This window comes from Lentzea sp. NPDC020367 (assembly GCF_044387305.1).
Taxonomy (GTDB): domain Bacteria; phylum Actinomycetota; class Actinomycetes; order Mycobacteriales; family Pseudonocardiaceae; genus Lentzea.
In genome coordinates, this window is record NZ_JBIRVV010000029.1 from 1 (window position 1) to 56,590 (window position 56,590).

Sequence of the window (56,590 nt, forward strand, 5' to 3'; positions counted from 1 at the left end):
ACACCCGGTCCCATTCCGAACCCGGTAGTTAAGCCCTTCTGCGCCGATGGTACTGCACTGGTTACGGTGTGGGAGAGTAGGTCGCCGCCGAACTTCTTTCGAAAAGCCCTTGCGGGTCGAGCGTCACAAGCGCTCCCCGCAGGGGCTTTTTCGTGTCTTGACGTAACGATCGCGCATCTGCGGTCACGCTCGGCGGGCAGGCGGCGATGTGGTCTCCACACGACCCATCGAGGTGCACCATGACCGACAGCCCTTGGAAGAACGAAGCAAAAGCCCTGCTCATACGACTGAGGGCTCGGCTTGGCCTCTTGGCGGCTCTCGACCCTCAGTCGCAGCAGCTCCTGGACGAGGCGGAAGCCGCGCTCGCCGCACAGGTCGGTGGTCTGGTCGCGTGGTGGGACGGCAGGCAGAAGGAAGACGTCTGGCGGTCACTGCACGCCGCGGAAGCGCGCATCACCTCGCTGGGACCGGACCTGGCCGGCAGGCTGCCGGATGTCAGGGCCAGGGTCGGAGCGCACCTCTCGGGCAAGGACGACAGGTACAGGGCGCTGGGCAAGATCGACGCCGCCAACCTGGGGCCCGACGACCGCACCAAGGTGGAGACCGCACTCGAAGCTGCCTTCAAGCTGGGCGATGACGCTTTCAGCACTCTGCGCGGACACCGCAACAGGTTGCTCTACACAGGCGCGATGCTCCTGGTGGGCTTGCTGATGATCGGGCTGGCCGCCTCGATCACGCCGGAGCGGTTGCCGCTCGGCCCAGGTGGGGCCCCGGTTCCCGGTGACTTCTGGTGGGTGGCCCTGCTGGGGTCGTTCGGCGCGATCTTCGCGGCTTCGGTCACCGGTGCCAAGCTCAAGTTGAGCCTGGCCCCCTACGCTTTCGGGGTTCCGCTGTTCGGACTGAAGATCGTGCTCGGTGCGGCGTTCGCGGTCGTGGGTGTCTTGTTGCTGAAGGCCGGTGCGGTCGCGGGACAGAAGGTCGAGAACCAGGTCGCGTTGATCGTGGCGGCGATCGTTTTCGGGTATTCGCAGCAGGTCGGCACGAAGATCCTCGACACCTACTCGAAGAAGCTGGTCGCGGCGGCCAAACCGAGCACCAGCGACGTCGAACCCGGCTGACGGACCCGACCGGCTACCGTTTCCGCATGCACAACGAGCACCGTGCCTCCCGACGCTCAGCAGGCGTGGGCAGGACCGCCGACCTCGCCACGAACCCGTTCCGGGTGGACCGGGACCGAGTAGCGAGCTCCCCGTTCTTCGCGAGGCTCGGCGGAGTCACCCAGGTCGTCAGCTCCACCGGCTCCGGTCTGCTCGTGCACAACCGCCTCACCCACAGCCTCAAGGTCGCCCAGGCGGCGCGCGCCATCGCCGAACGGCTCACCAACCGCCCCGAGTTGACCGCGGTGCTGGAGAAGCTCGGTGGGTGCGACCCCGATGTGGTCGAGGCGGCCGCGCTCGCGCACGATCTGGGGCACCCGCCGTTCGGGCATCTCGGCGAGCAGGTGCTCGACCGGCTGGCACGGCACCGGTTCGGGTTGCCGGACGGGTTCGAGGGCAACGCGCAGTCGTTCCGGATCGTCACGACCACCGACGTGCGGGGGCCCAAGGCGCTCGGGCTCGACCTGACGGTGGCGGTGCGGGCGGCGATGTTGAAGTACCCGTGGACGCGGCACCAGGAGCTCGGTCTGGCGGTGGCGCCCCGTGGTGCCGGCGAGCCGGACGACATGCCGGGCACCGGTAGTTCGAAGTTCTCCGCCTACATCACGGAGATCAACGATCTGCGGCAGGCGCGCGAGCCGTTCGAGGGGCGGGTCGAGTCGTGGCAGCAGACGGTCGAGGCGAGTGTCATGGACACCGCGGACGACATCGCCTACGCGATCCACGACCTCGAGGACTTCCACCGGGTCGGGGTGTTGCAGCACGCGACGGTCGCCGCCGAGCTCGGGACCTGGCAGGCGCAGGCGCTGGACCTCGCCGGGCTCAGTGACGCCGAGCTGTACGCCGAGATTCGGATGCCAGGGCGGTCGCTCGAGACGCTCCGCAGGCGCATGCACCTCAAGGACTCCTGGGTGATGAGCGACGAGGCGTTCGCGCTCGCGGTGCGGAAGGTGAGCAAGGAGCTCGTCGACGGGTTGTTGTCGGTGCCGTTCGACGGGTCGGTCGAGGCCGAGCAGGCGGTTGCCGGGTTCAGTGCGCGGTGGACGCGGCGGCTGGTCGACGCCGTTGGCGTGATCGAGGAGCCGACGCCGCGGTCCGGGCACGTGGTGCTGGCCGTTCAGCAGTGGCACGAGGTTCAGGTGTTGAAGTTCGTGCACCGGCGGTTCGTGTTGCTGCGGCCGGATCTGGCTTTGCACCAACGTGGACAGGCGCGTCTGCTCGGTTCGCTGGTGGACGCTCTGGAGCAGTGGGTGACCGATCGGGCCGAGGCGGATCGGTTGCCGCGCAGGCTGCACGATCTGGTGGAGCTGGCCGAAACGGAGTACGCGGCGCTCGCCCGGACGGAGCCGTCCACATTGGTCGGTACGACCGGGGAGCTTCCGGTTGGTCCTGATGTCGTAAGGGGATTGGCGCGCGGGCGGGCGGTTGTGGACTTCGTGGCGTCGCTCACCGACAACCAGGCCGCCGCACTGCTGGAAGCCCTTTCCGGTCGAACCGGTCAGTTGTGGACTGACGCGTTTGTCCTCTGAGGTTGTTCTGTGAAGTGTGATTGCGTCTGCTAAGTGAGAAGTAGCCCAATCGGATGCTGACTGTGATCACACAAGCACCATACGTTGACGCCTCGACCGGGAATCTCCGGTCGCAGGCCGCGTGCTCGGGGGCACGCCAACGTTCGGGGGAGAAACTCCTGTGCGCCGATCTCGAAGAGGCACGACCTTAGTCACCGCAGGTACCGCAGTTCTTCTGGCCGCACTCACCGCAGTCACGCCGGCGTCCGCTGACCCGGGCAAGGCGTCCAAGACCATCAGCGACCGCACGGCAGCGCAGATCTCCGCGCTGCAGAGCATCAAGAAGTCGCTCACCCCTGCCGAGTCCAAGGTGGACAGCGCACTGGTCGTGGAGGCGCGCAAGCGCGTCTCAGTTGGTACCACGAGCGCCCTTCCTCAGGTGCAGACCGGCGTTGCCGTGACGCCGAAGGCCACCACTCTCGTCGACATCCGTGCCAAGCAGTACTCCGAGGACCTGGTCAACGCTGTCCGCGCCGCGGGCGGACAGATCCGGGCAGTGTCCCCCGAGCACCGCACCGTGCGCGCAGAGGTCCCGGTCGCGAAGATCGCCGAGATCGCCGGTCGTTCCGACGTCGCCCGCGTCGAGCCGGGCAGCGACGCGATGACGCAGGACGTGAAGAACAAGAAGGACACCAAGTCCAAGGCTCCGTCCAAAGAGGACAAGTCGCGCGAGATCGAGCGCCGGCTGTCCGAGAAGCAGCTGTCCGTCCAGGCCGCCAAGGTCGCGGAGAGCGACAAGGCGCACAACGCCGAGGCGGCGCGCGGTTCGTTCCGCGTGACCGGTGTCGGCGTGAAGCTCTGCGCGCTGTCGGACGGTGTGAGCTCGCTGGCCGTCTCGCAGGCCTCCGGTGAACTGCCGGCCGTCGACGTCCTGACGGGGCAGGCGGGTTCCGGTGACGAGGGCACCGCGATGCTCGAGATCCTGCACGACCTCGCGCCCAACGCCGAACTCGGCTTCGCCACGGCGTTCAACGGTGACGCGAGCTTCGCGGACAACATCAAGAAGCTGCGCTTCGACCTCGGCTGCGATGTCATCGTTGACGACGTCATCTACTTCAACGAGTCGCCGTTCCAGGACGGCATCATCGCGCGCGCCGTGGACGCGGTCGTCGCGGACGGCGCGATGTTCTTCTCCAGCGCCGGCAACCAGGGCAACGTCGCGGACGGCACCTCCGGCCACTACGAGGGCCAGTTCGTCGACTCGGGCGTGGGCGTCGGCAAGTTCGCCGGCAGCGCGCACGACTTCAACCCGGACCCCAACGCCAAGCAGCTGTTCGACCCGCTGTCGAACTTCTCCGGCGACACCCCGGTCGTGCTGCACTGGGCCGACCCGCTCGGCCAGTCGGCCAACGACTACGACCTGTACCTGGTCAACGCCCAGGGCAACGTTGTCACCTTCAGCCAGAACAACCAGGACGGCGCGCAGGACCCGTACGAGCGCATCAACACCCCCAGCAGCTCGACGGGCACGCGTCTCGCGGTCGTGAAGTACCGCGGTGAGGACAAGTACTTCGCGCTGTCGCTGTTCGGTGGCCGGTTCGCCGACACCAACGACGGCCTCAAGAAGTACGTCACGCCGGGCACGACCCGCGGCCACTCGGCAGCGAAGGGCGCGATCTCGGTCGCGGCCGCACCTGCCGCCGCCGCGCTGCCGTTCGACCTGGAGCCGGGCGACCCCGCCAACCCGAAGGGCCCGTACCCCAACGCCTTCGACGGCACGCAGAAGCCGGAGCGCTTCACCTCCGACGGCCCGCGCAAGACGTTCTTCGCGCCGGACGGCTCGCCGCTCGCCGAGACCCGGCAGAAGCCGGACATCACCGCGGCCGACGGCGTGACCACGTCGGTGCCGGGCTTCGCGCCGTTCTTCGGCACGTCCGCCTCGGCCCCGAACGCCGCCGCGATCGCCGGTCTGATCCTGTCCGGCAACCCGACGCTGACGCCCGCCGAGGTCAAGGAAGCCCTTGTCACCACGGCGATCGACATCGTCGAGTCCGGTGTGGACAACCGCACCGGCGCCGGCCTCGTGATGGCCGACCGCGCCCTGCAGTACACGGGTGCGTCGCCGCAGGCACTGGCCCGCGCGCAGAAGCCGACGATCGTCAACGACGCCGACGGAAGCGCTTTCCTCAAGCCGGGCACCACGTCCACGGTGACGGTGCCGGTGGCCAACAACGGTGACGGTTCGGCCGCGTCGACCTCGGTCGTGCTGTCGACGACGTCCGCCGGCGTGACCATCGCGCCGCGATCCAAGTACTACGGCAACATCGACCCGGGCCAGACCGTCAGCAACACCTACAAGGTGACCGTGCCGGCCTCCGCCGTGCTCGGTTCGGCGGTCAAGCTCGACGCTCGGGTGACCTACTCGGGCGCGACGTCGCCGACGACCACCTCGTTCACGCTCCGCGTGGGTGAGCCGTCCCGCACGTTCAAGACGTTCGCCTACACCGGCGAGCCGCTGGCCATCCCGGACAACGACCAGACCGGTGTCTCGGTCTCGCTGCCGGTCACGGGTGTCGGCGCGGCGTCGAACCTGAAGTTCTCCGTGGACGGCGCCACGTGCTCCGCCACCGAGGGCTCGACGACGGTCGGCATCGACCACACCTTCGTCGGCGACCTGGTGGGCACGCTCACCTCGCCGTCCGGCAAGTCCGTGACGCTGTTCTCGCGGGCGGGTGGCACCGGCAACAACATCTGCCAGGCCGTGTTCACCGACGACGCCACGCTGCCGTTCTCGGGCGTGACGAGCGGCAACGCGCCGTTCACGGGCTCGTGGAAGGCGGGGGCGCCGCTGTCCTCGCTGACCGCCGACCCCGCCGACGGCACGTGGGTGTTCAAGGTCGCCGACGTGGTGGGCTCCGACCGCGGTTCGATCCGCTCGGTGACCCTCAGCGTCGCCGGCTGGGTGTGATGATCTGAGCTGATGCGACGGAAGGCCCCCGGCACGCGCCGGGGGCCTTTCGCATCCCCGAGAGGGGAACACAGCGAAAGGGGCGCCTCCCAGGCTGGGAAGCGCCCCTCACGCGTCTGTCAGAGCCGAGCTAGCGGTTCGGCCACTCCCACCGGATGCCGAACACACCGGGCCCGAACCCGAGTGCCACGGCGTGCACGCCGCCGCCCGAGTCCAGGGTGAGGTTGCGGCGCCGCGACGGCGTCTCGTCGCCCGCGGGCACGCTGTACTGCTGCACGCGCGACGGCAGGTTCGTCTCGTCGAACCGGACCTCGATCACGTACTCGCGCACCGGCAACCGGAACTTGCGCGCGAACGTGTTGTTGCCCTTGGGGGCGTGGCCCTCGGGGAACACCAGCTGGTATTCCATGATGAGGGTCTCGCCGCGGGTGAGCGGCCGTTCGAACATCATCTCCGCGACCATGATGTTGGCCTCGTGGTCACGGGCGATGCGGCCGAGGTGGCAGTTGCGCACGTTCGTGATCTCGGGGAGCACGTCGCTCTCCTCGGTCTCGAACACGAGCGCCCAACGGTCTGGGCCGTCCTGTTCCGCCCGGAGGATCTGCCGCACCCACACGGATTTCTGCCCGCCGTCGGCAGAGATCTCGATGCGGTCGTGCTGACTGATCCGGCCGAGCTTCAGGTCGGAGGACGTGTCGACCTTCGAGAGCAGGTTCGCGACCCGCTCACGACGCGCCCAGAGGGCGTCGATCGGCATCATCGTCGTCGGGCGGCAACGGCGGCCTCGCGGACGAGGTGGGCCGAGCAGCGCCGACAGACCTGACTGAGGTACTCCCAGAACCGACTCGAGGTGCCGCAGCGCCTCCAGTGATTCAGGGCGTTCAGGCCTTCGTCGTCCTGACTGCCAGTAGCTGAGCGTCGCGACGCTGATGGTGACGCCGCGCAGTGCCAACCGGTGCTGGATGCGGTCGAGGCTGAGCCGGCTCGCCTTGATCGCGGCCCTCAACGCTTCCGGGAACGGTCCCGTCGTCAAGAGCTGCGTAAGGCTGCCGTGGCCCGTTGAGTCCGTTTCTTCAACGGTCAGTGTTGGTCGACCGGCAGCAGTCGTCATGGTGACTCCCCGCTGTCATAAGATCACGCCCCAGTGACCCTACCCGCCCGTGAACATCGCTGGTCGGAGCCGGATGGAGTCAATGGTTAATCCATACGGTTGATGAGTTCACGCTTTCGAGACTCATCTGTCAAGCGTTGCGAACCCATCAGTAACATCTTCGTGCCGTGCACGCGCTGTGTCGAGTCGGCTCTACTGTGTGCACGAAGACCAACTCGCGGTGTGACCAAGGGGTGGGACGTGAGCCGAGTGCGGCCGGTTCCAGGCGGGCGGGCCGTCGAGGTCGAGCCGGAACGGATCGAGGGCTGGATCGCCCGGTTCGCCGACCGGCACGGCGCCGTCGAGATCACCGTGACCGAGTCCGAGGTCGAGATCACAGCGAACGACGGCGCGACGGCCGCGTTCCCGACCCGTGGCGGTACCTCTGTACTAGAGGTGATCGAAAAGTTGACGGAGCCCCGCCGGATCGGCCTCGTCCTCGTGCGGCTCGGCGGCCACAGCATCGGGGTCGCGTTCGGCGGCAAGGTCGAGGTGTCCACCACCGACCGCAAGCAGGTCCACGGCCGCATCAGGGCCGGCGGCTGGTCGCAGCAGCGGTTCGCCCGGCGCCGGGAGGGTCAGGCCAGGGTCGCGCTCCAGGCCGCGGCGGACGACGTCGCCAGGGTGCTCGTCCCGCTCCTGGCCGAACTCGACGGAGTGGTGCTGGGCGGCGACTGGCAGGCGCTCGACGTCCTGCGCAACGACCGCAGGCTCTCGGGCGTCTTCAGCATGGCCGAGGAGCGCGTCCTGGACGTGCCGGAACCTCGGCGCGCGGTCCTGGACGAGGCCGCGCAACGGGCCCGTTGCGTCGAGATCGTGATCCAGGACACACGGGCAACCGGGCGAGAGCCCGGCCGCATGGATACGGGTGAGGGTGCCTGATCCTGGCGCCACTGACCTGCTGGAGCTGCAAGTGCGCAAACGAATGGTGATCGTGGCCGGAGCGGTCGCGCTGGGTGCCATCGGCATCGCGGTGCCCGCTCTCGCGCTGAGCGGCGGCGGCAACGCGCCCCAGCCCACGACCTCGGCTCCGCAGCCGCCTTCCTCCACCAAGACCGAGGCGCCGCCGACCACGGTTCCGCCGACGACCGTGCTGCCGCCGTCCTCGACCGCTCCTACCAAGACGCCGACGACGTGGACCCAGCCGACCCCGACGTCCTCGAAGCACCCGGAGCAGCCGCCCACGACCGCGCCGATCTCGACCTCGCCCGAGGCGACGAAGCCCCCGGTCTCCTCGACCCCGGTCAACACGAAGACCCCGACCTCAGCGCCTGTCGCGACGACGCCGGCCCGGTGAGGAGCCACCGCTGAACTGGGAGGCTGAGTTCACCGACTGCTTCGACCGGTGCGCCGACTCGATGCGCTTCACGGCGTACCTGCTGTGCGGCAACTGGCACGAGGCGGAAGACGTCATGCAGTCGGCGTTCTTGAAGCTGTACCTGGCCGGTCCCAAGCTCGCGGACCGGTCGGGGCTGGAGCCGTACCTGCGTCAGATCGTCGTGCGGACGTTCCTCGCCGAACGCCGCAAGGTGCGCTGGCGCAGGGAGAAGCTGACTGACGCACCCCCGGAGGGCCTGTCTTCCGCCGTCGTGGCGGAAGACAGGCTCGTGGTGTGGCAGGCGCTCACCGCCGTGCCCGCACGGCAACGCGCTGTCCTCGTGCTGCGCTTTTGGCACGATCTGAGCGTCGAGGACACGGCGGCGGCGCTGAAGTGCTCGACGGGCACGGTGAAGTCGCAGAGCAGCAAGGGCCTGGACGCGTTGCGGCGCAGGCTCGGCCCTGAATTCGATCATCTGAGGCTGGAGGTGTGATGGTTCGCGAAGACGATCTGCGGGCGACTTTCTCCGCTCTGCACCAGGAAGAGGCGCCGCCGCGGGCCACCACGGCGGCCGGCCTCATCCAGCGCGGCCAGGCCGTGCGCTCCCGGCGCCGCACCATCGCGGTGGTCGGCAGCGGGCTCGCGACCGTGGGGGTCGTGGCGGTGGCACTCGCCGTGCTGCCCGCCGCGGCCCCCGTGGACCCGGCGACACCAGGGCCGTCCCCGACCACCACCACGACGACCTCGCAGGTCCCGCCGCCGTCCTCGTCACCGGTCTCCGTCGAGCCGCCGGAGACCAAGGCGCCGACCAACACCACCCCGCAGTCGACGAAGATCGAGCAGCCACCGGCGACGCCGCCGTCCTCCGCACCGCCCGGCACGTCGGCGCCCGTCACGAAGCCCCCGACGTCCTCGACGGGGCAACCGGTGTCGACTTCCCCCTCGACCACTCGCTGAGCGGCACACTCCTGGGCATGAGTGCTCAGATCCGCCTGGTCGAGGTCACCGACGCCAACCGCGACGCCGTCATCGCCGTGCGCGTGCACCCCGCGCAAGAGCAGTTCGTCGCGTCCGTCGAGAAGTCCTTCCAGCACGCGAGGGAGAACCCCGAGGCCAAACCGTGGTTCCGCGCGGTCTACGACGGGGACGCGCCCGTCGGGTTCGTCATGCTGAGCTGGAACGTCGTGCCCGGGCCCGGTCTGCGCGGGCCGTACTTCCTGTGGCGGCTGCTCGTGGACGCCGGGCAGCAGGGCCGCGGCTACGGCACCGCGATCCTGAACGAGGTCGTGGCGCTGCTGCGGGAGGCGGGTGCCACCGAGCTGTACACGAGCTGCGTGCCGGGGGAGGGGTCGCCGCAGCCGTTCTACCGCGCGTTCGGGTTCGAGCCCACCGGCGAGGTCGACGACGACGGCGAGCTCATCCTGCTGCTGGACCTCGGCTCGCGACCGTGAACCGGCGGTCCTCGCCAGGGCTCTCCAGTTCGTCGAGCACCGCGACGGCCAGGTCCTCGGCCGAGATCGAGGACGGGCCGGTGAGCAGCACGTCCGTGCCACGCCGGTAGGTGCCGGTGCGCTCGCCCGGTTCGAGCGACGCGGGCGGGCTCAGGTAGACCCAGTCGGCGCGGTGGGCCTCGCACTCGTGCAACTGACGCACGCTCGCCTCGGCGACGGAACGGATGTGCGGCGGCACGTACCGGTCGTCATCGAGCACGAGGCCGGTGCCGTCCGGCGTTCGCAGCGGTGCGGCGCCACCGACGACGATGACCCGCGTACGGGTCGCGAGTGCCGCGTCCACCCCCACCGTCGAGGTGACACCGGTGGTGGCCACCACCGCACCGTCCACTCCGGACAGAACGCTGTCCATCAGCTCGCGGTCGGTGGCGTCACCGCCGGCGCCGCGGGACACCTCCGTCACGTCGTGCCCGCGCCGCACCGCCTCGGCGACGACCCGCGACCCGACCATGCCGGACGCGCCGACGACTGCGATCTTCACTGCAGAACTCCTTTGACGAGAACGGGTGCCGGTCGCTGACTCGCGACGATCGCGGTCAGCGCCAGCGCGAAACCGGTGAGCTGCACCGCGTCGAGCGTCTGGCCGAGCACGACGACGCCGAGCAGCGCGGCGACCATCGGGGACAGTAGGCCGAGCATGGAGACGGACGTGACCGGCAGCGTGCCGATCGCGCGGAACCACAGGACGTAGGCGAGCAGGCCGCCGACGCCGCCGAGCCACAGGTAGCCGGCCAGGGCGGTCAGGCCGATCGCGGGCGGCGGCCCTTCGAACAGGAACGTCACCGGCACCAGGAACAGCCCGCCCGCCGTGAGCTGCCAGCCCGCGAACGCCATCGGCGTCGCCCCGGCGGGCCTGCCCCACTTCTTCGTCAGCGTCACGCCGAGCGCCATCGTCGCGGCGCCGCCCAGTCCGGCCAGCACACCGACCAGGTCGAAGCCCGCCGCCGGTCCGAGCACCACGAGCCCGACGCCGAGCATGCCGATCACGCCCCAGGCGAGCCGCCACGCGGACGCGTTCTCCTTGAGCACCCCGATCGCCAGCAACGCCACCACGAGCGGCTGTGCGGCGCCCAGGGTGGCCGCCACGCCGCCGGGCAGGCGTTCGGCCGCGATGAACAGGAACGGGAAGAACAGGCCGATGTTGAGCACGCCCAGCGCGGCCGCCTTCGCCCACCACGCACCGCGCGGCAGGTTCCTGGTCAGCGCCAGCGCGATCAGTCCGGCGGGGAGCGCGCGGACCAGGCCGGCGAACAGCGGGTGTCCCACCGGCAGCAGTTCGGTCGTGACCACGTAGGTCGAGCCCCAGACCACCGGGGCGAACGCCGCCAGCGCGGTGCGGGAGAGGTCGCTGTTCTTCACGTCGTCCAGTGTTGGCTCGCGCGATCGATGAGTCCAACGCATGCTTTTCATCCGATCCATCGTGATTCAAGATGGATCGGTGGAGCTTCAGCAGATGCGGTACGTGGTGGCGGTCGCCGAGACGGGCAGCTTCACCCAGGCCGCCAGGCAGTGCCACGTCGTGCAGTCGGCGTTGAGCCATCAGATCGCCCGTCTCGAACGGTCGCTGGGCGCGCGGTTGTTCGAGCGGACCAGCCGCAGCGTCCGGCTGACTCCGGCGGGCGCGGCGTTCCTGCCGTCCGCGCGGCAGTGCCTCGACTTCGCCGAACGGGCGGTGTCCGAGGTCGCCGCGGCGGTGGGGGAGGTGCGCGGACGGGTCGTGGTCGGGGTGATCCCGACGGTCGCGGCCGTGGACCTGCCGGCCGCGCTGAAGGTGTTCCGCGAGCGGTATCCGCAGGTGCGGGTCGCGTTGCGGATGCTGTCGAGCCTCGACATGGTCGAGCAGGTGCGGCAGGGCACGCTCGACCTGGCGTTCCTCGGGCTGCCGCTGGGCGTGCGGCCGGACGGCGTGCGGGGCCGTGAGCTGGCGCGCGACGAGCACGTGGCCGTGGTGGCGCCGGAGCATCCGCTGGCCCGGCAGGAGTCGACGAACCTGCGGGCGCTCGCCGAGGAGCTGTTCGCGGACTTCCCGGCGGGATCACCGGGACGCATGCAGTCGGATCAGGCCTTCTCGATCGCGGGACTGCATCGCGAGGTCGCGTTCGAGGTGACCACCGCCGAGTTGATGGCCGGGCTGATCCGGGAGGGGCTCGCGGTCGCCGTGCTGCCGTCGCGGTACACGCCGCAGCTCAGCGGCGTCGCGACGGTGCCGATCGTGGGCGGGCCGTCGCGCGTCGAGCACCTCGTGTGGAGCGCGGCCGGGCTGACACCTGCCACGGCCGCGTTCCTCGACGTGCTGGGTGTGGAGCCGGACTAACCCGCCGTGCCGGTCGAAAGAAGACCGCCGTCCACGCGCACGGTCTCGCCGGTGATCCAGGAAGCCTTGTCGGAGCAGAGGAACGCCACGAGCGAGGCGACGTCCTCCGGCGTGCCGAGGCGCTTCATCGGGTACTGCTGCGAGGCTTCCTCCTCGCGTCCGACGTAGAGGGCCTCCGCGAACTTCGTCTTCACCACGGCGGGCGCGACGGCGTTCACGCGCACCTTCGGGCCGAGCTGCCACGCGAGTTCCTCGGTCAGGCGGATCAGCGCCGCCTTCGACGCGCCGTACGCGCCGATCACGCCCGTGGACCGGATTCCGCCGATCGAGGCGACGTTCACGACCGCGCCGCCGTGCTCGCTCATCCACGCTTTCCACGCGAGCTGGATGAAACCGAGCGTGGCCACCACGTTGACGTCGAAGATCTTCCGGACGGCGTTCAGGTCGGCGTCCATCAGGAACCCGTATTGGGGATTGATGCCGGTGTTGTTGACGAGCACGTCGAGGCTGCCGAACTCCTCGACCGTGCGCGTGACGACCTCTTCGCGGGACGCGTCGTCGCCGGCGTTGCCCTGGATCGTGAGGACCTTGCCGCCGGTGTCGGCCTCCAGCCGCTTCGCCGCCTCGGTCAGCTGGTCGGCCTTGCGGCCCGTGATCGTGACGGAGGCGCCGCGGGAGAGGAGCTCGCGTGCGATGCCGTAACCGATGCCGCGCGACGCGCCGGTGACCAGGGCCGCCTTGCCCGAGAAGTCTTCGCTCATAGCCGCAATCTATGCGCCTGGCCACAGGTGGGAAATTCGATGGTCGTGATCCCGTAGAATGGGGTGCGTGATCCTCCTCGAGTAGGCCGAACCGGACGTGCCATCCCTTGTCATGCCCGGAGTTGTTGTTACTGCTCGGAGTTTCTCTTGATCACCGCAACTGACATGGAGTTGCGCGCGGGCTCACGCATTCTGGTGAGCGGCGCCAACCTGCGCGTTCAGCCCGGCGACCGCATCGGCCTCGTGGGCCGCAACGGTGCCGGCAAGACCACCTCCCTGCGCGTTCTCGCCGGTGAGGGCCAGCCCTACGGCGGCGCCATCACCCGCAAGGGCGAGCTCGGCTACCTGCCGCAGGACCCGCGTGAGGGCGACCTGTCGGTCATCGCCAAGGACCGGGTGCTGTCCGCGCGCGGCCTCGACCAGCTCCTCCGCGACATGGAGAAGGCCCAGTCGAAGATGGCCGAGCTGGTCGACGCGAAAGAGCTCGACGTCGCCGTCACCAAGTACGGCAAGCTCGAAGAGCGCTTCTCCTCGCTCGGTGGCTACGCCGCCGAGTCCGAGGCCGCCCGCATCTGCTCGAACCTCGGCCTGCCGGACCGCGTTCTGGCGCAGCCGCTGAGCACGCTGTCCGGTGGTCAGCGCCGCCGCGTCGAGCTGGCCCGCATCCTGTTCGCCGCGTCGGAGGCGGGCATCGGTGCCAAGTCGAGCACGATCCTGCTGATCGACGAGCCCACCAACCACCTCGACGCCGACTCGATCACGTGGCTGCGCGGCTTCCTCAAGTCGCACGACGGCGGTCTCGTCGTGATCTCCCACGACGTCGAGCTGCTCGACGACGTCGTGAACAAGGTGTGGTTCCTCGACGCGATGCGCGGCGAGGTCGACATCTACAACCTCGGCTGGAAGAAGTACCTCGAAGCCCGTGCGACGGACGAGAAGCGTCGCCGTCGTGAGCGCGCCAACGCCGAGAAGAAGGCCGGCGCGCTGATGACGCAGGCCGCCAAGATGGGTGCGAAGGCCACGAAGGCCGTTGCGGCGCAGAACATGGCGAAGCGCGCCCAGAAGCTGCTCGACGGTCTCGACGACGTGCGCCAGAGCGACAAGGTCGCGAGGATCACCTTCCCGGCGCCGGCCCCGTGCGGCAAGACCCCTTTGATGGCAGAGGGTCTGAGCAAGTCCTACGGCTCGCTGGAGATCTTCACCGGCGTGGACCTGGCGATCGACAAGGGTTCCCGCGTCGTCGTGCTCGGCTTCAACGGTGCCGGCAAGACGACGCTGCTGCGGTTGCTGGGTGGCAGCGAGAAGGCGGACGCGGGTGGTGTCGTTCCCGGTCACGGCCTGAAGATCGGCTACTTCGCGCAGGAGCACGAGACGCTCGACCACAACGCCTCGGTGTGGGAGAACATCCGCCACATGGCGCCGGACGAGCAGGAGCAGCGGCTGCGGTCGTTGCTCGGCACGTTCCTGTTCAGCGGCGAGCAGCTCGACCAGCCCGCCGGCACGTTGTCCGGTGGCGAGAAGACGCGACTGGCACTGGCCGGGCTGGTGTCGTCGGCGGCGAACGTGCTGCTGCTCGACGAGCCCACCAACAACCTCGACCCGGCCTCGCGCGAGCAGGTTCTCGACGCGTTGCGGCGCTACGAGGGCGCGGTCGTCCTGGTGACGCACGACCCCGGCGCGGTCGAGGCACTGGAGCCGGAAAGGGTCATCCTGCTGCCCGACGGCACCGAGGACCACTGGTCCGAGGACTACCTGGACCTCGTGCAGCTGGCGTGATCTCCACGCGTCAAAGGACTACCGAACGCGTTCTGTGATCAACTCAGTGTGATCGAATCGACCGTTCGGCGATCTCTTTGCTTGATCACCTGGCGTTCTGCCGGTTCCTGTTCGATCATTGCGACGACAGGGGCCGTAGAACGGCCCACCTGCTCGTACGGAAGGCGGGACAAGGTGGCTGACCTGAAGAAGGGTGCCCGGATCACCGGCGCCACACGGGACAAGCTGGCCGCTGACCTGAAGAAGAAGTACGAAAAGGGCGCGAGCATCCGGGCTTTGGCCGAGAGCACCGGGCGTTCCTACGGCTTCGTGCACCGGGTTCTGTCGGAATCCGGGGTCACGCTGCGCGGTCGCGGTGGCGCCACCCGGACGAAGAAGAAGTAGCCCCGACTCAGACTGCTACTCTCCGGTAACTAGCTTCTAGTTCGCCGGAGGTAACGACATGCCAGTGCCCTCAATCGACGCTGGCCTGCTCGAGCGCGGTGGTGTGCGGCTTGCTATCTCCGGGCCGCGCGCGACCATCACGCTCGATCGTCCCGACGTGCTCAACGCGCAGACGCCGGCTACCTGGCAGGCGTTGCGGCACATCGGCGAACAGCTGGACCCGGACGTCCGCGTCGTGGTCGTCCGGGGTTCCGGCCGCGCCTTCTCGGCGGGGCTGGACCGGCGCATGTTCACCGGTGAGCCCGTCGACGGCGAGCCCGGTGGTCTTGGCGCGATCCTGGCGCTGTCTCCCGAAGAGGCGGACGCCCGCATCGCGTCGTACCAGGCCGGGTTCGCCTGGCTGCGCGATCCGGCACGCGTGACGATCGCCGCGGTGCAAGGGCATGCCATCGGCGCCGGTTTCCAGTTGGCGCTGGCGTGCGACTTCCGCGTGCTCGCCGAGGACGCGCAGTTCTGCATGGCCGAAACCGGGCTGGGTCTGGTGCCCGATCTCGGCGGCACGCTGCCGTTGGTGCGACTCGTGGGGTACTCGCGCGCGGCCGAGATGTGCGTGACCTCCCGCCGGGTGTCGGCGGAGGAGTCGCTGCGGATCGGCCTCGCGAACTCCGTCGTGCCCGCGGACGGGTTGGACGGCGCCGTCGACGAGCTGGTGGCCGCCGTGCTGAAACCGCTGGCCGGTGCGGTCACGGAGACGTTGGCGCTGATCGCGTCGGCGGCTTCCGGCGTGGACGCGGAGTCGCAGCTCGCGGTGGAGCGCGCCGCCCAGCTGCGCCGGCTGCAGTCCTTCGCGGCCCTTTCCGCTCAAAGCTGAATGTTTCCGCGTTCCTAGTCGCGCGCGACGGAATTGTCAGACCGCTGTGCTGTTCTAGTCAGCGTGGACGGATACAGCTCTTGGCGATTCATGATGGGGGCGACCTCCGAAGCGCCCTCCAAGGTGCGCCGGGGGACGTTCCGGCGCGTACTGGCCTTCGCCCAGCCCCATCGGGCGAAGCTGGTGGTGTTCCTGCTGCTGACGGTGGTCTCGTCGGTGCTCGCGGTGTCGACACCACTGCTGGCCGGCCGGGTGGTCGACGCGATCGTCGGCGGTTCCGCGCCGTCCGTGGTCGTGTGGCTGGCCGTGGCGATCGCGCTGATCGCTGTGGTGGACGCCGGTCTGGGCGTGGTCGAGCGCTGGCAGTCGACGCGCATCGGTGAAGGTCTGATCTACGACCTGCGTCGTGCCGTGTTCGGTCATGTGCAGAAGATGCCCGTCGCGTTCTTCACGCGCACACGCACGGGTGCGCTCGTCTCGCGCCTGAACAACGACGTGATCGGTGCCCAGCGCGCGTTCACCTCGACGCTGTCCGGGTTCGTCACGAACATCATCCAGCTGGTGCTGTCGCTGGGTGTCATGTTCACGCTGTCGTGGCAGGTCACGGCGCTGGCCCTGGTGTTGTTGCCGGTCTTCGTGCTGCCCGCCAAGCGGATGGGCCGCCGGATGGCGGACATGCAGCGCGAGGCGTCCACCCTGAACGCCTCGATGGTCACGCAGTCGACCGAGCGCTTCTCCGCCCCCGGCGCGACGCTGGTGAAGCTCTTCGGCCGCCCCGACCGCGAGGAGCAGGAGTTCAGCGAGAAGGCCGCGCAGGTCCGCGACATCGGCATCCGGACCGCGATGGCCACCCGCTGGTTCATGACCGGCCTGACCCTGGTGTCGGCGCTCGCGCAGGCGCTGGTCTACGGCCTGGGCGGTTACCTGGCGCTGACCGGGCACCTGGCGGCAGGCGCCGTCGTGTCGCTCGCCCTGCTGCTGACCCGCCTGTACGCCCCGCTGACCGCGCTGGCGAACGCCCGCGTGGACCTGATGACCGCGCTGGTGTCGTTCGAGCGCGTCTTCGAGGTGCTGGACCTGGACCCGATGATCAAGGAGCGCCCGGACGCCCGTTCGGTGCCCGACGGCCCCGTGTCGGTCGAGTTCTCCGACGTGCGCTTCGCCTACCCGTCCGCGGAGAAGGTGTCGCTGGCGTCGCTCGAGTCCGTGGCCACTTTGGACACTCGCGGCGGCGAGGAAGTGTTGCACGGCCTCAGCTTCAAGGCAGAGGCGGGCCAACTCGTTGCTCTGGTCGGCTCGTCCGGCGCCGGCAAGTCCACGCTGGCCTCGCTGGTGCCGCGCCTGTACGACGTCGACTCCGGCGCCGTGCGTCTGTCCGGTGTGGACGTTCGCGATCTGACCTTCGACGCACTGCGTTCGTCCGTCGGCGTCGTGACGCAGGACGGCCACCTGTTCCACGACACGATCAGGGCGAACCTGGAGTACGCGTCCCCCGGCGCCTCCGACGACGACCTGTGGGACTCGCTGCGCCGGGCCCGCCTGCTGGACCTGGTGACGTCACTGCCGGACCAGCTCGACACGGTGGTCGGCGAACGCGGCTACCGCCTGTCCGGCGGCGAGCGCCAACGCCTCACGATCGCCCGGCTCCTGCTGGCGAAGCCCCGCGTGGTGATCCTGGACGAGGCCACCGCTCACCTGGACTCGGAGTCCGAGGCCGCCGTGCAGGAAGCCCTCACCGAGGCACTGCAGGGCCGGACCTCCCTGGTCATCGCACACCGCCTCTCCACGATCCGCGCGGCTGACCAGATCCTGGTGCTGGAACACGGCGACATCGTCGAACGAGGCACGCACACCGAACTGATGACCGCCGAGGGCCGCTACGCGGACCTCTACAACACCCAGTTCGCCGAGCCGCCTGTGGTCGGCGTCCTGCCGACCCCGAAGTTCAGCGAGCGCCTCGGAGCCGCGCAGACGAACTGACCCCGCGGCCGGGTGATCGGCCGATGTCCCGGGGACTCCGCTCCGGTTTGGTGAGAACCACCAAGGCGGAAGGGATCGGGTTGAGCAACTCCGGGGTCGAGCCCGACGTGGGGGACGCGGCGGGCGACTCCGAAGCGGGACGGCGGTCGGTGAACGCCGATGTGGGGACGCGGCGGGCTGCTCTGATGCGCGCGAGGCGGGGCGGGCGGCTGTGGGCGCGAGCGGTCAGGCCAGCGAACGGTGGGCGCTGGGGCGGAGGGTTCCGGGGACCGGGCAGCCGGGTCTGCATTGGGGCGAACGTGGCGGCAGGGGATGCCGTGGCAGACGGCCGCGGGATCGGTCAGCCCAGCCGACGCGAGTTGGTCGCGGAAGTGGGGGACGTTGTCGCGGGTGGCTTCGGACACGAGCAGCGTGGTCCGCGTGAGTTGGTCGCGGGGGCGGAATCCGTTGCCGCAGGCGGGGTTCCAGCGGTCCGCGCGTCAGCAGGCAGGCGTTGCTCGCTCAAGGACACTCCGCGGGACAAGCTCGTGCGTGCGGTCCGGGCGACCGCGCGGTACTCGCCCCGGCCGCGGCGGCGTTGCTGATGAAGCGGACGCCGCCGCGGTGCTCAGGCCGCGCGAGCTGGAGGTGCTGCGGTTCGTCGCCGGTGGGGCGACGAACCGAGAGATGGCGCAAGGACCTCAACCACCGAGGCCACCGTCAAGCCACACCTGCTCAACCTCTACGCAAAGCTGGAGGCGAGCGATCAAGCCGCCGCAGTCACCGAGGCGTTCCACCGCGGCCTGATCGTGCCGCGCGAGCAGCGGAGACCGTCACCTGAGGAACGCCGCCGTCGCGTCCAGGGCGCTGGCCGACGAGCCGGCGTTCTCCACGACCACCGCGAACGCCACGTTGTTCTGGTAGCCGACGAACCAGCCGTGCGCGGTGCCGCCGCCCGCCTCCGCCGTGCCGGTTTTGCCGGCCAGGCCGGGGATTCCGGCCAGTTGCTTGGCGGTGCCGGACGTGACCACCTCGCGCATCATCGCGCGCAGCGGCTGCAGGACGCCGGCGGGTGGCGCCGCGGCCACGTCGTTCGGCTCGGAGGGCTTGCCACGCATGAGGGTGGGTGCCGGGGTCTTGCCCGAGACGACGGTGGCGGCCACCAGTGCCATGCCGAACGGGCTGGCGATCACGTTGCCCTGGCCGAAGCTGTTCTCCACCTGCTGGTCGCCGGTGGCCGGCGGGACCTTGCCGGTGTTCGTCTCGGCGCCGGGGATGTTCCAGTCGGCGCCCAGACCGAAGCGCTTCGCCATGGCGGGCAGGGCGTTCGCGTCCAGCTTGGAACCCAGGTCGCCGAAGGTCGTGTTGCAGGACAGGGCGAACGCGGTGTGGAACGGCACGCTGTCGTGGCCGAAGCCCGCGTTGGTGATCGTGCGGGTGCCGATGGTGGCCTTGGCCGGACAGGGGACCGCGGTGCCGGACTGGACCAGTCCCGCGTTCATGGCCGCAGCGGCGGTCACGATCTTCATCGTCGAGCCGGGGGCGTAGCGGCCCACGAACGGGTTGGTGCCTGCGAGCGCCTTGTTCTGCGCCACCGCCAGGATCTCGCTGGTGGAGGCCTCGATCGCGACGATCGCCGCGCCCTGCGGGAGAGCGTCGACGGCCGCCTGGGCCGCTGCCTGGCGGGCCGGGTCGATGGTGACCGTGATCTTCTCGCCCCCTTCCGCCTTCTTGCCGTCCAGCGCGGTGAAGGCGCCGCCCGCGGTGATGCCCACCTCCCAGCCGTCGGTGCCCTTCACGTCACCGGCGGTGGCGGTGATCGTCTTGTAGAGGCCGTCCGGGATCGAGCCCTGGACCAGCGGCTTGCCGTCGCGGCCCAGCAGCGCGCCGTCCGCGAGCGCCTTGCGGTAGGTCAGCGAGGCGCCCTCGGTGAGCTGCGGGTGGATGAGCGACGGGGTCCAGTGGACCTTCCAGGCGCGGTCCGCGCGTGTCATGGAGATCTTGACGTCGTACTTCAGCGTGGCGGCGCTCGGCATCGTCCAGGTGACGGCGGCGGTGAGCTCGGCGGTGGTGGCGTCGGCCGGCGGCGGTTCGGACGTCGCCAGGCTGGCCTGGAACGCGGAGGTGCCCATGCCGGCCTTGCTGGCTTCCAGCGCCGTGGTCGCCGCGGCCGGTGCGTCGGTGTAGACGCCGGCGCTGGCGGGACCGGAGAACGCCCTGGTCAGGAACGATTGAGCCACCTGCGACGGTGTCTCCGCGGACTTGGCCGGTTCGTCGGCGACCACCACCGTCCTGCTGCCCGACCAGAGCAACGCGCCCGCCACGCCGACTACGGCCGTCGTGGCGAGCGCGCCGCTGATCAGGACCCATCTACGAGTTTTCGGCTCCACTGTTGAAGACCCCCCAGGTCAGTAGTTCCCCGGTGGGAGGGTAACGGTGGGCCGCTGAGAGAACCTGAGGATTTCTACCTATCCGAGCTGCGGGATGCGGGTCTGGTAGTGGCGCAGCAGGTCCGCGTTGGCCGCGTCGCCGCCCTCCACGTTCGCGCTGCGCCACAGCGGGAGCTGCACGCCGGACTCGGCCGCCTTGTCGAGCAGCCGGACCATCAGCAGGTTCCACAGGAACGTGGTGGCCAGCGTCGAGATCGCCGCGGTGACCGGTGCCTGTTCCGGGTAGGTCGAGTCGCCGGGCGGGACGAGGTTGTCGAGGACGACGGTCGCCACCTCGGCCAGCGTGACGCCGGCGCGGCGCGGGGCCAGGGCGCTCGACGCCACCGACGTCACGGCGACCACCGGGCAGCCCTTGCTCGCGGCCTCCTGGGCCAGTTCGACCGGGTAGTAGTTCACGCCGGAGGTCGAGAAGACGAACAGGACGTCGTGCAGGGCCAGGCCCGACTCACGCAGGACCTCGCCCGCGAGGCCGGAGCGGCGTTCGGCCGAGGTGCTGCTGATCGCGCCGTGCATCGGGAGCAGTTCGGGGTGGTAGACCGGCCGGACGCAGGCCAGCCCACCTGCCCGGTAGAAGGTCTCGGCGACGGCCGCCAGTGAGTGTCCCGCGCCTGCGGTGAGGAGGATTCCGTCGGCCTGGACGGCGGCCAGCACGAGCTCGGCCACGTCGTCGAGCGCGGCCGCGTTGTGCTGCTCGACGCGCGTCAGATGCGTGCGCACGAGATTGCCGTAGTCGGAGCCGGTCACGGTGTCGGTCGTCATGCCGGTCAGTACTACCGGATTGCTGATGACCTCACCAGTAACCCGGGCAGCACAAACCTCGATACGCGCGATGAAGGGTGTGGCGGCACTCGGCGGACAGGGGGTGGGTCGGATCACGCGGTACTTCTACTTCTGGGTGGTGCTGGTGGCCGTCTTCACGGCCGCGGCGGCCACGAACATCGCGCTGGCGATCACCTACTCCGAGCTGTGGCCGGTGTGGGTGGCGCTGGCGCTGCTCGTCGTGGCCGTGGGTTGTGCGAGGGCGGCGGTGCGGGCAAGGCCCTAGCGGTCGAACAGCAGGTTCAGGCCAGCAGTTCGACGCCCAGCGCCGACGCGGTGTGCAGCACCGAGTTGCGGTGGCGCTGGGCGACGGCCAGGCCCGCGTCTCTGAGCACCGAGGCGTGGGCACTGGCCGAGGCCGCCGAGATTCCCAGGCGGCGGGCCAGTTCGGTGGTGGTGCAGCCGCCGGCGATGACCTCCAGCGCGGCGGCGCGGGTGCGGCCGAGCAGCGCTTCCAGCGACCGTTTGCCGGCGCTCGTCACGTGCAGGTCGCGCGCGATCGGGTAGACGAGCACGGGTGTGCGGCTCTGGTCGCGGAGCATGATCGGCCGTTCCCAGCAGAAGTACGACGGCACGAGAATCAGGCCCTGGCCGTGTAAGTGGACGTCCCGATGCGGGAAGCGCGACTCGATCGACAGCACCGACGGCGTCCACGAGATCGTCGGGTGCAGGGCCGCGAGCATGCCCTCGCAGCCGTTGTCCAGAAAGGACCGCGCCCGCACCGCGCGGTCGGCGTCGACGACGGCGCGGACCTCGTCCCAGATCGGGGCGAGCGCGTGGCGGTGGTAGGCGCGCAGCGCGTCGCCGAGCGAGTCCAAAGTGGCCAGGTCGCCACTGGCCAGCCGGTGCGTGCGCGGGTCGAGGCGTTGCTGGCAGCTCAGTTGCTCCAGGTCCGCGCGCAACGACTCAGCCGGCGTCGACAGCACCGCGTCGATGCCCGCGTCCACGGCGCACGAGCCCGCGGTGGGCGTCAGGAAGTCGGGGGAGTAGCCGACCGGCGGCGCCAGCTGCATGAGCCAGCGCGTGTCGTCGGGCAACGTCGTCCGCACCGACGCGCGCCACGCACCGAAGACGGGAGTGGCCGAACGCTGCCGCAGCACGTGCAGGCTCAGCAGGATCTCCCACATCGGGTCGGGACCGGCGGCGACCCGCACCCTCGCCAGGTCCTCCGCTGTGAAGTGGACACGCAGCACGGCAAGCAGACTGGCACAGCGATCCGGGACCTGTACCGGATTCGAGACGACTCATCCGATTGGTGCAGATCGCCCACCCTGAGTGGTTCCGTGCGCCCGCGTGAGTGCTTCTACCTGGCTTTTTCGGACTTGGCCGAATGTGGTGGCGCCCTTTCTCGCGTTGCCGCCAAGCTGTCGCCGAGCGCCGGATCAAGGGGACGGCGCCACACTGAGGGGATCGTGTCGATGAAGCTTGCGAAGATCACCGGGGCCGTGGCCGCGGTCGGCGTCGCCATGACGATTCTGACCGCGCCGGTCGCGCTCGCGGCGCCGGGCGAGAACGTCATCCCGGCCGCCGCCGAGCTCGGCATCCAGGGCGAAGGCGTGCTGCCGCACCAGTTCCAGGTGCAGAAGACCGGCTACTGGTGCTCCGCTGCCGCCGCCCGCATCGCGCTGACCGCGCGCGGCAAGTACGTCGAGCAGTCCACGCTGGCCTCGTTCATGAAGGTCACGACCAACGGCCTGCCCAACATCAAGAACCTCGAGAACGCCCTCGACCACTACACCGGCTCGACCTACTACCAGGTCAAGCAGTGGTCGACGGACGCGCAGCTGCTGCAGAAGCTCAAGGCCGACGTCGTCTACAACGCCGACCGCGGCCACGCCGTCGTCATCAACGTGATCCGCCTGAACGGCCGCAACTACTCCGGCGGCCACTACGCGACGATCGTCGGCTACCGCGCCGGTGGCAACGAGTTCGCCGTGTCCGACCCGGCCTACGCGGGCGGCGGCCTGCACTGGCTGAGCGCCTCCAACGTGTCGTCGGGCATCAAGCTCCGCCGCTACGTCGCCTGAGGTCCTCCGGTCGATCTATGTCGGCACCGTCCGCCACGTCAGCGCATTCGACGTGGCGGACGGTGTTCGCCTTCAGGTAGTCCCGCGCGCCCTGGTCGCCCGCCGCCGACGCCATGACGCCCGCGAAGTGGTCCGATCCGATCAGCACCGGGTGCCCGATCTCGCCGTCGTAGGTGGCGCGGGCCAGCACTTCCGGCTCGGCGAGCGCCATCAGCCGGTGCAGGGCCTCGACGGTGACCCCCGGTGTGTCCACGGGGAGCACCACGACGGCGTCCGCGATGCCGATCGCGTGCAGACCGGTGCGCAGCGACGACCCCATACCGGTGTCCCAGTGCGGGTTGTCGACGACGGTCACGCCGTCCAAAGTGGCCTTCGCCCTGACCTCCGCCGCCTGCGCGCCGAGCACCACGACGACGGGATCGCACCCGGCGGCTCTGAGCAGGTCGGCGGCCGAGTCCACGAAGAGCTTGCCGTGCAACGGGACGAGAGCCTTGGGGGAACCGAACCGGCGACCGGCCCCCGCGGCGAGCAGAAGACCGGCCACGCGCATACGTCGAATCTAGTGACTTGTCGTGGATTGCACGATCCGATAGCCGATCCCCGGTGTCGTCGCGATGATCGGCGGCTCACCGAGCTTGCGGCGCAGCCGGCCCACCGTGACCGTGACGGTGTTGGTGAACGGGTCTGCGTGCTCGTCCCAGACCCGTTCGAGCAGGGCCTCGGCGCTCAGGAAACCCGGGAACGCCCGCAGCAGCGCCTCCAGCACGGCGAACTCCTTCACCGACAGGGTGAGTTGCCGGCCGTCGCGCACCGCGGTCCGGCGCACCGGGTCCAGTTCGATCCCGGCCGCGCGCAACGTCCTGGGCCGCGCGTCCGGCTTGCGGCGGGCCAGCGCCCGGATGCGCAGGATCAGCTCCGGGAAGTGGAACGGCTTGCCGAGGTAGTCGTCCGCGCCCAGGACCAGCCCGCTGACCCGGTCGCCCGGTGCGCTCGCCGCGGTCAGCATCAGCACCATCGGCCGTTCCGCGCGCTCGGTGATCATCTGGCACAGCACGTCACCGTGGAGCCCTGGCAGGTCCCGGTCGAGGACCACCACGTCGTACGCGATGACGTCGAGTTGAGCGGCGGCGACCAGCCCGTCGTGCGCGAGGTCGACGGGCATCCCCTGGTCGCGCAGCCCTTCCGCGATGACCTCGGCGAGGGCGCTGTCGTCCTCGACGACGAGGATCCTCATGCCGGCACCGTCACCGACACCCGCAGGCCACCTTCCGGCCTGGCGAGCAGGGCGAGCTGACCGCCGTGTGCCGCGGCGACGGCGGCCACGATGGACAGTCCCAGGCCAGAGGAACCGATGCGCTCGCCCCCGAGCCGTTCGAACGGCTGAGCCAGCCGGTCGACCTCCCGCTGGTCGAAGACAGGCCCGCCGGACTCGACGACCAGCACCGCCTCCTCGCCCGCGAACCCGCTGATCCGCACCCACCCGCCGGCCTCGTTGTGCCGCACGGCGTTGTCGACGACGTTGCCCACCAACCGGGCCAGCAACGCCGGACTGCCGTGCGTCGCCGTGCCCGGCGCGATGTCCACCGTCACGGCCAGCCTCTTCGCCTCGACCTCGGCGGACAGCTCGCGCAACGCCGCCTCGGCGAGTTCGCCGAGGTCGACCGCTGCGGAGTCGGCCAGTGCGCCGTGCTGTGCCCTGGCCAGCACGAGGAACCCGTCGAGCAGGTGGTCGACCCGGTCGAGCTGCACGCGCAGACGGTCCGCGAGCGCGACCGTCGAGGTCGCCGGATCGGGTTTGGCGACCGCGACGTCCAGCGACGCGCGCATCGTCGCCAGCGGTGTGCGCAGCTCGTGGGAGGCGTTGGCGGCGAAGCGGCGCTGCGCGGCGAACGACACCTCGAGCCGTTCGAGCAGCTCGTCGATGGTGTCGGCGAGGCCCTTCACCTCGTCGGCCGGACCGGTGACGGCCAGCCGCCGGTCGAGGCTGTCGGCGGAGATGCGCCGGGTGGCGCTCGTGATGGTCCGCAACGGCCGCAGCACCCGCCGGGCCAGCACCCGGCCGACCAGCAGCGAGACGACCGCCATCACGACCAGCGCCAGCAACGATCCGGCGAGCAGCTGGCGGGACTGCTGCGTGTGCACCTCGGCCAGCTGTTCCTGCAGTTGCCGGACGTGCTCCTGTGCCGAGTCGGGGCCGGGCGGGTTCGCGACGTTGGTCATCTTGCCGCCGGACAGCAGGAAGGTCAGCGCCAGCAGTCCGATGCCCGACACGAGGAACACGACGGCGTACAGGATCGTGAACCGCACCCCGATCGTTCTCATGGCGTCAGCATGACCGGGACGACCTAACAACGGCATGACAACGCCGCTTCGGACCGTGTTAGCCGCTGATCCGTAGACCCAGCACCATGTCGAGCACTGAACTCCTCCGGCGGGAGTGGACCGCGTTCCGCACGCCGGGCCGCCTGATCTCCCTGGCCGTCGCCGCCCTCTCCGTCATCGCGCTGGGCCTCCTGTTCGCCGGCGACACCTCGTCCGGCGTCGGCGACAGGTTCTGGTTCCGGCACCAGGACCTGGGCCGCGACGGTTCCATCACGATCCGGATGACGTCCATGACCGGCACGATCACCTACCCGCCGCCTGGCCACGACCAGATCGTCGCGGGGCTCGTGCCGTGGGCGAAGGCCGGGATCATCGTCAAGGACGGCCTGCGGCAGGGCTCGCGGTACGCGGCGCTCGCGATGACCGGCAGCCACGGCGTGCGCTTCCAACACGACTACGTGCACGACGTCGCGGGAAGCGCGGACCGGACTCCTCGCTGGCTGCGGCTGACCCGTTCCGGCGACACCATCACCGGGTCCGAGTCGGCGGACGGCGAGCAGTGGCACGTCGTTGGAACCGCGGAGCTCACCGGGCTGCCGGAGACCGTCCAGGTCGGACTCTTCGCCACCTCGCCGGGTGATCTCACGCTCCGCGAGACCGGTCTCGGAGGCGCGATCGAACAGGTGCGGTTCACCCAGGCCGTGGGCGTCTTCGACCACGTCAGCGTCCAGGGCGGGACCGGCTCGTGGGACAGCGGGCCGGTGGGCGAGATGAACCACACGGACTGGGAGAAGTTCCACAACGCGTCCGGGGTGGTGGAGAAGGACGGCATCGTCACCGTCAGCGGCACCGGGGACATCGGGCCGATCGGCGAGAACGGTGCGCGCGGCGTCGAGAAGGCGTTGGCCGGCCTGGTGATCGCGCTGATCATCGTGCTCGTCGTGGCGGCCCGCTACGGCGCCCGCGCTTCAGGGCAGGTGATCGCGGTCCGGGCGGCTGTCGTCGGGGCGGCCACCTTCGTCACCGGTCTGGTCGCCGTCGCGCCGCTGCTGACCGGTGTCCGGGTGACCGTCGGTGTCGCCGCCGTGCTCGCGCTGTGCGCGGTCTTCGGCTACGGGCTCGGCGTGTGGCTGCGGCGCGGCTGGGCGGCGATCCTCGTCGGACTGGCGCTGGTCGCCGTGCCCTACGCCGTCACCGCGGTTCCGCTGCTGCCCGACGACGTCACGGACTGGCTGCTGCGGCTCACCCCGGCGGCGGGCTTCGCCGTCAAGCAGACGGTGGTGGAGTATCCGCAGGTCACAGCCCACTACGCGCCGTCGGCTGGCTACTTCCCGCTGCCGGGCTGGGCCGGGTTCGCGGTGCTCTGCGCGTACACGGTGCTCGTGCTGTGGCTCGCTAGCCCAGGTTCTCGAGGATCAGCGAGGAGGCCGCTTCCGGGACCTCTTCCGGGATCCAGTGGCTGACGTCCTCGACCATCTCGAAGCGGTACGGGCCGGTGCACCACTTCTCGGTCTCGAAGGCGGCCGCCGACCCGAACGCGACGTCCTCGGTGCTCCACACGTACATGGTCTTGACGCTGACCTTGTCCGCGGCGCCGTGCGGCTTGCCGGCGCGGTACCAGTTCAGCGCGGCGGTGAGCGCCCCCGGTTCCTGCAACCGCTGGACGTACTCCTCGACGTGCGAGGGCCGGATCCGCCACTCGAACATCTGCTTGATGGCCTGGGCGTTGTTGTCGAGCATGCGCTTCTCGGTGCTGCGCTCCCGCCAGTCGCGCATGTACTGCGACCGCATCGCCTGCTCCTCGTCGGTCTGCAGCGCGGTCTTCAACGCACCGGGGTGCGGCGTCGAGAAGACGGTGAGCGTGCGCACGCGGTCCGGGTGCTCGATCGCGGTCCACCACGCCACCGCGCCGCCCCAGTCGTGGCCGACAAGGTCGAACGTGTCCCAGCCGAACGAGTCCACCATCGCGATCACGTCGCCGACCAGGTGCGTGACCGTGTACTCGCCCGCCTGCTCCGGGCGCACGCCGGGGGAGTAGCCGCGCTGGTCGGGGGCGACCGCGCGGAACCCGTTCACGCCGAGCACCGCGACCTGGTGCTCCCACTCGATGGCGGCCTCGGGGAAGCCGTGCAGCAACAGCACCGGGCGGCCGTCCTCGGGGCCGGACGCGATGGCGTCGAAGGAGCCTGCCTCGGTTTCGATGCTGATGTGGTCGATCACCGTTCGAACACTACCGGTGTGAGCTGGCTCTCAACGGCCGAGCCGAAGGCCGTGGCTTCCCGAACATCAAGTGTGCATCCGCATGTTGACGTGCTGAAACCGCCGGACGGTACGAATGCCGTTGTGCTCGTGCTGCACGGCGGACGCGAACACGGCACCGGACCCGTCCGGCGCCACAACCTGGCGTACCTGCGCATGGTCCCGCTGGCCCGCGCGCTGCGGGCGCCGGGCGTCGAGGTCTGGAACCTGCGCTACCGGGTCCGCGGCTGGAACGCGCCGAGCCTCGATCCGGTGAAGGACGCCGAGTGGGCGCTGGCGAAGATCACCGAGCTGCATCCCGGCCGGCCGATCGTGCTCGTCGGGCACTCCATGGGCGGCCGGACCGCGCTGCGGGTCGCCGGGCATCCGAGCGTGATCGCCGTGTGTGCGCTCGCGCCGTGGATCGTGCCCGGCGAGCCCTTCGCGCAGTTGAGGGGCAAGTCGCTGCTCATCGCGCACGGCGACCAGGAGCGGATGACGGACCCGGCGCAGTCGCTGCGGTTCGCGCGACAGGCCAAGACCGTCACGGACCGGGTCGCGCGGTTCAGCGTCGTCGGCGACGGCCACGCGATGCTCAAGAGGGCGAAGGACTGGACCCGGCTCGTCGTTGCTTTCGTCCACGGTGAGCTCGGACTCGAACCGGTCGCACCGGACATCGCGAATGCCATGGAGGAGACCTCGCCGCGAGGTCTCGACGTGCCTTTGGGAGGCTCGCGTGGCTGAGGTCGCCGTCATCGGAGCAGGGGTGGCCGGGCTCACCGCCGCCTACGTGCTGCAACGCAAGCACGACGTCACGCTGTTCGAGGCCGACGACAGGCTCGGCGGGCACGCGCACACGCACGACATCGGCGGTGTCGCCGTCGACTCCGGGTTCATCGTCCACAACGAACGGACGTACCCGAACCTGATCAGGCTCTTCCGCGAGCTGAACGTGTCCACTCAGGACTCCGAGATGTCCATGAGCGTCCGGTGCGACGGCTGCGGCCTGGAGTACGCGGGCGCCCGGAAGCTGCCAGGGCTGTTCGCGCAGCCGAAGAACGCCGTCAACGGCCGTTACGTGCGGATGCTCGCCGAGGTCACCCGCTTCTACCGGCACGCCCAGCGCGTCCTCGACCACGAGGAGGCGCACGACGTCACGCTCGGCGCGTTCCTGGCGATCGGCGGCTACTCGCGCTACTTCGTCGACCACTTCATCATTCCGCTGGTCAGCGCGGTGTGGTCGTCCGGTGCGGCCCTGAGCATGAAGTACCCGGCCTGGTACCTGTTCGAGTTCCTCGCCAACCACGGGATGCTCGCGATCGGCGGCACCCCGCAGTGGAAGACCGTCGTCGGCGGCTCGCGCACGTACGTCGATCGCGCCGTGAAGGGCCTCAACGCCGTGCACGTCGGCACGCCCGTCAGGGCCGTCACGCGCAACGGTGCGGGCGTGGAGATCCGCGACGAGAACAACGTGCTGCACACCGCGGACCACGTCGTCATCGCCACGCACCCTGATCAGGCGCTCGGGCTGCTCGCCGACCCGACGCGTGCGGAGAAGGAGGTGCTCGGCGCGTTCCAGTACTCGCGCAACGAGACCTGGCTGCACACCGACGCCTCGATCCTGCCGCGCGCCGCGGGTGCGCGGGCGTCCTGGAACCTCTACAAGCGAGCCTGCCGGGAAGCCGACGACCAGGTGCTCGTCAGCTACCACATGAACCGGCTGATGCGACTCGACGAGCCACGAGACTTCGTCGTCACGCTCAACCCGCACGACGTGAACCCGGACCGCGTGCTCGCGAAGATGGTCTACGAGCACCCGATCTACACGCCGGAGTCCGTTGCCGCGCAACGCCGTCTGCCCGACATCAACACCGGCACCACCGCCTATGCCGGCGCGTACCACGGCTGGGGCTTCCACGAGGACGGCTGCGCGTCCGGAGTGCGCGCCGCCCAGCACTTCGGGGTGGCCTGGTGATCTACGACGTCCTCATCACGCACAGTCGCCGCGAGTTGATCGATCGGGCTTTCAGCCACCGCGCCTACATGTGGCTGGTCGACCTCGGTGACATGCCTCGGGTGCCGTGGTGGGCGAGGCCGTTCGCGAAGTTCGAGGCCCGCGATCATCTCGGCTCGCCGGACAAGACCATCCGGGAGAACCTGGACGAGTGGCTGGCCGGGCAGGGGATCGACCTCGGCGGCGGGCAGGTCCTGATGCTCGCCAACGCCCGCGTGCTCGGTTACGTGTTCAACCCGCTGTCCGTGTTCTGGTGCCACGACGCTTCCGGAGAGCTCGTGTGCGTCGTCGCGGAGGTGCACAACACCTACGGCGGACGTCATTGCTATCTGCTGCGCACCGACGCCAACGGCCGTGCGTCGGTGGACAAGGAGTTCTACGTCTCCCCGTTCCTGGAAGTCGACGGCCACTACGTGATGAAGCTGCCGAAGCCGGGAAACCAGCTGTCCGTGACCATCGCGTTGCGGCAGAACGGGAAGGCGACCTTCAGCGCGACGATGAGGGGCGAGCGCAGTTCGGGTCTGCGCATGCTGTTCAAGCGTCCGCTGATGCCCCAGCGCGTGTCCGCGCTGATCCGCCGTCATGGCATCGCCCTCTACCTGAGGCGTATTCCGATCATCCCCAGGAGTGATGGATGAGCACGCTGTCCCTGCCCCGCCCCGGCCAGGGCATCTGGCCCGGACTCTTCAACGCGCCGCGCTCGCCCCTGCGCGCCCGCATCGCCGAGGCGTTGTTCCGCAAAGCCGTGCGCTCGTTGCACGTGACCGTCCAGTTCCCCGACGGCAGGACGTGGGGAGCAGGCGGTCCGGTGATGCGGATCGTCCGGCCCGGCGAGTTCTTCCACCGCCTCGGCGCCGACGCCAAGATCGGCTTCGGCGAGGCCTACATGGTGGGCGACTGGGTCTCCGACGAGCTCGCGGACGTGCTCTCGGTGTTCGCGGCGAAGCTCTCGACGCTGATCCCGCCCCGCCTGCAGCTGATGCGCCGCTGGGCGGAACGCCGGCAGACCGAGATCAACGACGTCGCGGGCTCGCGGCAGAACATCCACCGGCACTACGACCTGTCGAACGAGCTGTTCTCGGTGTTCCTCGACGAGACGATGACGTACTCGTCGGCGCTGTTCGAGGGCGGGAACGCCGACCTGCGCACGGCCCAGCTCCGCAAGATCGACGGCGTGCTCGACTACGCGGGCGTGCGCTCCGGCTCACGCGTGCTGGAGATCGGCACGGGCTGGGGCGCGCTCGCGATCCGGGCCGCCCAGAGGGGTGCCACGGTCACGTCGCTGACCATTTCCGCCGAACAGCGCAAGCTGGCGCTGGACCGGGTGAGGGCCGCGGGGCTCCACGATCGGGTGACGGTCGAGCTGCGTGACTACCGAGAGGAGCACGGTCAGTACGACGCCGTCGTCAGCGTCGAGATGATCGAGGCAGTGGGTGCCGAATACTGGCCCGACTACTTCTCGATGCTCGACCGCGTGCTCGCTCCCGGCGGTCGCGTCGGCCTCCAGGCGATCACCATGCCGCACGACCGCATGATCGCGTCGAAGGCCAGCTACACCTGGATCCACAAGTACATCTTCCCCGGCGGGCTCATCCCGTCGGTGCGGTCGATCGAGGAGTCGGTGCGCGACCACACCCGGCTGCGGATCGTCGAGACGCGGTCGTTTGGAGAGGACTACGCCGAGACGCTTCGCCGGTGGCGCGAAACGTTCCTCACCCGTTGGGACGAGGTGCGGGAGCTGGGCTTCGACGACACGTTCCGCCGGATGTGGGAGTTCTACCTGGCCTACTCGGAGGCAGGTTTCCGCGTCGGATACCTGGGAGTACAGCAATTCGGCATGTCCGAACGACTGGGCCATTAGGACCACGTTCTACCCCAGAAGGGTGCTGCACGCCCCACCCGCATGGACTTCGTGGTCCTCTTGGATGCAGGCGGTATCAAACGGCTCGCTGCGGTCTCTACTTGAGTGAAGCCCCTAGTGTCGCTGTAGTGGAGGAGGGTCGCCGGGATGGTCATACCCACAGCCGTGCGGACCGGTGGCGGTGCAGACGTCCTCGTTCCTGAGGAGTCCTGGAACCAGCCAACGGTGCCCATGCGCCGTCGGGTGCGCCAGGCACCGGTCTCCAGCCAGTGGCTCGCCGAAGCCGAGTTCGCAGACCTCGTCGATGCCGCTCTCGCCGGAGACAGACGCGCGGTCGAGCACCTGCTCGGCCGGATCCAGCCGCTGATCGTGCGCTACTGCCGCGCACGGGTCGGCGGCCGCGAGCGCACGCTGGTCTCGGCGGAGGACATCGCGCAGGAGGTCTGCGTGGCGGTGCTCGGCGCGCTGTCGAAGTACCGCTACGAGCCCGGTTCGTTCCTCGCGTTCGTGTACGGCATCGCGGCCCACAAGGTCGCCGACGCCCGCCGCCGCGCGGTCCGCAACCGCGCCGAGGTCGTGCCGGAACTGCCGGACTGCCCGTCGCTGGACCTGGGCCCGGAACAGCACGCCGTCAACGGCGAGATGATGGCCCAGGTCACGCGCCTGCTGCACAAGCTGCCGGCCCGCCAGCGCGAGATCCTCGTGCTGCGGGTGGCCGTGGGCCTGTCCGCCGAGGAGGTCGCGCTGGCGGTCTCGTCGACTCCGGGTGCTGTGCGGGTGGCGCAGCACCGCGCGCTCACGCGGATGAAGGAAATGGTCGCCGAGGAGGGCTGACGGCGTTCTCGATGATCGCGGCGAGTTCTTGCGGGCAGGACAGGAACGGGGAGTGTCCTGCATCAAGACGTTCGGTCGCGGTCGCTCGTCCCGCCATCGCCTCCTGGGCGAACGGCGGGATGGCGTTGTCCTTCTCGCAGAGGACGTAGGTGCTGGGCGTGGTGCGCCAGGCCGCCTGCGTGAGTTCGTCGGTGAAGGCCTGCCGGCTCTGCGGCAGGAGCCTGTCCGTCGGCGGGTCGTCGACGTCGTTGAAGAAGACGGTCTCCGGAGTCAGCGCGTGGATGACGTCTTCTTCTGTGCGCCACCACGGCGGTGGGGTGCCGCCGACCATGTTCAGCAGCGAGTCGCCCAGGTCCGGCAGGAACGCGGCTACGTAGATGAGGTGCTCGACCTCGGGTGTGGCCGCCTGGGTCGCCGGGATGCCGCCGTAGGAGTGGGCGACCACCACTGTCGGGCCGTCGATGGCGTCCCTGATCGCCTGGGCGTCGTCGTGCATGCCGTGCCTGGGCGCGTCTTGCGGCGCCACGCTGGGCAGGTCGACCACGTCGACCCGCCAGCCGTTGGATTCGAGGAGCGCGCGCAGCGGGTTCCAGCACCAGGAGCCGTGCCAGGCGCCGTGCACGAGCAGCAGAGTGGGGCGTTCGGGCATGTCCTCAGTGGACGCTCTGGCCGTGTCAGTGGGAAGCGTCGGTTTCCGCTGAACGGAAGCTCTCAGGGTGCCGGGCCTAGGGTCGTGGCATGACCCGCTTCGAGGTGACCACCCGTGTCGCCGCGCCTCCGCGGCGTGTGTTCGACCTCTGCCTGGACGTTGACGTGCACGCCGCCTCGATGGCGGGCTCTGGTGAGCGGGTCGTCGCGGGCGTGACCTCCGGGCGGATGAGGCTCGGGGACACCGTGACGTTCGAGGCCAGGCACTTCGGCGTCCGGTGGCGGATGACCGCGCTCATCACCGCGTTCGAGGCACCCGGCCGGTTCGTCGACGAGCAGGTCTCCGGGCCGTTCCGGCACTGGCGCCACGAGCACCGGTTCGAACCGGACGGGAACGGGGGCACGATCATGCGTGACTTGGTCGACTTCTCGGCACCGTTCGGCCTCCCCGTGCTCGATCGGTACGTGGAGCGGCTCATCCGCAACCGCGCCGAGCACCTCAGGAGCGTTGCGGAGCCGGCGTCCGCAGGTCGGTGAACGCCGCCGCCACCGCCGTCACCAGGATCAACGCGCCGAACGCCACCAACGCGACCGCCCCGCCGAACATCCCGGCCAGCAACCCGCCGAGTGCCGGTGCCAGTGGGGTCAGCACGCGGGAGGCCAGCGTCGAGACCGCGTCGAGGCGGCCCATCATGTCCTCGGGGACCAGAGCCGAGTGCAGCGCGGACACCGACACGTTGATCAGCGGCGTGACGACCGCGGTGAGCGCCAGCGGCACGAACGGCCAGAAGACGCCGAACGGGAGCGCCATCGCGAGGTTGCAGACGCCGAACACGACCAGCACGGCGACCATCAGCCTGCCGGGCGCGAGGGAGACCCTGGGGGACAGCAGCGAGCCGATGACGCCGCCGACGCCGATGCCCGCGAGCACCAGGCCCGTGTCGAGGCCGGTGCCGCCGCGGGACGCGACCAGCGCGAACACCGGCAGCATCGAGGCGCCGCCGAGCAGGTTCAGCACGAGGAAGATGATCGTGAGGTTGCGCAGGCCGGTCTGGTGCCACAGCCAGCGGGCCGCGTCCCTCACGTCGTGGTGCATGCGCTGCCGGGGCTTCAGCTCACCGCGGGCAGGGATCTTCGCGAACCAGGCGCAGACCGCCGCCACGGTGAACGTCAGAGCGTCCACCACGAACGGGACGGCGCGGCCAACGGCCATGAGCAGGGCGCCCAGCGGCGGTCCGGCCACCCGTGCCGCGTGGCCGCGGGCCTCCTCCTGGGCGTAGGCGGTGGTGAGCTGGTCCTGCGGGACGACGGCCTGGATCGCGGCCGTGCGGGCGGGGCCGGCGAACGCGGTGCAGACGCCGTCGACGACCGCCAGCGCGACGAAGACGACGACGTAGGCGTGGCCGGTGAGGATCGCGGCGGCCAGCAGAGCGGCGGCGAGCGCCTGGACGGACTGGCTCCAGACCAGCGTCCTGCGGCGGTCCCAGCGGTCCACCCACACGCCCGCCGGCATCAGGGTGAGCAGCAGCGCGGCGGCCCGCGCGCCCGCGATCACGCCGGGCACGAAGTACGAGCCGGTGAGCGCCACCACCAGCAGCGGCATCGCCAGCGTCGTGATCGTGGTGCCGAGTTGCGAGACCGCCCCGCCGAGCCAGAGCAGCTGGAACTGAATGTTCTTCCTGAGCGCAACCCCCATGGCCGACGTTTCTATCGCATGACGGCCAGGTGGGGGTGGCAAGGTTTACGCATGGCGGAACCGGACTACGACGTGCTCCTCACCGGCACGGTCTTCCTCGACATCATCTTCACCGGCCTGCCCCGCCCACCGGAGCCGGGGACCGAGGTGTGGGCCGACGGCCTCGGGTCGTGCCCCGGCGGGATCGCGAACCTCGCGGTGGCGCTGCGCCGGCTCGAACTGAAGACCGCGCTGGCGGCGGCGTTCGGGGAGGACGCGTACGGCGACTTCTGCTGGGACGTGCTGGCCGACCAGGAGGGCGTCGACCTCTCCTACTGCCGTCGCTTTTACGGCTGGCACTCGCCGGTGACGGTGAGCATGGCGATGGAGCGCGACCGCAGCATGGTCACGCACGGCCACAAGGCGCCCGTAGTCGCCGACGACCTCTTCTCCCCGCCGCCGTCGACCAAAGCGTGCTTCGTGCACATCCAGGCCGAGGACGAGCAGTGGGTGCGCACGGCCAAGGAGAACGGCGCCAAGCTCTTCGCCGACATCGGCTGGGACCGCACCGGCGCGTGGTCGCCGGAACTCCTGCGCAGGCTCGACGGATATGACGTGTTCCTCCCCAACCACGTGGAGGCGCAGGGCTACACGCGCACCGACACCCCAGAGGCCGCCGCGCGCAAACTGGCCGAGCACGTGCCCGTGGTTGTCGTCACACGCGGCGGTGGGGGAGCGGTCGCCGTCGACAGCGCCACCGGCGAGTGCGTGGACGTGCCGGGACTCAACGTCGCGCAACTCGACGCGACCGGAGCCGGCGACGTGTTTGGGGCCGGGTTCGTGATGGGCACTCTGGCCGGGTGGCCCCTCGAACACCGGGTGCGGTTCGCGAACCTGTGTGCCGCACTGTCCGTGCAACATTTCGGCGGCTCGCTGTCCGCTCCCGGCTGGGGGGACATCGCGGTCTGGTGGCGGACGGTGAGCAGGCGGCCCGACGAAGAACTGGCGCGCTACGGGTTCCTCGACGACGTCCTTCCCGATCACGCGGGCGTCGAGGTGCGCAGGGCAAGTCCGACGATCGGCCTCCGACTACTCCGGTAGGTTGGAAATCAGTCGATCAGCGGACGCAACCTCATGGGCCTTCCGCGCGACTTATACGTATAGAGAGTCTCTGGGGATTTGCTCGGAAGGAGTTGCGGTTTGTTCGCCGCACGCGCGTCAGGCTTGGTCAAGTTGCTGGGGTTGTGCCTGACTGCGGGCGTGCTCCTCGCTGCGATGGTGTTCCCGTTCGTCGGAGGTCTCGGGCTCGCGTCCAACCGCGCGGCCGACACGGTCGACCAGACGTCGGGCGACCTCGCGAAGGGTGAGCTGCCGCTGGTCACCACCATCCAGGACATGGACGGCCAGCCGATCGCCTACCTGTACGACCAGTACCGCATCCCGTTGGAGACCAAGGACATCGCGGACACCATGAAGGGCGCGATCCTGGCCATTGAGGACAAACGGTTCTACGAGCACCAGGGCGTCGACTGGCAGGGCATCGCCCGTGCCGCCGCCAAGGCCGGTGTGGACGGTGGGGCGACGCAGGGCGCGTCGACGCTCACGCAGCAGTACGTGAAGAACTACATGGCGTTCGTGCTCGGTGCCGACAACGAGCAGGAGGCCTGGGAGAAGGCCACCGAGGCGACGGTCGGCCGCAAGATGCGCGAGGCGCGCGTCGCGTTGCAGCTCGAACAGCAGATGAGCAAGGACGAGATCCTCACCGGCTACCTCAACATCGTTCCGCTGGGCAACCAGACCTACGGCGTCGGTGCCGCCGCGAAGGCGTACTTCAACACCACGGCCGACAAGCTGACGGTTCCGCAGGCCGCGCTGCTCGCCGCGATCGCGAACCGCCCGTCGTCGCTGAACCCCGGCGCCTCCCCGGAGAAGGCGCTGGAGCGCCGCAACATCGTCATCGACAAGATGCGCGAGAACGGTGCGTTCGGCGCCGACGAGACCGAGGCCAAGAAGAAGGCCGAGGAGTTCAAGGCCGCGCCGCTGGGCGTCGTCGAGGACCTGCAGATCCTGCCCAAGGGCTGCGTGGGCGCCGGTGACGGCCCGATCTACGGCTTCTTCTGCTCCTACCTGCTCGACTACCTGCGCGACGCCGGCATCACGGACAAGCAGCTGCAGCGCGGCGGCCTCACCATCAAGACGACGATGGACCCGAAGGCCACCAAGGCGGCGAAGGACGCGGCCGAGAAGCAGGTGCCGAAGACCACGAACGGCGTCTCGAACGTCATGTCCGTCGTCCAGCCCGGCAGTGACAAGCACCGCGTCCGCGCGCTGGTCGCGTCCCGCGACTTCGGCAACAACGCCGAGCTCGGCCAGGTCGCCCGTCCCGTGCCCGCCGAGGTCCTGCCGTTCGGTCCCGGCTCGGTGAACAAGGTGTTCACCGCCGCGGCGGCCATGCAGCGCAACATCACCGGCATCGACCGCAAGATCAAGGTCCCGAAGACGTACGCGTCGAGGGTGTACCCCAACGGTGGCTCCGCCTGGCAGGTCAAGAACTCCGGCAACTACGCCGAGGAGATGACGCTGACGCAGGCACTGGCCCAGTCGCCGAACACGGGCTTCGTGATCCTGCAGGAGCAGGCTGGCCTGAGCAACGTCGTCGACATGGCGTACAAGCTCGGCATGCGCGAAACCCTGAGCGCGGTCAACCGCGGTGCCGAGCCGCTGAAGGCGGACGGCTCCAACGGCCCGTCGCAGGGTGACTGGACGAAGCAGAACAACGCGGGTTCCTACACCCTCGGTCCGGGTGCCACCAGCGTGCTCGAACTGGCCAACGTGGCCGCCACCATCGTGTCCAGCGGCACCTGGTGCCCGCCGACCCCGGTCGAGAAGGTCATCGACCGCTACGGCAAGGAGATCCCGCTCAAGGAGAAGCCCTGCGAGCAGGCGGTCGAGCCCGACCTCGCGAACTCGCTGGGCCAGGGCATGTCGCAGGACGTCCACGGTGGCGGCACCGCGGCCGCCGCGGCGTCGGCCGCGGGCTGGAACCGTCCGGCCATCGGCAAGACCGGTACCACCGAGGAGAGCAAGTCGGTCGCCTTCCTCGCCGCCACCCCGCAGTACGCGGGCGCGGTGATGACCTACGCCGACGGCAGCAACCCGCAGGTGATCTGCGCGAACCCGATCCGGCTGTGCCCCGGTAGCTCCAACGGCATCTTCGGTGGCCAGTCCGCCGCGCCCACGTGGTTCAACGCCATGAAGGCGATCCACGAAGGGTTGCCGGTGGAGCAGCTCAAGCCTGCCGCGGCCAAGTACAGGTAAGCATCGTTCGGTCCCAGAGGGCCGTCGGACGCCACGTGCGTCCGGCGGCCCTTTGTCGTGGGCGGGCCTGCCCCGCAAACCTTTCTCGATAAAGCGACTGACCAGTACAAACGTACTGACGGGGATTGGTTTAGAACGTGTTAACCAAGCCCGGAATGTCTTGACTACCGAAAGTGACTGGTAGTGGGCCTAATCACCTGAACACCCACTTGGCTTGCTCGGGCCGGTGACGCGAGGTTACGTTCTGCGCCGCATGTCACGGTTCGATAACCGCAAGGACACGGAACGCCCCCGAAGCGGTCCAGTCCACCACCGGGCCCCCGAAGCCCGCAGCCAGGCCCCCCGACGCCAGGCGAAGAGCGGTTGCCGAACTCCCCCGAGTGCATGGAGGCAGTTTTGGCACGGCATCGTGCGAAAGGTCCGCTGGTCGACGTCATCACCAGAGTGGACCTGGACCGCAAGAAGGCCGTTGCGGTGGTCGTCGCCGCGGGCGCCCTCGCCGGCGCCGGTTTCGCCCAGGCGGCGAGCACGGTGTCCCCGGTTGACCGCCTCATCACCCCCGTCGCGGCGACCAAGAACCTCGCCGCCGCGATGACCGCCCCGCCGCAGCAGGGTCCGCAGACGATCCACTCCGTCGCCACCGGCTCCGAGGCGCGCAAGCTGCTGCAGGCCGAGCAGATCCAGGCGCAGTACCACGTCGCCGAGGCCCTCAAGTCCGCAGAGGGCGCCTACGTGAAGCGCCAGGAGGCCGCCAAGGCCGAGCAGGCGCGGATCGCGGCCGAGGAGGAGGCGAAGCGCCCGAAGTGCGTGCGGCCCGCTCAGGGCTCGTTCACGTCCGGCTTCGGCGCCCGCTGGGGAACCAGCCACAACGGCGTCGACATCGCGAACGCCATCGGCACCCCGATCGTCTCCGTCATGGACGGCACGGTCGTCGAGGCAGGGCCCGCGTCCGGGTTCGGGCTGTGGGTGCGCATCCAGCACGAGGACGGCACCATCACCGTCTACGGCCACATGAACACCATCGACGTTCCTCAGGGCGCCAAGGTCAAGGCCGGGCAGCAGATCGCGACGATCGGCAACCGCGGGCAGTCGACCGGGCCGCACGTGCACTTCGAGGTGTGGGTCGGTGGCGGCCAGAAGATCAACCCCGTCGGCTGGCTGGCCGAGCGCGGCGTGAGTCTCTGAGTCTCCGGCCAGACTTCGTGAGCTTCTGACGAACTCGGCCACACGATCACGAAACGTGCCGATAGTGTCCGGCCACGTCGCCGTGCATCAGGTACGGCGGCGTGGACACCGGAGCCGCGCCAGTGATCTACCACAGCCCCCTGCCGGCCGTGGCCGTTCCTGAACGCACTGTGCCAGAACACGTTCTGGAACGCGCACGGCACAACGACAAAGTCGCGCTCGTGGACGCCGTCACGGGCGAGTCGCTCACCTACGCCGAGCTCGCCGACCAGGTCGAGCGAACGGCCAAAGGCCTTGTCAGGGCTGGGATCCGGCCCGGTGACACGGTCGCGATCGCCAGTCTCAACCGGCCCAAGTACGCCGTCGGTCTGCACGCGGTCATGGCCGCGGGCGCGACTGCCGCGCTGATCAACCCGATGCTCACACCGCCGGAGATCGCACGGCTCAAGGAGCTCGCGAACGTCACCGCGACGCTCGACCTCGACGACCTCCCTGAGAGCCAAGAAGATTCGCTCCCACGGGGAAATCCCGGTTCGACCGCGGTCGTCCTCTTCTCCAGTGGCACAACGGGTCTCACCAAGGCCGTCGGCCTGAGTCATCGCGCGCTCGTGGCGAACCTGGAGCAGCACCGGCCGGGCTGGCGCATCGACGAGACCGACGTCCTCGCCGCGAACCTGCCGTTCTTCCACGTCTACGGCTTCGCGATCATCCTCAACTCCGGCCTGCTCGGTGGCGCCACGCTCGTCACCATGCCCCGCAGCGACGCCGGAACGTACTTGCGGCGCCTCGCGGAACACCGCGTCACACGGGCGTTCCTGGTGCCTCCGCTCGCCGCCGCCATCGCGGATCATCCAGAGCCGGTACCGGAACTGAGCCTCAAGCTCGTTCTCTGCGGTGCCGCCCCGCTCGACGACACCATTCGCCAGGAAGCCGAACGCAAGCTCCAGGCGCCCCTCCGGCAGGGCTACGGACTCACCGAAGCCGGTGGGACACACCAAACATTCGACGGTGACGTGGAATCCGACCCCACGAGCGTCGGTGTGCTCTGTCCCGGTACCGAGGCGCGCATCGTCAAGCCGGGCACCACAAGGGACGTGGCGGAGGGCGAGATGCTCATCCGCGGTCCGCAGGTGATGGACGGCTACCTCGGCGACGAGCAGGCCACCCGGGACGCCTTCGTGGACGGCTGGTTGCGCACCGGGGATCTCGTGCGAGTCCACAACGGCCGGTTCCACGTCGTGGACCGCATCAAGGAGATGATCAAGTACAAGGGCTACCAGGTCGCGCCGGCCGAGTTGGAGGCCGTGTTGCGCCGCCATCCCGCCGTTCGAGACGCCGCCGTGATCGGTGCGGCCGATCGAGTTAACGGCGAGGTACCCAAAGCGTTCGTGGTGACGCAAGGCGACGTCACCGCGGACGAACTGATGGCGTTCGTCGCGGCGGAGGTGGCGTCTTACAAGAAGATCCGCCAGGTTGAGTTCGTGCGAGAGATACCGAAGTCCGTCTCAGGCAAGATCCTTCGTCGCCTGCTGAAGGACGCCTCGCAGTGAGGGTTCTCATCACCGGTGGCGCCAAGGAACTCGGCAGGGCGTTCAGCGACGTCCTTGGCGCGCAAGGACATCAGCTCGTCATCACCGGACGCGACGAGAAGGCGCTCGACACCGCCCAGGCCGAGCTGACGGCCCAGGGCGTCGACGTCGAGACGCACGTCGCGGACCTGGGCGATCCGCATGCGACACCGAAGCTCATCGAGAGCCTCGGCGGGATCGACGTGCTGGTCAACAACGGTGCGCTCGGCGGGCCGGTCGGTCCGACGTGGCAGGTCGACGAGAACGACTGGTGGCACACGTTCGAGGTGAACCTGCGCGGCACCGCGTTCGCCGCCAACGCCGCGATCCGCACGATGACGAGCGGCCGGATCATCAACGTGGTCAGCAACGCCGGCGTGCACCGATGGCCTTATGTCACCGCGTACTCCGTGTCCAAAGCGGCCGTGATCAAGCTGACCGAGAACCTCGCGATCGAGCTCAAGAACCGGCCCATCGCCGTGCTGAGCTACGACCCCGGCATGGTCGACATCGGTCTGATGCGCCGCGGCGCCACCATGGACTCACAGGATCCGCACCAGCAAAGGATCTCGACGTGGTCGAGGTCTCAGCGCGACACGGGCAGGTTCACCCCGCTGGAGCAGTCCGCCGATCTTTTGGGCCGAATCGTGAGCGGAGAGTTCGATCACCTCTCCGGCGGCTTGATCACGCCGAAGGACAGCTGAGAAATTTTCCTCGTTTAGTGCGTACATAAGGCCCTTCCTCGCAGGCAGGTCAACCGGGATCGTCGCGAGTGGCTCCCAAGTCATCTGGAGGCATCGTGCCTGTCGGAACATCTTCTGCTGTCCTGAATCTGGCCGCACACCTCGCACCGGCGCAGCTCGAACTCGCCCGTGATCCGTTGCACGTCGAACTGCCGGCCGACGTGCGCGCGCGGATCTCGCGCTGCTACGAGTTCGTGCTCGAAGTCAGCTCGTCCGGACGCGCCATCTACGGTGTCACAACGGGTTTCGGCCCGCTCGTCGAGTTCGAGGGCCGCGCGGACAGCGCCGGCCAGAGCGACAACACCATCCTGCACCACATCGTCGGCCACGGTGAACTGCTGCCGCCGGCCGTCGCCCGCGCGGCTGTGCTCACGCGACTGTTCTCTTTGGCGCAGGGGCGATCCGGAGTGTCCGAGCAGGTCGTGGACTCGCTGACTGCCATGCTGGACACCGAGTTCGCCCCAGCGGTACCACGTTTGGGGTCAGTCGGTGCGAGTGGAGACCTCCAGCCACTGGCCTATGTGGCCCATGCTTTGCGCGGTAACGGGAACGCCTTCTTCGGGGATGAGCTCATGCCCGCCGGGGAAGCGCTCACACGGGCAGGGCTCCGGAAACTCGTGCTCGGTGGCCGGGACGCCCTCGCGTTGGTCAACGGCATTTCGGTGACCGCCGCAGCTCTCGGACTCGCTGTCGCACAGTCGGTTCGCGCGCGGCGGACGGCGGAGTTGTTGTCCGCCTTGATGACCGACGTCCTCGGCTGCGGTGTCGAGTTCACGTCGGTTGGACTACTGGCGGCGTTCGGGCATCCGGACGTCGCTGAAACGGGTGCGACCATTAGAAGTTGGCTCGAAGGGAGTAAGCCATCCGGGGAGCGCCCGCTGCAGGAGCCCTACAGCATCCGGTGCACGCCGCAGCTGATCGGCGCGGCCGGCACGAGCGTGCGGCACGCCGACGAGGTGGTGCGCCGCGACCTCAACGGCGTGAGCGACAACCCGTTGTTCTTCCCGGAGACGGGGGAGGTCGTGCACGGCGGCAACTTCTTCGGCCAGCCCAGCGCTTTCGCGGCCGACCAGCTCAACGTCGCGCTGGTGCAGCTGGGCAACCTGGCCGAACGCCAGCTCGACCTGCTGGTGGATCCCCACCGCACCAACGGGTTGCCGCCGATGCTCAGCCCGCTTCCCGGTCAGCACCACGCACTCCAGGGCGTGCAGCTGTGCACGACCGCCACGGTCGCGGCGATGCGCAGGGCCGCCGCGCCCGCGTCGGTGCAGAGCCTGCCGACGAACCTGCACAACCAGGACGTCGTCCCGTTCGGCACGCAGGCCGCGTTCACCGCGCTCGACCAGGCGCGGCTGCTGCGCTATCTGCACGCGGGGCTCGCGATCGGGTTGCGCCAGGCCGTGCACGTCGGCGCGCGCCGTCCGCAGGCGCCGCGGCTCGCGGAGGTGTTCGACCGGATCGCGGAGGTGGTGCCGCCGATCGTGGAGGACCGGCCGCTGGACGTCGCGCTGGGCGTGGTCGCGGATCTCCTCGACACCGTCGTGTCCGAAGTGGAGGGTGGTCGATGAGCGCTCCCGCCTGCGTGCCCGCGTGGGGGCACACCTGGGTCGACCTGCCCGTCCTGCGGCTGCCGATGCCGGACGCGGAACTGATTCCGTGCGCGTCCCGCTGCTTTCAGATCCCGATCGTCATCACCGCCCCGGAAGACCCGGTGCAACGCGCCGTGTACCGGTGGTTTCTCGGCCATCACGGCGCATTCCTGGTGTGGAAGTTTCTGTCGGATTCACTCGATCGGTTGATACGCGAGCCTGATTCGCAGTTAGTCCGCCTCACTGCGCTTGGATACGACGCGTACTCGGTGATGCTTGCCTATTCGGGCAGTTGTTCCCGTGAGGTGTACGAGGACGTCATCCGGCCGATGATGGTGACGTTCGACCCGGCGTTCAGCGGGCGATGGGCACGTGACTACGAGCCACTGCCCGGCCTGCTGCGCCGGGCGCGTACCGCACTGGGGCCCGCGGCGGCCGCACCGCTCTCCTCCGCGAGCAAGGCGAACCTGGTGGCACACAAGGAGGTCATGCGCAGACTCGTGCCCGGCGGCCCGTCGCTGCTGCGCGAGTCCGGCCGCACGAGCGTGCCCACCACCGAAGCCGAGCGCGCGCGGTTCGACGAGTTCTTCCTGGTCAGCCGGGAGTGCGTGTGCGTGAGCCGCTATCAGGCGCACCGTACGGCCATCTTGTCCGCGATCGGCCATGACCTCGCGAAACACCCGCTGAGCCCCGAGTACGGAGAGACACTCAGGACGTTCGCCACCCGACTATGAGAGAAGGCCGCGCGTGAACGACTTCAAGACCGTGGTCATGACCCCGCAGATCTACCGCTACGTGCGCGAGCAGGCCGGCCAGCCGAGCGCCGTGCAGGAGAAGCTGATCGCCCGCACGGCCGAGCTCGGCGACTCGGCAGAGATGCAGATCCCGCACGAGCAGGCCGTGCTGCTGTCGTTGCTGGTCAAGCTCACCGGCGCGCAGACGGTGGTCGAGGTCGGCACCTACACGGGGTACTCCACGCTGGCGTTCGCGCAGGCACTTCCCCCGTCCGGCAAGGTCATCACCTGCGACCTCTCGACCGAGTGGACCGCGATCGCCGAGGAGGCGTGGCAGGCGGCGGGCGTGCGCGACCGCATCGAGCTGCGGATCGGCGCGGCCGCCGTGACGCTGGCCGAGCTGCCTGAGGAGCCGGTCATCGACCTGGTGTTCATCGACGCGGACAAGGTCGGGTACGTCCACTACTGGGACCTGCTGGTGCCGCGAGTGCGGCAGGGCGGCCTGCTGCTCGCCGACAACACGCTCTACTACGGCGAGGCCGCCGACGAGCAGCCGGAGGGCAACGCCGCCGCGATCGACGCCTTCAACAAGTTCGTGCGCAGGGACACGCGCGTGGAGTCGGTGCTGGTGCCGATCGCGGACGGCCTGACGATGGCCCGCAAGAAGTGAGGTTGTGAGCATACCGACCGGTCGGTAGGGTGCCTCCACTGTGACATTTCTAGAAGCTTTGGGCTCGTGACGTTGTCGACACGCGAGAAAAGCGCTCGCGTGTCGACAACGTCACGAGCGACTTGGAGGCGTTCATGGCTCGTTGGGGAATCACGCTGCCGCTCATCGGAGTGCCGGTGCTGGAGCACCGCGCGCTGGTGTCCGAGCTCGTCGGGCTCGGCTACACGGACGTGTGGTCGGCAGAGACGACGGGCACCGACGCGTTCACGCCGCTGGCGCTGGCCGCGCAGTGGTCCTCCGAGCTGCGCTTCGGCCCGGCGATCGCGCCGGTGTACACGCGCGGCCCTGCGACGCTGGCGATGACCGCCGCGACGCTGGCCGAGGTGACCGGTGGGCGGTTCGTGCTGGGCATCGGCTCGTCGTCGCCCGCGATCGTGCAGCGCTGGAACGCGATCCCGTTCGAGGAGCCGTTCAAGCGCACCCGCGACACGCTGCGGTTCCTGAAGGCCGCGCTGGCGGGGGAGAAGGTCAGCGCCGACTACGACACGTTCTCGGTGAAGGGCTTCAAGCTGGAGCGCCCGCCGGCCGAGAAGGTGCCGATCATGCTCGCGGCGCTGCGCCCGAACATGCTGCGCCTGGCCGGTCGCGAGGCCGACGGCGCGATCACCAACTGGCTCGCCGCCACCGACGTGCCGCAGGTGCGCGCCGAACTGGGCGACGCCGAGCTCGCGGCTCGGATCTTCGTCTGCCCGACCGAGGACGCCGACGCCGCGCGGGCGTTGGGACGCATGCTGATCAGCACCTATCTGACCGTGCCCGCCTACGCGGCGTTCCACGACTGGCTGGGCCGCGGCGAGGCGCTGCGCCCGATGCACGAGGCGTGGGCGGCGGGCGACCGCAAGGCCGCGTCGAAGTCGATCCCGGACGAGGTCGTGGACGCGCTGGTCGTGCACGGTTCTCTGGACCAGTGCCGCGATCGCGTGGCCGAGTACCAGGCCCAGGGCGTCGACACCCCGATCATCGCCCTGCTCCCGACCGGTGGCGACCAGATCGAACAGGTACGCGCACTGGCACCGAAGGCCTAGCGATGCCCAGCGCGACCGAGCAGAAGATCATCGACGCGGCCGTGCGGCTGTTCGCGTCGCAGGGCTACGACGCGACGTCGGTGCAGGAGATCGTCACGGCCGCGCAGGTGACCAAGGGCGCGCTCTACCACTACTTCCGGGCGAAGGACGACCTGCTCTTCGAGATCTACCGGCTGCTGATCACGTCCCAGTCCGCCGACATGGACCGGATCATCGGCCTCGGCCTGCCCGCCGGCGAGACCGTGCGCGAGATCCTGGCGTCGCTCGTGGTGTCGACGGCCGAACGGGTCGACGAGACCGCGGTGTTCGTCCGCGAGCTGCACCGGCTCGGCGAGGACTCGATGACCGAGTTCCGCGCCGAACGCCGCCGCTACCACGAGACGTTCCTCGCGGTGATCGAGAAGGGGCAGGCGGACGGCGAGTTCAGCTCCGTCGTGCCGGCGGACACCGTGGTGCGGATCGCGTTGGGCGTGGTCAACCAGCTGCCCATGTGGTTCCGGCCGGACGGCCAGAAGACGCCCGCCGTGCTGGCCGGGGAGATCGCGGACTTCGTGCTGGCCGGATTGAGATGACGAATTAGGGCGCGTTAAGCGTGATCTGATCGACTGCCCCCGTGCCCCGTCTGAACCTGTTGTTCGCGACCATGCCCGTACCCGGTCACGTCGTGCCGTTGCTGCCCATCGCCCGTGCGCTGACCGAGCGCGGCCATCACGTGCGGTGGTGCACCGGCGAGGTGTTCGCGGCCCGGATCGCCGCGACCGGCGCGGAGTTCGTCGCGATGGACCCGTCGATCGACCACCAGGGGCGCAACGTCGACGAGCTGTTTCCCGAGCGCACCAGGCTCAAGGGCATCGCGAAGCTGCGCTACGACATGACCGCGGTGTTCCTGGACCCGATCCCCGCGCAGGTCAGCGACCTTCAGCGGGTGCTGGCCGAACGGCCGGCGGACCTCGTGGTGCACGACACCGCGTACGTCGGCGCGACCGTGCTCGAACTGCTCGGCGGGCCTCGCGCCGTGAGCGTCGGCGTCACGCCGATGATGCTGCCCGCGCCGGACGTGCCGCCGTTCGGACCTGGTCTGCGGCATCGGACCGGTGTGGTGGCGCGGATGCAGTACGCGGCCGTGCGCGCGTTGCTGGACAACGTGGTGTTCAAGCCCGTGTTCGCGCACCGCGACCGGATCCTCGCCGGATTGGGCCTGCCCGAGGGCGAACGCCGGCTCGCGACCGTGTCCTCGCACCTGCACCTGCAGAACGGCATCGCCGGCCTGGAACACCCGCGCGCGCTCATGCCGCCGCAGGTGAAGTTCGTCGGCGCGCTGGTCGACCCGGCGCCGTCCGTCGGCCTGCCGGACTGGTGGGAACGCATGATGACGGCCGGGCGCCCGATCGTGCACGTCACCCAGGGCACGGTCGCGGACATGGACCTGGGGCAACTCGTGCTGCCCACCATCCACGCCTTGGCCGACGAGCCGGTCACGGTCGTCGCCAGCACCGGCGCGCACGACCTGGGCCTGTTGCCCGCCAACGCCTTCACCGCGCCGTTCCTGCCCTACGACCGACTGCTGCCCGAGATCGCCGCGATGGTCACCAACGGCGGATTCGGTGGCGTGCAACTCGCGCTCGCCCAGGGCGTCCCGCTGGTCGTGGCGGGCACGACCGAGGACAAGCCCGAGGTGGCCGCCCGCGTCGAACGGTCCGGTGCCGGCCTGAACCTGCGCACCTCGGCGCCGTCGTCGAAGGCGATCAGGGCGGCGGTGCGGTCGGTGCTGGACGGCGGGTCGTTCCGGCTGCGGGCCCGGGAACTCGCGGCGGAGTACCGGCAGCACGACGCCGCCGCGCTCAGCGCCGGCCACGTCGAACGGCTGGCGCTGGCAGGTGCGGTGCAGACGGGCTGATCCGGCGGATCCTTGCGGCGCCGCGCCGCGTCCCAGTGGCGGTAACGGCGGGAGTCGCGAGATCGACTCCCTGGGCAGGGGGTCTTCATGTCGCACCAACCGCCCGAGTTCGGCATCGCACCGCCGCTGCACGAGCCGCCCAGGACCTCGAAGTGGCCCTGGGTGCTGTTGCTGGTCACGGTGCTGGTGGTCCTGGGCGCACTCACGTTCGGCAATCACGTGACGACCATGCTGGAGCGGACCTTCAGCTCCCCGACGAGTGCGGCGGTTCCGCTGGAGCCCGTCGAGTCGCCCGCACCGGAGACGCGGACCGTCGTGTTCGAGGTGACCGGCACGGGCAAGGCGTTCAACGTCACCGCGACCGTCGGCGCGACGATCCACAACGAGGCGAGTGTGACCCTGCCGTGGACCCGCACCGTCGAGGTGCCCGCCGGTCCCGCGGCCGAGTCCGTGATGCTCGTGGTCGTCGCGGGCCCGGACGGTGCCGAGGTGCACGGCAAGTACACGATCGACGGCACGACTGTCCGCGAGGGCAAGGCCTCCGGGCCCTACGGCGTGCTGACGATCACTGACTCCTGAGAGCCGCCAGCGCCTTGTCCGCGTGCGCGTTCATCGAGAACTCGCTCTTGACCACCTCGATGATCTCGCGGCCGGCCCCGATGACGAACGTGTGCCGCTTGACCGGGATCGGCCCGAACCGGCGCCGCACGCCGTACTGCTCCGCGACGTCGCCACCGACGTCGGCGAGCAGCGGGTAGTCGAAGCCGTTCAGCTCGGCGAACTCCTTCTGCTTCGCCACGTCGTCCATCGAGATGCCGACGCGCTGGGCCCCGGCCTCCTTGAACTCCTGGGCGAGGTCGCGGAAGTGGCAGCTCTGCGCGGTGCACCCGGACGTCATCGCCGCGGGGTAGAAGAAGAGCACGACCGGGCCGTCCTCGAGCAGCGTCGACAGCTTGCGGTCGGTGCCGTCCTGGTCGGGCAGCGTGAAGTCGGGGGCGAGGTCGCCGGGCTTCATGGATCTCCAATACGCTCGGGCCGTGACCAGCATGTCCGACGTGGCCAAGGCCGCTGGTGTGTCCGCTGCGACCGTATCGCGTGCGCTGCGAGGCGAACCGGGCGTGTCCGAGGCGACCAGGCAGCACGTGAGCGACGTCGCACGCCGGATGAAGTACGCGATCGCCCGCGACGCCTCCTCCCTGGCCGGTGGGCGGCGGTACGCGATCGCGGTGCTGACGTCCGAGGTCAGTCCCGTGCTGGCGGGCGCGGAGGGCGCGTTGCGGCAGGCCGGGTACGACGTGCTGCTCTACGTGCTGGGTGACGCGGACGCGCGCGCCAAGTTCTTCGACGAACTGCCGCTGGGGCGCCGGGTGGACGGCGTGTTGCTGCTGTCGATGTCGCTGTCCTCTTCGGAGCAGGTCGCGCTGGAGTCGTTGGAGGTCCCGCACGTCACGGTCGACGACACCGATCTCCGCCACGCGCTGCAGACCGCCGTGTCCCACCTGCAGGCCCTCGGCCATCGCGAGGTCGCCCTGGTGCTGGCCGACGGCGTGGACGAGTCCTACGACGAGATCCTGGCCGCCGCCGGCCTGGAGGTGCGTCCCGAGTGGACGGTGTGGTGCTCGCCGACCGTCGACGGCGGCGAGCAGGTGGTCGACGTGCTGCTCGACGGCGAACGCCTGCCGACCGCGGTGATCAGCTCGAACGGTGCCGCGGCCGTCGGGATCTTCCTGCGCATGCAGCGGGACGGGCGCGCGGTGCCGGACGAGGTGTCGATCGTGTCGCTGGACGGGCAGGAGCTCACCCGCGTGGTCGGGCTGACCGCCGTCGAGGGGGCGGCGAAGACGCAGGGGGAACGGGCGGTCGCCGACCTGTTCACGCTGATCAGGGGCGGGGAGATCGAACCGGCCGAGCACCTGGTGCGGCTGGTCGTCAGGAACTCGAGCGGGCCCGCGAACTGATGTAGCGCAGTTTGCCGGGCTCGTCGCCGTCGGGCAGCGCGACGAGTTCGTAGGCGTGGCTGTCGTGTCTCGCGTGGGCGCCGAGCTTCACCGGCGCGTAAGGGTTCGTCTGACCTTCGAGCGGGCCGTCGAGGTAGACGGCTTCGCACACGCGGATGTCCGGAGTCTGCCGCAGCTCGTCCAAGTCGTACCGCGCGATGATCTCGTCGTCGGACGCGTCGTCGTCGACCAGGACGAACTCGTCGCTCGGCAACAACAGGCGGCGCAGTCCGGTCGCGTGGTCCGGTCGCGCGCTGAGCACACCGATGCGTTCCACCCTGCCAAAGTACTGTGGCGCCATGCCCGCCCAAGAGCGCCTGACCGAACTGCCCGGCCTGCCGACCACCCCCGGCTACGCCCACGCGGTGACGGTCACCGGCACGCTCGCGTTCGTCTCCGGTCAGGTCGCGGTGGACGCGCAGGGGTGCGCGGTCGGCGTGGACGACCTTGCGGCGCAGACGAGGCAGGCCTTGAGCAATCTTCATCACGTCATCAGAAATCTCGGCGCCGACTGGTCGGATGTCATCAAGTTCACCTGGTTCGTGCTTGATGCGTCGGAGGTTCAGACCATTCGTGACGTGCGGGACGAGATTCTGCGGCCCGCGCTGGGAGAAGTGCCCAACCCGGCCAGCACGCTGGTTCAGGTGGCTGCTTTGTTCGGACCCGATTTCCTGGTCGAGGTCGAGGCGGTCGTGGCTATTCCAGGTGAAGCATCGGATGTCTAAGTAAATGCATCTCTGCGTGGGTGTCTCGACCGGCCTGCACCCATCGGGTGACCAGGGACCATTTGCTCTGGTAATGCGGACCGGGCTATGACATAGCTTGTACCTGTGGAGGAGTTGGTGGCGCGGCTGGCGGACGCTTGGGGCGTTGCCACACGGTACGAAAACGCGGACCAGCAAGAGGTCGTGGTCGATCACGACGTCGTCGTGAAGGTCCTCGCCCAGTTCGGTGTCGACGCGTCCACTGAGGACTCCGTCGCCCGCGAGCTCGCCGAGGTCGAACGGCGGCGGGCCGAGCTGAAGCTCCCGCCCACGATCGTCATCCGCGAGTACGAGACGTACGACCTGCGCGGCCCCGCGACCATCGAGCTCGAGGACGGCACCTCGTTCGCCGTTGAACGGCACGTGCCCGACTCGGTTCCGCTCGGCTGGCACCGCGTCGTCACCGAGGACCAGACCGTCACGCTCGCCGTCGCGCCCAGGACGCTGCCGGACGTCCCGCACACCTGGGGCTGGATGCTGCAGCTCTACGCCGCGCGTTCGAACGAGTCGTGGGGGATGGGCGACTTCGCCGACCTCGCCACCATCGCCCGCCGGAGCAGCCTGGAGCTCGACGCCGGTGTCGTGCTGGTCAACCCCGTGCAGGCGCCGTCGCCGACGCATCCCGTCGAACGCTCGCCGTACTCGCCGACCAGCCGCCGGTTCGCGAACCCGCTGTACCTGCGCGTCACCGACACCGCGGAGTTCCTGCAGGCCTGCCCGCGCACCCGGCAGCTCATCCGCGACCTCCGGCCCGGCAATCACGAGCTGATCGACTACGACGAGATCTGGGACGCCAAGAAGCAGGCCCTGGAGCTGCTCTTCCCCGGCGGCGACGTCGAGATGGACGCCGAGCTGGAGAAGTTCGCCACCTACTGCGCGCTCGCCGAGATCCACGGCAAGGACTGGCGCACGTGGCCGGCCGACCGCGCCGAGCCTCCGGCGGACCGGGTCGGGTTCCACGCCTGGCTCCAGCACCTCTGCACCCGCCAGCTCCAGGACGTGCGGCTCGCCGCGCACGAGGCCGGCATGGCCATCGGCGTCATCCACGACCTCCCGGTGGGCGTCGATCCCGGCGGCGCCGACACGTTCGCGGACCCGGACGTGTTCGCCATCGACGTCACGGTCGGCGCGCCACCCGACGCGTTCAGCGCCGACGGCCAGGGCTGGGGCCTGCCGCCGTGGCGCCCGGACAAGCTCGCCGAGACCGGCTACCGGCCGTTCCGGCAGGTGCTGCGCAGCGTCCTCAAGCACGCCGACGGCATCCGCATCGACCACGTCGCGGGCCTCTGGCGGCTCTGGTGGATCCCGCCGGGCGAGCCGCCCAGCAGGGGCACGTACGTCCATTACGACTCCGACGCCATGCTCGGCGTGCTCGCGCTGGAGGCGTACCGGGCCGGCGCCGTCGTCGTCGGCGAGGACCTCGGCACGGTCGAGCCGGTCGTCACGAAGACGTTGCAGGAGAACGGCATGCTGACCAGCGCCGTTCTCTACTTCCAGCGCGACTACTACGCGGAGGGTCACCCGCTGATCCCGCCGTCGCAGTGGAACCCGAACCAGATGGCCAGCATCTCCACGCACGACCTCCCGACCGCGGCGACGTTCTTCGCGGGCCCCGACGGCCCCGACTTCGACGCGCTGATGCGGCAGGAGGGCATCAAGACCGCGGACAGGGTCGAAGGCGCCCACGAACTGCTCGCGCAGGCCCCCTGCGCACTGGTCCTGACCTCACCTCAGGACGCTCTGCGGGAAACCCGGCAGCCGAACGTGCCGGGCACGATCGACGAGCACCCGAACTGGAGAATTCCCCTGCCGGTGGTATTGGATGATTTCTTCCCACGAGTCCGGGAGATCACCCGGCCACTGCGCAACCGCGGAAGATGAAACTTTTGCGTAACAGCAGGTCATGGACCCGCGGAGTACTGTAGGTGCCGTCACCGGACGGCGGAAGACGAACGTTCTTGGAGGTGGCGTACCAAATGAGCTCAGCCGTGGGCACGCGGACATCAACCGGCGTGCTTGAACTGGCCGTCGAGCAGGTCCTCGCTTCGGTGAGACCCACTGCGCTCGGCGACCCGGTGGTCGGGGCACGGCGCGCGGAGGAATCCCTTCGCGACGCGCTGCGGGACGCGGGTCCCGTCGACGACAACATCGCCCTTCAACACGCGCTGGCGTGCGCTGAGGCCGCTTGTGAACACCTGAAGTACGCGGAGATCCAGGAAGCCCGCACGCTGCTCACGGCCGCACGTGGACAGCTCGTTCTCGCGCACGAAGGAGTGTGACCGCACCCGGTAGTCGCCTGACTGCACGATCACACGATCGAGTTAAGCTGCTCCTGCTCTCGGGAGAACCTGCCGCAGCGGGCCCGGAATTGTCAGAGCCCGCTCGTAAGGTTCGAGTGTGATCTTCCACCAGGCCTACCGGCTCGCATCCGACCAGCACCCGGCACAGGCGCGGACGTCGTCCGCGCCCTGCGGTGCCGCGCGTTTCCCGCTCCCTCCACCAGCGAGGTCGAGCGCACCCACCTGCCGCCCGCGAGGTCGGCCGCGATGATCCGCGGCGTCCTGCGGATCGCCGGCACAGGGTTCTGTGAGATCCGGCGAACATCGTGCGTACGAGGCGCGATGACGGGGTACGTGTCTCTTCGTGGACCGTCGGTACCCGTCGTCGAAGCGTGATGCCACGACGTTGTCGCACGGATATGGTCTGTTGGTAGCTAGTTCTTTGTGACGAGGAGCATTGTGCGACCCTGGCCTGGTAGGCCCTACCCGCTCGGCGCCGGCTATGACGGCGTCGGCACGAACTTCGCCCTGTTCTCCGAAGTCGCGGAGTACGTCGAGCTCTGCCTCTTCGACGAGGACGGCACGGAGACACGCGTGAGGCTGCCGGAGGTGGACGGTTTCGTCCACCACGGTTACCTGCTCGGCGTGGGCCCGGGGCAGCGGTACGGGTACCGCGTGCACGGGCCGCACGACCCGGCCCGAGGCCTCCGGTGCAACCCCAACAAGCTGCTGATCGACCCGTACGCCAAGGCCATCTCGAACGGCCTGTCGTGGGACGAGGCGCTGTACGGGTACAAGTTCGGGTCGCCGGACGAGCGCAACGACGACGACTCGGCTCCGCACGTGTCGAAGTCCGTGGTGGTGAACCCGTTCTTCGACTGGACGAACGACAGGCTGCCCAGGACGCCGTACAACGAGAGCGTCATCTACGAGGCGCACGTCCGCGGCCTCACCATCGACCACCCGGAGATCCCGCCGCGCCTGCGCGGGACGTACGCGGGGCTCGCGCATCCGGTGATGATCGACCACCTGATCAAGCTCGGGGTCACGGCCGTCGAGCTGATGCCGGTGCACCAGTTCATCAGCGATCACACGCTGGCGGAGCGCAGGCTCAGCAACTACTGGGGCTACAACACGATCGGGTTCTTCGCGCCGCACGACGGTTATTCGGCGTTGCCGCTCAACCAGGTGCAGGAGTTCAAGGGCATGGTCCGCGCCCTGCACCAGGCGGGGATCGAGGTCATCCTCGACGTCGTCTACAACCACACGGCGGAGGGCAACCACCTCGGGCCGACGTTGTCGATGCGCGGTATCGACAACGAGTCGTACTACCGGCTGGTGGAGGACGACCCGCAGTTCTACACGGACTACACGGGCACCGGTAACTCGCTGAACGTGCGCTCGCCCCACACGTTGCAGCTCATCATGGACTCGCTGCGGTACTGGGTCACCGAGATGCACGTCGACGGCTTCCGCTTCGACCTCGCGGCGACGCTGGCGCGCGAGTTCTACGACGTGGACCGGCTGGCGACGTTCTTCGAGGTCGTGCAGCAGGACCCGGTGGTGTCGCAGGTGAAGCTGATCGCGGAGCCGTGGGACGTCGGGCCCGGTGGGTACCAGGTCGGCAACTTCCCTCCGCTGTGGACGGAGTGGAACGGCAAGTTCCGCGACACGGTCCGCGACTTCTGGCGTGGTGAGCCGGCGACGATGGGCGAGTTCGCGTCGCGCATCACCGGCAGCAGCGACCTCTACCAGGACGACGGCCGGCGGCCGTACGCGTCGATCAACTTCGTGACGGCGCACGACGGCTTCACGCTCAACGACCTGGTGTCGTACAACGACAAGCACAACGAGGCCAACGGCGAGGACAACCGCGACGGCGAGGACCACAACCGGTCCTGGAACTGCGGTGTCGAGGGGCCGACCGACGACGAGGAGGTCCTCACCCTCCGGCGGCGGCAGCGGCGGAACCTGATGGCGACGATGCTGTTGTCGCAGGGTGTGCCGATGATCGTGAACGGCGACGAGTTCGGGCGCACGCAGAACGGCAACAACAACGCGTACTGCCAGGACAACGAGGTCTCGTGGGTCGACTGGTCGTTGCTGGAGGCCAACTCCGAGCTGGCCGAGTTCACCTCGGCGCTCGCCGCGTTCCGCAAGGCGCACCCGGTGTTCCGGCGCAAGCGCTTCTTCGCGGGCAGGCCGATCCGCAAGGGCGAGGAACTGCGCGACATCGCCTGGTTCACGCCGGCCGGTGAGGAGATGACCGAGCAGAACTGGGAGGACGACCTCGGCAAGTGCATCACCGTCTTCCTCAACGGTGAGGGCATTCCCGACCTCGACTCGCGCGGCATGCGGGTGGTCGACGACTCGTTCCTGATGGCGTTCAACGCGCACTACGAGGACATCCAGGTCACGTTGCCGGAGCCCGAGTACGGTCCTGAGTGGAGGGTCGTCGTGGACACCACGACCGGGGAGGTCGGCGGCAACGAGAAGCCGATCGCCGCGTCCGGACAGCTCTCGCTGACCGCGCGGTCGCTCGTCGTGCTGCAGCGGGTGGGCTGATGGGCGCGCCGTCCTCGACGTACCGCGTCCAGTTCACCCCGTCCTTCACCTTCGCCGACGCCACCGCCGTCGCGGACTACCTGGCGCGCCTGGGGATCGGCGCGCTGTACGCGTCGCCGATGCTCGACGCGCGGGAGGGCTCGACGCACGGCTACGACGTCGTGGACCCGACCCGCGCGCGGCCCGAACTGGGCGGCGACGAGGGCCGGGTGGCGCTCCAGGACCGGCTCAAGGCGCTGGACCTCGGCCTGGTCGTCGACATCGTGCCGAACCACATGGTCGTGCCGAACCCGTGGTGGGAGGACGTTCTCGCCAACGGGCAGGAGTCGAAGTACGCGCGGTACTTCGACATCGACTGGTCGTCCGGCCAGGTGCTGCTGCCGGTGCTCGGGGAGGACTCCGAGGACGAGGTCCACGAGCACTACCGCGAAGTGGACTGGCGGCGCGGCAACACCGAGCTGAACTACCGGCGGTTCTTCGACATCACCGAGCTCGCGGCGGTGCGGGTCGAGGACCCCGAGGTGTTCGAGGCGACGCACCGCGCGGTGTTGTCGTGGGGCGTCACGGGACTGCGCGTCGACCACCCGGACGGGCTCGCCGACCCCGGCGGCTACTTCCGGCGGCTGCGCGAGCACTTCGACGGCTGGCTGGTCGTGGAGAAGATCCTCGGACCGGACGAGTCGCTGCCGCAGAGCTGGCCGGTCGACGGCACGACGGGTTACGACGCGTTGCGCGAGATCTGCGGTGTGTTCATCGCCTCCAGGGACGCCTTCAGCGGCGACTTCCACGAGATCGAGCACTCGTCGCGGCAGCAGGTCGCGGACTCGATCCTGGTGGCCGAGGTGCGCCGGATCGCCCGGCTGGTCCAGGGCGTCGAGTTCGAGGAGGCCTGCAAGGCCGTCGCCGAGGTGATGGTCAACTTCCCGGTGTACCGCTCGTACCTCCCGGAGGGCCTGCGGCACTGGGAGATCGCGGTGCAGCGGAGCAGGTCGTCCGCGGTGCGCGCGTTGGACGAGCAGGTCCGCGCCGACCCGCGCGGCGAGCTGGCGACGAGGATCCAGCAGACGTCCGGCATGGTCGTCGCGAAGGGCACCGAGGACACCGCGTTCTACCGGTACACGAACTTCGTGGCGCTCAACGAGGTCGGCGGTTCGCCGGACCGGTTCGGGCTGCCCGTCGGCGAGTTCCACGAGCGCGCGGCGCGGCGTGAGTCCGCAGAGCCGAACGCGATGACGGCGTTGTCGACGCACGACACCAAGCGCTCCGAGGACGTGCGCGCGAGGCTCGCGGTGCTGGCGGAGATCCCGAACGAGTACCTGGCGTTCGAGGCCGAGATGAGCCAGAAGCACGGGCTCTCCGAACCGTCGCTGAACCGCCTGGCGTGGCAGTCGCTCGTCGGCGCGTGGCCGCTGACGGAGGACCGCCTCGGCCAGTACCTGGAGAAGGCGTCCCGCGAGGCCAAGCTCAGGACGTCGTGGGTCGACCGCAACGCCGAGTTCGACGCCGAGGTGGCCGCGTGGCCCGCGAAGGCGTTGAACGAGCCCGAGGTCACCGCGTTCGCCGAGCGGATCAAGGCTCCCGGCTGGTCGAACTCGCTGGGGCAGAAGCTGGTCCAGCTCACCGCGCCGGGC

General features: G+C 69.4%; 55 protein-coding genes and 1 rRNA gene (1 of these 56 cut by a window edge). 41 read left to right on the forward strand and 15 right to left on the reverse strand.

Features of this window, described 5'->3' with window-relative positions:
• The 4 genes from rrf to ACH413_RS46570 form a co-directional block, all read left to right on the forward strand.
• Window positions 1-93, forward strand: a 5S ribosomal RNA gene (gene rrf, locus ACH413_RS46555); the annotation flags it as partial.
• Window positions 94-308: 215 nt separating this feature from the next.
• Window positions 309-1,118 carry a hypothetical protein gene (locus ACH413_RS46560; protein WP_360048932.1) on the forward strand — a complete coding sequence of 270 codons (810 nt, stop codon included), beginning with the start codon at window positions 309-311 and terminating at the stop codon, window positions 1,116-1,118.
• Window positions 1,119-1,144: 26 nt separating this feature from the next.
• Window positions 1,145-2,686 (forward strand): dGTP triphosphohydrolase, encoded by a 1,542-nt coding sequence (locus tag ACH413_RS46565; RefSeq protein ID WP_360048933.1) that lies wholly within the window; start codon window positions 1,145-1,147, stop codon window positions 2,684-2,686.
• A gap of 160 nt (window positions 2,687-2,846) precedes the next feature.
• The gene (locus tag ACH413_RS46570; protein ID WP_360048934.1) at window positions 2,847-5,633 is read left to right on the forward strand and encodes a S8 family serine peptidase; all 2,787 of its coding nucleotides are present in this window, start codon (window positions 2,847-2,849) and stop codon (window positions 5,631-5,633) included.
• Window positions 5,634-5,763: 130 nt separating this feature from the next.
• On the opposite strand, the gene ACH413_RS46575 is transcribed toward ACH413_RS46570, so the two are convergent.
• Window positions 5,764-6,666: a helix-turn-helix transcriptional regulator gene (locus ACH413_RS46575; RefSeq protein WP_245822512.1), complete on the reverse strand. Its 903-nt coding sequence runs from the start codon at window positions 6,664-6,666 to the stop codon at window positions 5,764-5,766.
• Between the two features lie 318 nt (window positions 6,667-6,984).
• On the opposite strand from ACH413_RS46575, the gene ACH413_RS46580 reads away from it, so the two are divergent.
• From ACH413_RS46580 to ACH413_RS46600, 5 genes are read left to right on the forward strand one after another with little or no spacing between them, the layout of a single operon-like run.
• Window positions 6,985-7,665 carry an acVLRF1 family peptidyl-tRNA hydrolase gene (locus ACH413_RS46580; RefSeq protein WP_360048935.1) on the forward strand — a complete coding sequence of 227 codons (681 nt, stop codon included), beginning with the start codon at window positions 6,985-6,987 and terminating at the stop codon, window positions 7,663-7,665.
• Between the two features lie 31 nt (window positions 7,666-7,696).
• Window positions 7,697-8,080 carry a hypothetical protein gene (locus ACH413_RS46585; protein ID WP_360048936.1) on the forward strand — a complete coding sequence of 128 codons (384 nt, stop codon included), beginning with the start codon at window positions 7,697-7,699 and terminating at the stop codon, window positions 8,078-8,080.
• Window positions 8,055-8,594, forward strand: coding sequence for a SigE family RNA polymerase sigma factor (locus ACH413_RS46590; RefSeq protein WP_396426181.1), 540 nt, complete (start codon window positions 8,055-8,057; stop codon window positions 8,592-8,594). The genes ACH413_RS46585 and ACH413_RS46590 overlap by 26 nt, the downstream gene beginning before the upstream one ends.
• Window positions 8,594-9,058, forward strand: a complete 465-nt coding sequence (locus ACH413_RS46595; RefSeq protein ID WP_360048937.1) for a hypothetical protein — start codon at window positions 8,594-8,596, stop codon at window positions 9,056-9,058. The genes ACH413_RS46590 and ACH413_RS46595 overlap by 1 nt, the downstream gene beginning before the upstream one ends.
• A gap of 17 nt (window positions 9,059-9,075) precedes the next feature.
• Entirely contained in the window at window positions 9,076-9,552 is a 477-nt protein-coding gene (locus tag ACH413_RS46600) for a GNAT family N-acetyltransferase (protein ID WP_360048939.1), read from the forward strand.
• On the opposite strand, the gene ACH413_RS46605 is transcribed toward ACH413_RS46600, so the two are convergent.
• The gene (locus ACH413_RS46605; RefSeq protein ID WP_360048941.1) at window positions 9,518-10,093 is read right to left on the reverse strand and encodes an NAD(P)H-binding protein; all 576 of its coding nucleotides are present in this window, start codon (window positions 10,091-10,093) and stop codon (window positions 9,518-9,520) included. The genes ACH413_RS46600 and ACH413_RS46605 overlap by 35 nt on opposite strands.
• Window positions 10,090-11,013 carry an EamA family transporter gene (locus ACH413_RS46610; protein WP_396426183.1) on the reverse strand — a complete coding sequence of 308 codons (924 nt, stop codon included), beginning with the start codon at window positions 11,011-11,013 and terminating at the stop codon, window positions 10,090-10,092. The genes ACH413_RS46605 and ACH413_RS46610 overlap by 4 nt, the downstream gene beginning before the upstream one ends.
• Window positions 11,014-11,050: 37 nt before the next feature.
• On the opposite strand from ACH413_RS46610, the gene ACH413_RS46615 reads away from it, so the two are divergent.
• On the forward strand, window positions 11,051-11,926 hold the full coding sequence (locus ACH413_RS46615) for a LysR family transcriptional regulator (RefSeq protein WP_360048944.1): 876 nt from the start codon (window positions 11,051-11,053) through the stop codon (window positions 11,924-11,926).
• Here the strand turns inward: ACH413_RS46615 and ACH413_RS46620 are convergent.
• Window positions 11,923-12,687, reverse strand: coding sequence for an SDR family oxidoreductase (locus ACH413_RS46620; RefSeq protein WP_360048945.1), 765 nt, complete (start codon window positions 12,685-12,687; stop codon window positions 11,923-11,925). The genes ACH413_RS46615 and ACH413_RS46620 overlap by 4 nt on opposite strands.
• A 147-nt stretch (window positions 12,688-12,834) precedes the next feature.
• Here ACH413_RS46620 and ACH413_RS46625 point away from each other — a divergent pair, with 147 nt between their 5' ends.
• From ACH413_RS46625 to ACH413_RS46640, 4 genes are all read left to right on the forward strand, one after another.
• Window positions 12,835-14,463, forward strand: a complete 1,629-nt coding sequence (locus ACH413_RS46625; RefSeq protein ID WP_360048946.1) for an ABC-F family ATP-binding cassette domain-containing protein — start codon at window positions 12,835-12,837, stop codon at window positions 14,461-14,463.
• A 174-nt stretch (window positions 14,464-14,637) separates the two neighbouring features.
• Window positions 14,638-14,847 (forward strand): helix-turn-helix domain-containing protein, encoded by a 210-nt coding sequence (locus ACH413_RS46630; RefSeq protein ID WP_030473247.1) that lies wholly within the window; start codon window positions 14,638-14,640, stop codon window positions 14,845-14,847.
• 58 nt (window positions 14,848-14,905) lie between these two features.
• Complete coding sequence (locus ACH413_RS46635) at window positions 14,906-15,718, forward strand: enoyl-CoA hydratase/isomerase family protein (protein WP_360048947.1); 813 nt, start codon at window positions 14,906-14,908, stop codon at window positions 15,716-15,718.
• 93 nt (window positions 15,719-15,811) lie between these two features.
• Window positions 15,812-17,698 carry an ABC transporter ATP-binding protein gene (locus ACH413_RS46640; protein WP_360048949.1) on the forward strand — a complete coding sequence of 629 codons (1,887 nt, stop codon included), beginning with the start codon at window positions 15,812-15,814 and terminating at the stop codon, window positions 17,696-17,698.
• A gap of 812 nt (window positions 17,699-18,510) precedes the next feature.
• On the opposite strand, the gene ACH413_RS46645 is transcribed toward ACH413_RS46640, so the two are convergent.
• Window positions 18,511-20,067, reverse strand: coding sequence for a penicillin-binding transpeptidase domain-containing protein (locus tag ACH413_RS46645; RefSeq protein WP_360048950.1), 1,557 nt, complete (start codon window positions 20,065-20,067; stop codon window positions 18,511-18,513).
• Window positions 20,068-20,145: 78 nt separating this feature from the next.
• Window positions 20,146-20,886 carry an SIS domain-containing protein gene (locus ACH413_RS46650; protein ID WP_360048951.1) on the reverse strand — a complete coding sequence of 247 codons (741 nt, stop codon included), beginning with the start codon at window positions 20,884-20,886 and terminating at the stop codon, window positions 20,146-20,148.
• 103 nt (window positions 20,887-20,989) lie between these two features.
• Between ACH413_RS46650 and ACH413_RS46655 the strand changes: the two genes are divergently transcribed.
• Window positions 20,990-21,172 (forward strand): hypothetical protein, encoded by a 183-nt coding sequence (locus ACH413_RS46655; RefSeq protein WP_360048952.1) that lies wholly within the window; start codon window positions 20,990-20,992, stop codon window positions 21,170-21,172.
• 16 nt (window positions 21,173-21,188) lie between these two features.
• Here ACH413_RS46655 and ACH413_RS46660 read toward each other — a convergent pair whose 3' ends face one another.
• The gene (locus ACH413_RS46660) at window positions 21,189-22,139 is read right to left on the reverse strand and encodes an ArsR family transcriptional regulator (protein ID WP_360048953.1); all 951 of its coding nucleotides are present in this window, start codon (window positions 22,137-22,139) and stop codon (window positions 21,189-21,191) included.
• A gap of 225 nt (window positions 22,140-22,364) precedes the next feature.
• Here ACH413_RS46660 and ACH413_RS46665 point away from each other — a divergent pair, with 225 nt between their 5' ends.
• Complete coding sequence (locus ACH413_RS46665) at window positions 22,365-22,973, forward strand: C39 family peptidase (protein WP_360048955.1); 609 nt, start codon at window positions 22,365-22,367, stop codon at window positions 22,971-22,973.
• Here ACH413_RS46665 and ACH413_RS46670 read toward each other — a convergent pair.
• From ACH413_RS46670 to ACH413_RS46680, 3 genes are read right to left on the reverse strand one after another with little or no spacing between them, the layout of a single operon-like run.
• Window positions 22,948-23,523 (reverse strand): nucleotidyltransferase family protein, encoded by a 576-nt coding sequence (locus tag ACH413_RS46670; RefSeq protein WP_360048956.1) that lies wholly within the window; start codon window positions 23,521-23,523, stop codon window positions 22,948-22,950. The genes ACH413_RS46665 and ACH413_RS46670 overlap by 26 nt on opposite strands.
• Window positions 23,524-23,532: 9 nt before the next feature.
• Complete coding sequence (locus ACH413_RS46675) at window positions 23,533-24,207, reverse strand: response regulator transcription factor (RefSeq protein ID WP_360048958.1); 675 nt, start codon at window positions 24,205-24,207, stop codon at window positions 23,533-23,535.
• A complete protein-coding gene (locus ACH413_RS46680) occupies window positions 24,204-25,295 on the reverse strand; it encodes a HAMP domain-containing sensor histidine kinase (RefSeq protein WP_360048959.1) in 1,092 nt (363 codons plus the stop codon). Before ACH413_RS46680 ends, ACH413_RS46675 begins: the two co-directional genes overlap by 4 nt.
• An 86-nt stretch (window positions 25,296-25,381) precedes the next feature.
• Here ACH413_RS46680 and ACH413_RS46685 point away from each other — a divergent pair, with 86 nt between their 5' ends.
• Window positions 25,382-26,758 carry a hypothetical protein gene (locus ACH413_RS46685; RefSeq protein ID WP_360048961.1) on the forward strand — a complete coding sequence of 459 codons (1,377 nt, stop codon included), beginning with the start codon at window positions 25,382-25,384 and terminating at the stop codon, window positions 26,756-26,758.
• Here the strand turns inward: ACH413_RS46685 and ACH413_RS46690 are convergent.
• The gene (locus ACH413_RS46690) at window positions 26,691-27,515 is read right to left on the reverse strand and encodes an alpha/beta hydrolase (protein ID WP_360048962.1); all 825 of its coding nucleotides are present in this window, start codon (window positions 27,513-27,515) and stop codon (window positions 26,691-26,693) included. The genes ACH413_RS46685 and ACH413_RS46690 overlap by 68 nt on opposite strands.
• Window positions 27,516-27,638: 123 nt before the next feature.
• On the opposite strand from ACH413_RS46690, the gene ACH413_RS46695 reads away from it, so the two are divergent.
• The 5 genes from ACH413_RS46695 (at window position 27,639) to shbA (ending at window position 32,242) form a co-directional block, all read left to right on the forward strand.
• On the forward strand, window positions 27,639-28,277 hold the full coding sequence (locus ACH413_RS46695; protein WP_360048963.1) for an alpha/beta fold hydrolase: 639 nt from the start codon (window positions 27,639-27,641) through the stop codon (window positions 28,275-28,277).
• A complete protein-coding gene (locus ACH413_RS46700) occupies window positions 28,270-29,508 on the forward strand; it encodes an FAD-dependent oxidoreductase (protein WP_360048964.1) in 1,239 nt (412 codons plus the stop codon). Before ACH413_RS46695 ends, ACH413_RS46700 begins: the two co-directional genes overlap by 8 nt.
• A complete protein-coding gene (locus ACH413_RS46705; protein WP_360048965.1) occupies window positions 29,505-30,185 on the forward strand; it encodes a DUF1365 domain-containing protein in 681 nt (226 codons plus the stop codon). The genes ACH413_RS46700 and ACH413_RS46705 overlap by 4 nt, the downstream gene beginning before the upstream one ends.
• The gene (locus ACH413_RS46710) at window positions 30,182-31,408 is read left to right on the forward strand and encodes a cyclopropane-fatty-acyl-phospholipid synthase family protein (RefSeq protein WP_360048967.1); all 1,227 of its coding nucleotides are present in this window, start codon (window positions 30,182-30,184) and stop codon (window positions 31,406-31,408) included. Before ACH413_RS46705 ends, ACH413_RS46710 begins: the two co-directional genes overlap by 4 nt.
• A 147-nt stretch (window positions 31,409-31,555) precedes the next feature.
• Window positions 31,556-32,242 carry an RNA polymerase sigma factor ShbA gene (shbA, locus tag ACH413_RS46715; protein ID WP_360048968.1) on the forward strand — a complete coding sequence of 229 codons (687 nt, stop codon included), beginning with the start codon at window positions 31,556-31,558 and terminating at the stop codon, window positions 32,240-32,242.
• Here the strand turns inward: shbA and ACH413_RS46720 are convergent.
• On the reverse strand, window positions 32,205-32,891 hold the full coding sequence (locus ACH413_RS46720; RefSeq protein ID WP_360048970.1) for an alpha/beta hydrolase: 687 nt from the start codon (window positions 32,889-32,891) through the stop codon (window positions 32,205-32,207). The genes shbA and ACH413_RS46720 overlap by 38 nt on opposite strands.
• Window positions 32,892-32,980: 89 nt before the next feature.
• Here ACH413_RS46720 and ACH413_RS46725 point away from each other — a divergent pair, with 89 nt between their 5' ends.
• A complete protein-coding gene (locus ACH413_RS46725) occupies window positions 32,981-33,427 on the forward strand; it encodes an SRPBCC family protein (RefSeq protein WP_360048971.1) in 447 nt (148 codons plus the stop codon).
• Here ACH413_RS46725 and ACH413_RS46730 read toward each other — a convergent pair.
• Entirely contained in the window at window positions 33,390-34,586 is a 1,197-nt protein-coding gene (locus tag ACH413_RS46730) for an MFS transporter (RefSeq protein ID WP_360048972.1), read from the reverse strand. The genes ACH413_RS46725 and ACH413_RS46730 overlap by 38 nt on opposite strands.
• A gap of 51 nt (window positions 34,587-34,637) precedes the next feature.
• Between ACH413_RS46730 and ACH413_RS46735 the strand changes: the two genes are divergently transcribed.
• From ACH413_RS46735 to ACH413_RS46790, 12 genes are all read left to right on the forward strand, one after another.
• Window positions 34,638-35,666, forward strand: coding sequence for a PfkB family carbohydrate kinase (locus ACH413_RS46735; protein ID WP_360048974.1), 1,029 nt, complete (start codon window positions 34,638-34,640; stop codon window positions 35,664-35,666).
• Between the two features lie 159 nt (window positions 35,667-35,825).
• Window positions 35,826-37,883 carry a transglycosylase domain-containing protein gene (locus ACH413_RS46740; RefSeq protein ID WP_360048976.1) on the forward strand — a complete coding sequence of 686 codons (2,058 nt, stop codon included), beginning with the start codon at window positions 35,826-35,828 and terminating at the stop codon, window positions 37,881-37,883.
• Between the two features lie 396 nt (window positions 37,884-38,279).
• Window positions 38,280-39,068 carry a M23 family metallopeptidase gene (locus tag ACH413_RS46745; protein ID WP_360048977.1) on the forward strand — a complete coding sequence of 263 codons (789 nt, stop codon included), beginning with the start codon at window positions 38,280-38,282 and terminating at the stop codon, window positions 39,066-39,068.
• A 101-nt stretch (window positions 39,069-39,169) separates the two neighbouring features.
• On the forward strand, window positions 39,170-40,618 hold the full coding sequence (locus ACH413_RS46750) for an AMP-binding protein (protein ID WP_360048978.1): 1,449 nt from the start codon (window positions 39,170-39,172) through the stop codon (window positions 40,616-40,618).
• On the forward strand, window positions 40,615-41,340 hold the full coding sequence (locus ACH413_RS46755) for an SDR family oxidoreductase (RefSeq protein WP_360048979.1): 726 nt from the start codon (window positions 40,615-40,617) through the stop codon (window positions 41,338-41,340). Before ACH413_RS46750 ends, ACH413_RS46755 begins: the two co-directional genes overlap by 4 nt.
• Window positions 41,341-41,435: 95 nt before the next feature.
• Window positions 41,436-42,947 (forward strand): aromatic amino acid ammonia-lyase, encoded by a 1,512-nt coding sequence (locus ACH413_RS46760; RefSeq protein ID WP_360048980.1) that lies wholly within the window; start codon window positions 41,436-41,438, stop codon window positions 42,945-42,947.
• The gene (locus ACH413_RS46765) at window positions 42,944-43,702 is read left to right on the forward strand and encodes an L-tyrosine 3-hydroxylase (protein ID WP_360048982.1); all 759 of its coding nucleotides are present in this window, start codon (window positions 42,944-42,946) and stop codon (window positions 43,700-43,702) included. Before ACH413_RS46760 ends, ACH413_RS46765 begins: the two co-directional genes overlap by 4 nt.
• Before the next feature lie 13 nt (window positions 43,703-43,715).
• Entirely contained in the window at window positions 43,716-44,372 is a 657-nt protein-coding gene (locus ACH413_RS46770) for an O-methyltransferase (RefSeq protein ID WP_360048984.1), read from the forward strand.
• A 134-nt stretch (window positions 44,373-44,506) separates the two neighbouring features.
• The gene (locus ACH413_RS46775; protein WP_360049144.1) at window positions 44,507-45,457 is read left to right on the forward strand and encodes an LLM class F420-dependent oxidoreductase; all 951 of its coding nucleotides are present in this window, start codon (window positions 44,507-44,509) and stop codon (window positions 45,455-45,457) included.
• A gap of 2 nt (window positions 45,458-45,459) precedes the next feature.
• A complete protein-coding gene (locus ACH413_RS46780; protein WP_360049146.1) occupies window positions 45,460-46,029 on the forward strand; it encodes a TetR/AcrR family transcriptional regulator in 570 nt (189 codons plus the stop codon).
• Between the two features lie 41 nt (window positions 46,030-46,070).
• Entirely contained in the window at window positions 46,071-47,354 is a 1,284-nt protein-coding gene (locus ACH413_RS46785) for a nucleotide disphospho-sugar-binding domain-containing protein (protein WP_360049147.1), read from the forward strand.
• 87 nt (window positions 47,355-47,441) lie between these two features.
• The gene (locus tag ACH413_RS46790; protein ID WP_360049148.1) at window positions 47,442-47,933 is read left to right on the forward strand and encodes an MmpS family transport accessory protein; all 492 of its coding nucleotides are present in this window, start codon (window positions 47,442-47,444) and stop codon (window positions 47,931-47,933) included.
• On the opposite strand, the gene ACH413_RS46795 is transcribed toward ACH413_RS46790, so the two are convergent.
• Window positions 47,920-48,369, reverse strand: coding sequence for a peroxiredoxin (locus tag ACH413_RS46795; RefSeq protein WP_360049149.1), 450 nt, complete (start codon window positions 48,367-48,369; stop codon window positions 47,920-47,922). The genes ACH413_RS46790 and ACH413_RS46795 overlap by 14 nt on opposite strands.
• Window positions 48,370-48,400: 31 nt before the next feature.
• Here ACH413_RS46795 and ACH413_RS46800 point away from each other — a divergent pair, with 31 nt between their 5' ends.
• Window positions 48,401-49,312, forward strand: coding sequence for a LacI family DNA-binding transcriptional regulator (locus ACH413_RS46800; RefSeq protein WP_360049171.1), 912 nt, complete (start codon window positions 48,401-48,403; stop codon window positions 49,310-49,312).
• On the opposite strand, the gene ACH413_RS46805 is transcribed toward ACH413_RS46800, so the two are convergent.
• Window positions 49,284-49,628 (reverse strand): hypothetical protein, encoded by a 345-nt coding sequence (locus ACH413_RS46805; protein WP_360049151.1) that lies wholly within the window; start codon window positions 49,626-49,628, stop codon window positions 49,284-49,286. The two genes, ACH413_RS46800 and ACH413_RS46805, sit on opposite strands and share 29 nt — an antisense overlap.
• 22 nt (window positions 49,629-49,650) lie before the next feature.
• On the opposite strand from ACH413_RS46805, the gene ACH413_RS46810 reads away from it, so the two are divergent.
• From ACH413_RS46810 to treY, 5 genes are all read left to right on the forward strand, one after another.
• On the forward strand, window positions 49,651-50,076 hold the full coding sequence (locus ACH413_RS46810) for a RidA family protein (protein ID WP_093604347.1): 426 nt from the start codon (window positions 49,651-49,653) through the stop codon (window positions 50,074-50,076).
• Between the two features lie 105 nt (window positions 50,077-50,181).
• The gene (locus ACH413_RS46815; protein ID WP_360049153.1) at window positions 50,182-51,996 is read left to right on the forward strand and encodes a 4-alpha-glucanotransferase; all 1,815 of its coding nucleotides are present in this window, start codon (window positions 50,182-50,184) and stop codon (window positions 51,994-51,996) included.
• A gap of 95 nt (window positions 51,997-52,091) precedes the next feature.
• Entirely contained in the window at window positions 52,092-52,394 is a 303-nt protein-coding gene (locus tag ACH413_RS46820; RefSeq protein ID WP_360049154.1) for a hypothetical protein, read from the forward strand.
• Window positions 52,395-52,853: 459 nt separating this feature from the next.
• Window positions 52,854-54,959, forward strand: coding sequence for a glycogen debranching protein GlgX (glgX, locus tag ACH413_RS46825; RefSeq protein WP_360049156.1), 2,106 nt, complete (start codon window positions 52,854-52,856; stop codon window positions 54,957-54,959).
• Window positions 54,959-56,590, forward strand: partial view of a malto-oligosyltrehalose synthase gene (gene treY / locus ACH413_RS46830; RefSeq protein ID WP_360049157.1) — the 5' portion only. The gene runs 447 nt beyond the window's last position; 1,632 of the gene's 2,079 nt are visible here — the first part of the coding sequence; it begins with the start codon at window positions 54,959-54,961; its stop codon lies beyond the right edge, outside the window. Before glgX ends, treY begins: the two co-directional genes overlap by 1 nt.

What these genes read in the sequence shown, in the direction of transcription:
- ACH413_RS46565 (WP_360048933.1), top strand. Translation starts at nt 1,145, where the DNA reads ATGCACAACGAGCACCGTGCCTCCCGACGCTCAGCAGGCGTGGGCAGG.
- ACH413_RS46595 (WP_360048937.1), top strand. Translation starts at nt 8,594, where the DNA reads ATGGTTCGCGAAGACGATCTGCGGGCGACTTTCTCCGCTCTGCACCAG.
- ACH413_RS46600 (WP_360048939.1), top strand. Translation starts at nt 9,076, where the DNA reads ATGAGTGCTCAGATCCGCCTGGTCGAGGTCACCGACGCCAACCGCGAC.
- ACH413_RS46610 (WP_396426183.1), bottom strand. Translation starts at nt 11,013, where the DNA reads ATGCGTTGGACTCATCGATCGCGCGAGCCAACACTGGACGACGTGAAG.
- ACH413_RS46620 (WP_360048945.1), bottom strand. Translation starts at nt 12,687, where the DNA reads ATGAGCGAAGACTTCTCGGGCAAGGCGGCCCTGGTCACCGGCGCGTCG.
- ACH413_RS46635 (WP_360048947.1), top strand. Translation starts at nt 14,906, where the DNA reads ATGCCAGTGCCCTCAATCGACGCTGGCCTGCTCGAGCGCGGTGGTGTG.
- ACH413_RS46640 (WP_360048949.1), top strand. Translation starts at nt 15,812, where the DNA reads ATGGGGGCGACCTCCGAAGCGCCCTCCAAGGTGCGCCGGGGGACGTTC.
- ACH413_RS46650 (WP_360048951.1), bottom strand. Translation starts at nt 20,886, where the DNA reads ATGACGACCGACACCGTGACCGGCTCCGACTACGGCAATCTCGTGCGC.
- ACH413_RS46665 (WP_360048955.1), top strand. Translation starts at nt 22,365, where the DNA reads ATGAAGCTTGCGAAGATCACCGGGGCCGTGGCCGCGGTCGGCGTCGCC.
- ACH413_RS46670 (WP_360048956.1), bottom strand. Translation starts at nt 23,523, where the DNA reads ATGCGCGTGGCCGGTCTTCTGCTCGCCGCGGGGGCCGGTCGCCGGTTC.
- ACH413_RS46675 (WP_360048958.1), bottom strand. Translation starts at nt 24,207, where the DNA reads ATGAGGATCCTCGTCGTCGAGGACGACAGCGCCCTCGCCGAGGTCATC.
- ACH413_RS46680 (WP_360048959.1), bottom strand. Translation starts at nt 25,295, where the DNA reads ATGAGAACGATCGGGGTGCGGTTCACGATCCTGTACGCCGTCGTGTTC.
- ACH413_RS46685 (WP_360048961.1), top strand. Translation starts at nt 25,382, where the DNA reads ATGTCGAGCACTGAACTCCTCCGGCGGGAGTGGACCGCGTTCCGCACG.
- ACH413_RS46710 (WP_360048967.1), top strand. Translation starts at nt 30,182, where the DNA reads ATGAGCACGCTGTCCCTGCCCCGCCCCGGCCAGGGCATCTGGCCCGGA.
- shbA (WP_360048968.1), top strand. Translation starts at nt 31,556, where the DNA reads ATGGTCATACCCACAGCCGTGCGGACCGGTGGCGGTGCAGACGTCCTC.
- ACH413_RS46720 (WP_360048970.1), bottom strand. Translation starts at nt 32,891, where the DNA reads ATGCCCGAACGCCCCACTCTGCTGCTCGTGCACGGCGCCTGGCACGGC.
- ACH413_RS46725 (WP_360048971.1), top strand. Translation starts at nt 32,981, where the DNA reads ATGACCCGCTTCGAGGTGACCACCCGTGTCGCCGCGCCTCCGCGGCGT.
- ACH413_RS46730 (WP_360048972.1), bottom strand. Translation starts at nt 34,586, where the DNA reads ATGGGGGTTGCGCTCAGGAAGAACATTCAGTTCCAGCTGCTCTGGCTC.
- ACH413_RS46735 (WP_360048974.1), top strand. Translation starts at nt 34,638, where the DNA reads ATGGCGGAACCGGACTACGACGTGCTCCTCACCGGCACGGTCTTCCTC.
- ACH413_RS46765 (WP_360048982.1), top strand. Translation starts at nt 42,944, where the DNA reads ATGAGCGCTCCCGCCTGCGTGCCCGCGTGGGGGCACACCTGGGTCGAC.
- ACH413_RS46775 (WP_360049144.1), top strand. Translation starts at nt 44,507, where the DNA reads ATGGCTCGTTGGGGAATCACGCTGCCGCTCATCGGAGTGCCGGTGCTG.
- ACH413_RS46780 (WP_360049146.1), top strand. Translation starts at nt 45,460, where the DNA reads ATGCCCAGCGCGACCGAGCAGAAGATCATCGACGCGGCCGTGCGGCTG.
- ACH413_RS46790 (WP_360049148.1), top strand. Translation starts at nt 47,442, where the DNA reads ATGTCGCACCAACCGCCCGAGTTCGGCATCGCACCGCCGCTGCACGAG.
- ACH413_RS46795 (WP_360049149.1), bottom strand. Translation starts at nt 48,369, where the DNA reads ATGAAGCCCGGCGACCTCGCCCCCGACTTCACGCTGCCCGACCAGGAC.
- ACH413_RS46800 (WP_360049171.1), top strand. Translation starts at nt 48,401, where the DNA reads ATGTCCGACGTGGCCAAGGCCGCTGGTGTGTCCGCTGCGACCGTATCG.
- ACH413_RS46810 (WP_093604347.1), top strand. Translation starts at nt 49,651, where the DNA reads ATGCCCGCCCAAGAGCGCCTGACCGAACTGCCCGGCCTGCCGACCACC.
- ACH413_RS46820 (WP_360049154.1), top strand. Translation starts at nt 52,092, where the DNA reads ATGAGCTCAGCCGTGGGCACGCGGACATCAACCGGCGTGCTTGAACTG.